Genomic DNA, 57,671 nt, shown 5'->3' with positions numbered 1-57,671 from the left:
CCCCAGTTGGCCAGGGTGTAAAGGTCTGGCAGTTGCAGTCCGCACCAGGGAGCGCGGAGTACGGCCAGCCAGCTGATTCGGTCGCTGGGGTCGAGCAGGGCGCGGGTGAGGCTGAGTAAATCCAGCACCACCATTTTGCTGGCGAGTGGCGCCAGCTCTGGGGCCTGGAAGGCGATATTGGCGGCGCTTAGGGCCGGCAGAATCTTTTGTAGGTGTTTTTTCTTGCGCACTAGAATGGCGATGCGGCTTTCTGGATCTTGCGCTTGTAATTGCTGCACCAGTTCAACCGCTTGAGTGGCTTCGCGGTTGCGGTCTTCGTCATCAATGCAGCCATAAAAATTGACCGAGGGTTCGGCCCATTTGCTGCCTTTAAAAGCTTCGGATTGCAGATAGCGCACGGCGCCGCGACCGATATTGTCCGCTTGCGGAAAAGCTCTTTGGAAAGTCTCGTTGACCCAGTTCACCACTGCGCTTTCGGAGCGGAAATTTACCTGGAGATCGAGGGCTTCCAGAGGGACTTCACCGATACCGCGTTTGCGCGCATCCAGGAAAATACCCACGTTGGCATTGCGGAAGCCGTAACAGGATTGCATGCCGTCGCCGACAATAAATAGGGTGCGGCCGTCTCCCTGCTGCCAGCCGGCAGTGAGTTTTTCCAGCAATTGTAGTTGGGTGTGGGAGGTGTCCTGGAACTCGTCCACCAGAATATGCTGGGTTTGTAGGTCCAGTTTTAGGGCCAGGTCTGTGGGGTTATCGCTATCGCCCAGGGCGATCAATGCGGCTTGGGCCACTTCGGTATAGTCGGTGGCGCCCAGCTGTTGGAAGACCAGCTTTAATTCTGCGACTAACTTGGGCAGTACCTGGGCGAGCCCTTGCAGCAGTTGCCACTGGCTCTGTTGCAGTCCGCTGGGGAGCTTGCCCACTTCCCGCAGTGCGGAGAGTAGCGGTTCGTTGCCGGCCAGTTCTGCCAGCAGGTCTTTCATGCGCTGTTTGTATTCTTCGGCGATGGGGCGTTCGGGATCTTTTTTATCCGGCAGGCCAAAACCGAGTTTTTTATTGATGCCGCCGCCTTTGCGCAGATCACCAGTGGTGGTGAGGAGCAGGCTGCCGAGGGCGAGCCAGGCGGGCAGGCCGCTGCTGTCTGTGCTGGGGAAATCGTCCAGTTCGGCGAAGAGGCACAGGCTGTGGCTGGGGCTTTCCTTTTGTAAATTGCTGCCGGCATAACTGGCCAGCTCCAGCAGTTCCCCGGCGACACTGCCGAGGGCTGTGGTGAGGTCTTGCAGCTTTTCTGCCACCAGTTCGTCGATGACAAAATGGAAATAGTCCTGGGCGCCGTCGAAGTTAACGCTCAAAAGTGGGCCGAGCCATTGCTCGCGCTTATCCAGCAAAATACGCAGCAGTTTATTGAGTTGGCCCAGGTCGTTGTCCAGGTGGAGCAGTAGCTGCTGTAGATCTGCGTCTGGGGTTTCGCCATCGAGGTGTTTGAGCAGGTTCACCACTGCTAGCTCGAAGGCGATTTGGGTGCACTCCAGGGGTTCACCCGGTGCGCCCAGGCCGCTCTCGATTGGCAGTTGGCTGGCAAGGCTGCGGCAGAGGCCGTCGATGGTTTGAATACGCAGGCGCTGGGGTGTTTGCAGTAGCTCCCATTCCAGTTCGCGATCCCGCTCCAGCAGGGCGCGGGCTAAATCCCAGGTGATGGCATCGTGGGGGTTATCTGGCCGGGCTTGGTCGCGGGCACTGTGCAGGGCGTCGATCAGGCGCTCGCGCATTTCACCGGCGGCTTTGCGGGTGAAGGTAATGGCCAGCACTTCTTCTGGTTGCTGGCAGGCGGCGAGCAACTTTAATACGCGCTGGGTGAGCAGGCCGGTTTTACCGGAGCCCGCCGGGGCAGACACGGCAAAACTGCGGCTGATATCCAGGGCTTGGCTGCGAGCGTCGGCATCGATGGGGCGGCGCAGGGTGGGAGTGGTCACGACTTCGTTCATTCGGTTATTTGCTCCCTTTCCGGCCAGCGGTTTAGGGGCCAGAGTTCACTGTTGTTATCGGTGGGGCGATCAAAGGCGAGGGTGGCTACACCACTGCGATATTCTGCGGCGAGGGATTCCAGGCTGTAGCGCCAGTGCTCCACCAGATTGCTCCAGGTGCCGTAGGGGGATTCTTTTTCGGTATCACCCACGGCTTTAATGCCGTTGATGGGGTGCTCAAGGTCTCCGCAGCCATTCCATTTGCAGTCGCCGTTGCGCACCTGGCCGAAGGCGATGGCGTGGGCGTCCGGTTGGAATAGGGCGTAGAGCGGCAGCTGGGGTTCGCGGATACGCTGGGTAAGCCAGTCGCGAATACTGGGGACGCCAGTTTTGTAATCGATTACCAATTGTTCGCCGCTGGCGAGTTGGTCCAATCGGTCCAGGCGCAGGTTAAAGTGCAGCCCGCCGATTTCCACGGCTTGTTCCCATTCGACTTTTTCTACGGAGAAATTGGGCCTGTCCAGTTCCACGGATAGCCATTGTTGCAGCAGGCGCTCCAGGCGCTGCTTTTCCATGGCCCAAAATCCGATCGGCAGGTGATTGTATTTTTTGCGCACACTGCCGAGGGAGCGCTCCACCGCGCGTTCGATTTGCGCTTGGCGTTGCTCGTCGTCCATAGCTTGCAGTTGTGTGAGGGTGCCGCACTGTTGCCAGAATTCCGCCAGCACCTGGTGCACCACATTACCGCGCTCGGCGGGGCCGAGGCCGATATCCGGTTGGGTAAAATTGCTGGCGCCGAGGCGGAAGCGCAACTGCGCATTTAATGGGGACAGGGCCTGGGCCTTGAGCACCGAGGCACCGCCGCGCACCCGTTCGCATTCGGCGGGGGTGAGTGGCGGTAGCTTTTTGTCTTCGATTTTTTCCAGCTGACAGGCTTGCGCCAGTTGGCTGTAGTGATTGTGCAGGGCGCCTTCGGCAAAGTGCTGGGCTTGTTGCGGGCTTTCAAACAAGCTGCTCAGGCCTTGCTGCACACCATCTTCTTCGCAGGTGTAACTCACGACGATATCGCCGCTGGCATTCTGCAGGTCGGCGGTGAGTTCGCGGGCCAGTTCCAATTCCCGCTCGGCGCTGGCGCGGGGCATCTTCCAGTGTTTTTGCCATTGAATTGGCAGCAGCGGATTGGGCGCCGGTGCCGGCGGCCATTGCTGTTGGCCGAAGCCGACCAGGCGCAGGTGATCGAAGGCGAGGCCGCCAGCTTCCAGTACCCCGAGAATTTGCAGAGGGCCATCGCGGGTTTCCGCCTGGAAGGGGGTGCGGCTGGCAATCTGACGCAGCAATTGCAGGGCCTGGGTGAGAGTAAGGTTGCCACCGCAGGCACTGAGTGCGGCGAACTCCTCCAGGATGGATTCCCACTGCATCAGCTGCTGGTATTCCTGGCTGTCCGGGTTGCGGCTGCCGGGCCAATTTAATGCGCTAAGTGTTTCGGAAAAGCGCGCTGCCCAAATTTCTGCGGGCGCTCGCTGCCAGCGCCGGGCGCGTTCGGCCATTTGTTCCAGCTGGCGGGGCAGTTGCGGCGATTCCAAGTGGAGGACTTCTGCGGTGCGCTCGGCCCAGTAGCGCAGGGTTGCGCCGTCGATGCGGCGCAGTTCCAGTTTTTGTAAGCGGCGGAACAGGGCGCTGCGCAGCCAGGTTTCACTGTCGTCACCCCAGAAGGGGCTGAACAGGATGTTTTGCAATTGGGGGTAATCCCATTCGTCTTGCAGCAGCGATAGCAATTGTAGGGCGGCGCTGCCGACCGGTGTCTGTGCCAGGGGCGTACCGGCGGAGAAGTTGAACGGCAGTGTGTAGCGGGGTTGCTGTGGGTCCAGGTATTGGGGTTCGAGCACGCGGGAAAATACCGCTTCCACCTGGGCGCGGCATTGGCCCAGATTGTTCACCACTATACCGACGCTGTGGCCGGGGTTTTCGGCGAGCTTTTGTCCGGCCCAAAGGGCTGCCTGATAGAGCTCTTCATCCAAATCGGCACAGGCGGCTACGGATAGTTCACTCTGCTGGGTAAGTCCCGGCCTTTCATTAACGGCTGTTGCACCTGCGTGAATCAGAGCATTGGCGAGGGGCGAAATCTGGGCGAAGCCGGCGGTATCAATTTGCGCGACGGGTTCCAGAATGCCTTCCTGGAATGCGCGCAGGATCAATTGATCGCGCTGGTCTGGGGTGATGGCGCTGTGGGCCCGAAGCTCAGTAGCAAAGGCCTTGATCATGACGCACAGCGGCAGTTCGTCGCTGCGCATAGAGAGTGCGAACTGTTCAAGTAGAGGAGTTAGCGCTTCATCTATTTGCGAGAGATCGGAAATCAGCTGCCATTGGAGTAGCTGCGCCAGGGCGCTATCGGCATCCCGGCACAGTTGCTGGCTGTTGAGCAGTTGCCGGTCCAGGGATTCATCCAGGGCGCGCTGCCAGAGCAATTGCCGTTGCTCGCGATTCAATACCTGCTGCAAGGCGGGCTGCCAGTTGCGCTGTTGCAGCTGGAACCAGAGTTTGTCCAGCCAGCTGCGCAGGGACTCCACCGGCGGCGGCATCCAGCAGGCACCGGGCGACTGCTGCGCGGCAAACACTTGTTGGCAGCGGTTTCGCAAACGGTTGTTGGGGGTGAGCAGCAGTCCGCCGGGGGGCAGCTGCGCAAATATTTCGAGAGAGGGGAATGCCGGCTTCAGCATGAATTCGGGTACCGGTTAGGGCTTGTTATTCGGGGAACGGTCGCGGTTTGTGACGGAGCTGTCAACCCAAGTGCGCAGTTCTCATCATTTTGGCGATCTTAGGTGTTGGATGCGAGGGGTTCGGCAGCTGGGGCGAACTCGCGGAAGGCCCGTTCGATATTGCCGGTTAGGTCAACCGTGCTGGTGATCAGGCGGCCAGTGTTTGGGGCATCCGGCAGCATCAGCTCAAGTTCTTCTAGCCACCAGCGCACGCGCCGGGCGATGGCTTCACCGGAATCCAGCCATTGGATTGATCGTGGAGCGAACTGGTCCAGTTCTTCCCGCAGCAGGGGAAAGTGGGTGCAGGCCAATACGGCAATATCCACCTGGTCGCCGCCGGCGGTGTGGAATACGCGGTGCAAGACCGGCTCCAAATCCTCTGCGGTGATAGCTTCGCCGCGCAATTTGCTTTCCGCCAGATGCACCAATTCCGGTGCGGGCACATTAATTACCCGGTTGCCGTTGGCAAATTGCTCGATCAGCTCGCGGGTGTAGCGGCGATTGACGGTGCCTTCGGTGGCAATCAGGGCAATAGTGCGGGAACGGCTGGCAGCAGCGGCGGGTTTCACCGCAGGCACAACACCCACTACGGGTTTCTGTAGGGATTCGCGCAACTGGGGTAGGGCCAGGGTGCTGGCGGTGTTGCAGCCCACCACTAAAATATCGGCCCCGCAGTGCTCCATCATGGCTTGGGCCTGCTGGACGATGCGGGGGCGCAGCTCCTCTTCGCTTTTATTGCCGTAGGGGTAAAAGCCGTTGTCCACACCCAAATGCAAGGTCAGGCCCGGCATCAAACGGCGGATCTCCCGCGCAATGCTGATGGCGCCCACGCCGGAATCAAAGATCAGGGCGCTGGGGGCTGGGCTATCTGGGTGGGCGCTGTGTTTGTGCATGCGTTCTGGAGTACCAACATCGAAACCAATCCTCCAAGAATACCTCAAAACCCTTTGTAAGTTACTGCTGCGCCACGCATCCTCGGCAGGCTTCATTGGGGTTAAGAGTACTTTCCCTGGCCAAGCTGTTAGAATGGCCGCCTCGCCCACGGCTAGTAGTGGGTATGTCGATTGCGGGCGCTTGGTCTGAGCAGAAGCCTGCTTCACACTTCTATTCCGGGTCTGGGAGTACCTCTATATGCCAGCGTTCCCGCTGCAATTAAACGCCGATCACGTGCTATTGGCGGCTATCGCCTTGTTGATTTTGCTGGGACTCGCCTTCTGGGTGGGCCGTTCTGCTGGGCGCAGAAGAATCCTGCAAGTGCAAGCAGCGCAGCAGGAGGCGGTAGCAGCTCAGAGAGAAACCTTAGCGGCGCAGCAAGTCATACAGGCACACTTGGATACCAGCCGTGAGCGGGAAACCCAGTTGGGTGAAGAGGTGGATACTTTGCGCGGTGAGCTAGCGGCTAAGTTACAACAGCTCACCCGCAGCCAGGTACTGGTAGAAAAAGGAGAGCAGGCCCTGGCGGAGCAGCGCAAGCTGATGGAGCAGATGCGCGTTGCTATGGGGGAACAGTTCGAGAATCTGGCCAACCGGATTTTTGAGGAGAAGCAGCAGAGCTTCGTGCGCCGCAGTGAAGACAGCCTGCGCAAAAGTCTCGATCCGCTGGAGCGCCAGCTGGGGGATTTCCGCAAACGAGTAGAGCATGTCTACGATCGCGAAAATGCCGAGCGCAACAGCCTGCTGGGGCAGATCAAAGCGTTGCGCGAGCAAACCCAGCGCATTAGCGATGAGGCCCTGAACCTGACTTCGGCCCTGAAAGGGGACCGCAAGATCCAGGGTAACTGGGGGGAAGTGGTGCTGGAGCGGTTGCTGGAAGAGTCCGGCTTACAGAAGGGTCGCGAGTACGAAACCCAGGTAACCCTGACGAGCGATGGCCGCAGGCGCCAGCCGGATGTGATTGTGCGCCTGCCGGAAAACAAAGACCTGATTATCGATTCCAAGGTCTCTTTGGTGGATTACGAGCGCTATAGCTCGGCGGAAACCGATGAGGAGCGCACTCAGGCCCTGAAACAGCATGTGAATTCCCTGCGCGCCCATATCACCGGCCTCAATAAAAAAGCCTACGAGCAGTTGGAGGGTGTTCGCACCCTGGATTTCGTCTTTATTTTCGTGCCCATCGAAGCTGCCTATATGTTGGCTATGCAGGCGGACCCGGATTTGTTCCGTTTCGCTTATGAGAAGCAAATTGTTCTGGTAAGCCCCACCAGCCTGATGGCGACCCTGCGCACCGTCGAGAATATCTGGCGCTACGAGAAACAAAACAAGAACGCGGAAAAAATCGCCGACGAAGCCGGCAAGCTGCACGACCAGTTTGCTATGGTGCTGGAGTCACTGGATGCTTTGGGTGATCGCCTGCGCCAGGCCGATGACGCTTATCAACAGACTTACAAGCGACTGGCGACAGGCCGCGGTAATGCGGTGAAACGTATTGATAGTCTGCGTAAGTTGGGTGCCAAGACCCGCAAACAAATTTCTGCAGACTTGCGCGATAAAGCCGAAGAGTCTGCGCTCAAATCACTTCCCCAGGCTGAACTGGCACTGGACGAATAAATAACGATGGAAAATCTGGCTTTTGCTCTGCTGGTTACTGGCCCGATCTTTTTAATGATCGTGGGTGGTTATCTGCTCACACGGCAGGGCATGCTGCATCAGCCATTTATTAATGATGCTACTGCATTGGTTTTCAATGTAATGCTGCCGGCGCTGCTATTTAACAGTATTTATAGTTCCACCGTGCAACCATCCAAAGAAATCCCCTTGATCACCGCAGCAGTTTTGGGGACTTTCGCTATATTGCCGTTCTCCTGGTTACTGGCCAGACCAATAGCAGTGAAAGATAGAAGCGCGTTTATCCAGGGCGCCTTCCGCGGCAACGTAGCTATTGTCGGTCTCGCTTGGGTGGAAAAAGCCTTTGGCACTGTTGGGGTTTCTCAGTCGGCCGTGCTGGTGGCAGCACTCACCATCCAATTCAATGTATTCGCGGTGATCCTGTTCGTTTTTTACGATAAGGACAAAAAATTTGGCCTGGGTATGTTACTGGCTGAGCTGGGTAAGAATCCGCTCATCATCGCTGTAATTCTGGCCATTCTTTTTAGGGTAGCGAGTATTCAGTTGCCAGAAGTGGTACTCGATACGATTCAAATTCTGGCCTCTGCCAGTTTGCCTATGGGGCTAATTTGTATAGGCGCCAGCATGAAGTTTGGCCAGCTGTTGCGTAGCTCCCCAACGGCCTTAATGTCTTCATTTCTGAAACTAGTGGCTGTGCCGGCGCTCACAATAGCTATTGGCTGGGGTATGGGGCTGAGCCCACAATATCTCGGCTACCTGTTGCTGATTACCGGCTCACCCTGTGCGATATCGGCATTTGTTATGGCCCACTCCATGGGTGGTAACAGCCAGCTGGCGGCCAATATTGTTGGTCTCAGCACTTTGCTTTCTGTTGTATCTGCCAGCATTGGGCTGGCTTTGCTTAAGGTGTATATCTAATGACGGAATTTCCCATCTGGTTGCTGGTTATTGCGGCTTTAATTATCTTCACCCTCGCCGTTATTGCCGGCTACTACCTGCGCAAGCTCTCTGCAGCGCAAAAAAAACAGGCCGAACAACTGGCTGAATTGGAGCAGGCCGCACAAGAGCAGCGCCAAAGAGTGAACGATAGCATTCAGATTATTGCGCGTTCCCTACTGGATGATGGAGTAGGGCTTACGGAAGCTTCTATTCGCATCCGCGTACTTCTGGATGCGCTTCAGGTGGAAGATAGTGTGCGAGAAGAGTTTGTCGCTTTCTACACCATTGCAGAAAAAACCAGCCATATTCCAATTCTAAAAGAATGGAAAGCACTCCCGCGCAAAGAACAATTCCAGTATGAGTTGGAGATGGCGCAGGTGGAAGCGGACTATAAAGATTTCGCCCTAGATGCAGCTAAGCGTATTTTGGGTCGTACTTTTTGAACTCAAAAACTGACAAGTGATTCATTATTGAAAAGTACTCAGCGAGCAGAAATCTGCTCGCTGAGATTAGGTGAAGCCTTTCCTCTAAAGCCAGTCTAAATCGCCACCTGAATTAATTTTTTATTAAATCTCATATTTGTGAAAATTTATCCCAATTAGCTCACCTGCCATTAATTGTAAAAGCTAGCGTAGATATGTTTATAAGTGGACATCTAGCCGGCTTTTTAGCCTAATCCGCTCAAGGTATCCAAAGCCAAAATCAGCTTCGTCTGTTCGCAGCCCTTGAAAGTGGGCTAACTCATTGATTTTTAATGAAATTGGCAGCTTTATCTAAAGTAAAGAAAGCGGATATGTAAAGAGCCGGTGTTATCTGTCCGCCTGGTGACTCTATCGTCGATAGCTTTCATTTGCTGAAGGGGTTTTCTTTTTAGCTTCTGTGTATCTTCCGGTCCAGGAATGCAAAGGAGAGTGATTTTTTAAATTTACCAATAGAGCTTTGATATGAGCAGGTTGTGTGTATTTATATTGGTTTTATTTGGGGGTGGCCCAGTCTTACTCTCCGCAAAAGAGAGTTGTGAAGAAAAGCTAGAGATTGTGTCAAAAGTTTGCGTGCAAGTGGCAGAAAATGCTTATAGTGAAATGCTTGAAATAACGCTAACCCCTGGTTTTGATGCGCTAAATAATTTGGAGGTTTATCATGCGGGGGGCGAAGAAGCCCTTTTGAAGAGCTATGATTTGCGTATTGATTTCGCAGTGATAGGTGCTAGTGAAATGCTGAATATGAAAATTCCTGAGGATGATAAATATCATTTGCACACTTTTCTGTCGCGAGTAAAAGATTATCGAGAAAAGTACCCTAGCACTGCAGTTGGTACAAAGTACTCACTAGAGGCAAAGGAGGTTCTTGGTAAATATATTCCTCCGGAAAAGGATTTGGGTAAAGAAAAGCAGAAAAAAATTATTCTTGATAGACTCCGCGAGTTGATCGGTAGGGATCGTGTTGAGTAACGTTAACTATTTCCGGCAGTTAAGTAGAGGCTCCGATATTTTTGCTGGAAGCCTTATATATATGTTTTGTGGTAGGTTCACTCCTATTTGCACGCATGAAGTATCCAGGGCTGGCTGCTGTTGCCAGCGACTCTAGGGGTATAAATTGATGGTTTTTAAATTTGTACAGCTACTTATTCCGGTGCTCATGATTTTGTTTGGGTTTTTCCTGACATTCATTTATCTGAAGCTACGTAAAACATTCAGTAATTGGCCTGTGGTAGTTGGAGAAATAACGCACTCCAGATTATTGAATCAATTGGATCTCAATGGAAAGAATGTAACTGAAGCAATAATTGCATTCAATTATAAATTTAAAGGGAAGGTGTACAAATCTGAAATGCCAGTCTTGCGGGGTTATGATCTGTTTCCAAGTTTAGAGTATGAAACTTACCTTACCAAGAAATGCCGACCAGGGGACGTTGTTGAGGTTAGGGTAAATCCAAAGGTAAATGAGTTTGCATGCTTAGAGGTGGCGCCATTCAGCCGGCTAAGTGCGATTTTGGTGCCGTTAATGCCAATTCTGGGTGTTGCTTTAATTGTTTTATCGAAAAATAATTATTTTTCAGAGTTATATGAATATTTGTTATTGCAGTATGATCTGGCTATGTATAAAGCACAAAACACCTAAAAAACATTACATCATGACTTCCTTGGTGGAAATCTTTTTTGGATGCTGCGTTTAGACCTCAAGGGCTGTTGAATTTTAGCAGTGCCTGGGATTGGTGTTATACGTAAATTGATATGAGTGCTCTATTATATCTGAGGTAGGAGGTTATTCTTCAAATTTTTAAGTCAGTGAAGTGTGCATCCCATTGAATGGGAATCTGAAGATATTGTAAAGAGTGGGCTAGGAAGCTTATTGCGCAATATTTATTGTTCAGCGGGTGTCTTCAGTAATAGAGTATAAGTTGCTCAAAACATTCTGGCCGCCCTTTATTAGTGTATTATGATTGCTGCAGAATTAACCATGAAAGAAGTTGAAAATTACACCATTCAAGAATTACAAGAAGCCATCGATGGAATGGATCAGGAAAAGTATCCGGAAAAATATATTGAGATTCAATCTGAACTATCCAGGAAAAAGGTGAAGGTTCAAGAGCTGAATGATCGGATAGTGAAATTGTCTGGGGTGACACCTTTGCAAAGAACGATGGATGAAGGTCAAAACACATTTACTTTCAAACGTTGCTTTTTAGCATGCTGTTGCAGTATTGGGCTGTTATGGTTGCTTCTTGGCATTCTAGGATTTTTTGGTTTTGGAACAATCATCGCAAATGGTGAGCAAGTACACGGTATTAGTGCATTGGTTTCCGCAGTGCTTGGTGGTGGTATTAGCTGCCTAATCTTTGGTTTTATGGTTTGGTTGGGTGAGAAGGTCCTTCGAATTTTCGAAGGCGCATGAAGTAATTCGCAAGTGAGACGATTTGTCATTAAGTTGGAATAATAAAGATCGAAATGGAAATGAAAAATATATTTTACCTGGCTGCCATTTTTTTAATGGAAGACGCTGATAAACTATATTGGGTTCGGTTTTCCTTATTTAATCGGCTATCTTGATCAACCTTCACTGAGTTGGAAGTTCTGGGTAAGTTATCCAAAATCGGAATATCAATATTTGTTGTCGATATTATCTGGTGCACAGACCTGCCGGGGTCGGGCAGTCAAGTTCTGGTTAACGTTTATAATTTATTTGGGTGAAAAGTAGTGAAAATAGAAGCAAGACAAATGTTTCAGTCAAATGGGTTGATTGATGATCTTGTCCTATATGCTAAATCAGAGGATTACTTACGGCTCGCTGATATTGTTGGAATAGCTATTAGTTCAAATAAGCCAATGCTCATGCTGTCTGAGTCAGAAATATCAATCGAGATTATATGTGATGAAACAAAAGAGGAGCTTTTTACGGCTCTTCAGAACAGGGCTAACGACTACTCCTCATTGGATGATTGGAATAGCCGGAACATTTTAAGAGTATACGGGAGTGGTGATATCCTTGCTAACTTTCAGCAGTTTCTGGTCAAACTATCTGGGCGAAATCCCGGGTACAGTTATATCAGTGAATACTCAGAAGACTATAGTTACTCGCGCTATTCACCTGAGTGGAGGCTTCATGTTGAATCCTGCTGATAAGTTAATAAATATCGTCACCCGATAGCATACACTTTAGGTTGTTAGTTCCCAGCTATGGGCGTCTGAGGTTTTAAGTATAAATTAGATTATGAATGATATTTTGCTTGGGGTGATTTTATTTGGTCTTCTTGTCCTAGGTCTGTTTGGGGTCATTTTTTTGATTCCGCTTTGGTTAAAGGCGTCAACTGAGTCAGAGCGAGATCCCAATCATCTTTACAGTATTTTTTGGGAGGAGGCTGGCTTTAAGGGAGAAAAAATTTCATCCGCTTCAGGGTGTCTTTTCCCCTTCATTGTTTTGGCTAATCCTAATTTCGATATTGAGGGGTTGATTTTATGTATTGTTGTTTCGGTAGTTTGCGGGCTATATCACTCTTCTGTTTATAGAGGTTATGCGATAATTACCGGCAAAATGAAAGTGGCTGGTGCGGCAGCTCTATGTATGCTTACTGCCGTTAGCTTTATGGTAAGGTATCAAGAGTTATCAAGCTTTTATATTATCTTCTGTGTCGCTTCAATTGGTGCTGCTTGGGGTAGTTATGCTGTCTACAGACGCGCTTACCTAATTCGATTAGAAAGGGTGGTATGGAGAGTAAAAAACCAGACTAAGCCGCCTCTTGTAAGCTGAGCCCCATATGAATTCTACTAATAGGCGAAGTGGTGCAACCTATATCTGGCTAAGAGGCCGCAGGAGTATAATATAGACAGCTAAAGCGACTCTCATTACATCTTTATTAGGCTGGGTGGTTATCATTTCTGATACAGAGGTCTATAAATGGTGATGATTCACGTTTCATAAAGGGTTGCTCTATATGAGCATAAAACCGTCAAAGATATTACTGATAAATATATTGATTACTGGCGCATTTTATGTGGCCGGTTTTGTCGCATTAGGCAGCTCGTATCCAACTATCGATTCTAGTGGTGAGCAAATAGTCCATTGGTTTTTAAATAATGGATCGAATGCTCGATTTTATGCTTGGACAGCCGCTTTCTTTTCTCTTGGCCTCGCTATCTTTGGTGGGCAGGTTTCAGCTCTGTTACCAAAGCCGAGTAGGTATATCTTTCTGGCAGGTGTACTAGGGTTTGCCATCACAGCTCAGGTACAGGCTTGGCTATGGGCAGGATTGGCACTGCATCCTGAAGGATTAGAGCCTGCAGTTGCTCGCACACTCTTTGACATATCTTCTTATTGGGGACCTTTGGTGAATGGGTCAACAACTGCGATGGCGGTAGCGTTTCTTGTTGTAGGGTTTGATAAATATGTTGAGATCCCGCGTTGGCTTACATGGCTCAGTATCATTTTCTTTGTAGAGCAGGCAATTGAGACGATTACTGTATTCGGTCACAAAGGCTTTATAGCCCCGGGGGGAACTATGAATGTCTATCTAGGAGGCCTTATAGGGTTTCTATGGATTGCAGGGGTTGTACGTTGGGCGATACCACGCATCAATCAGTCCTCTTAATATAAAATTAGTAGTCGCAGTTTTATTTCGCTTATGTGCTGCACTAGGAATACCTGATGCGAATTTTCAGCATTGGGCTGTATGAAATTTCAGGTAATGTAAGGGCTGAATCTAAAAGATTAGGAAAGAAACTTAGCGGGGGGTTCCTTTGGTATCTATGAAAACCTTCTCAGCCGTAAAAATTCTACTCTAAACTAATCGGTCAGGGTTCTATAGATTTTTTCATATTTACATTATCAGATTTCGATTGCTACATTCGTTTGAGAGCTGCAATCTGTTATGGTGGCTAATTGATAAGGTATGGCAAGGCATAAATACTAATAGGTTGTAGCAGACCTTTGGTTTTCAATGAGATAGTAATGCTACTTGCCAGTCGCCCAGTTACGGATATTAGAGGCTCAAGTGTAAAATGACACCAGCAATTTCTATGGCCAAGAAGGCTAAAATCTCTCATAAAGTACATGAATACACGCATGATTCATCGAGTGAATCATACGGATTGGAGGCTGCTGAAAAATTGGGGGTGCCCGAGTCTAGGGTCTTCAAAACACTAGTTGTTAGCCTGGAAAACAAAGAGCTGGCCGTTGGGATAATTCCTGTTTCATCAATGCTCAGTATGAAGCTCTTAGCAAAATCTGCTGGCGCTAAGAAAGCCACAATAGCTCCAAAATCAGATGTAGAAAGATCAACTGGTTATGTGTTAGGAGGTGTTAGCCCATTAGGTCAAAAAAGGCGACTTAAAACCATCATTGATTCTTCGGCTAGAAATAACGCTACGATTTATATTAGTGCGGGCCGCAGGGGGCTTGAAATAGAGCTGGCTCCTGATGACTTGGCAAGTCTTGTCAGCGGGGTTTTTTCTGAAATATGTCAGTAATTCCATATCTAATTGTATTGAGTGATTAAACTAGCAGGGGAGTGATTATGATAAAAATACAAGCTTTCAAGGGCTAAACTTAGCAATTCCATACGTTTCAAACTACACAAGGGGTGTGCTGGTAATGGGGGTTGATACACCATTGCGAACAATAAAGCTGAAAATACTATGAAAGCTATCGAATATCTAAAATTTAGCGAGGTTAATCCGCACAAATTTCTGCCTATATTAAATAGCCATAAGACAAGAAAGCATTTGATTGAGCATGAGATATTTACACTTAAAACAGTAACAGAATGGATGCATTCAAAAATAGAGGTAGATAAAGAGGCAGGTTGTAGAGTTAGAGCCATTATTGTTGATGATGAATTAGCTGGTTGGTGTGGGATTCAACAAGAATGTGGAAAGTATGAGATCGCGATTGTCATTGATGACCAGTTTTGGGGGGTAGGTAGAATAGTGTTTCAAGATCTAATGAGGTGGGCGCGGGAGCTTAATCATGATGAGGTATTAGTCAACTTCCATCACACTCGTCCTATTTATAAGTTCTTGGAGAAAATCGCTGAGGATATTCATGAGTCTGAAATATATGGCAGTAAATTTACAACGTATAAAATTAAATTGAAATAACATTGTTCAAAAATCAATGTTGATAGACACTAGAAAATTTAGTATTCAGGATGATTCGAACGTTCATTGCTACAGACTTTCCAAGAATCTTGGAGATCTATACTCTCTCTAAGTTAGATGAGCTTAGATTTGAAGCTGTGGAATTTGAGTTTCTACCGTTGGAAAAAGATGCGAAGAGGCTGTCAGCGCTAAGGGAGTCAGATATTTACGTCTACGAAGATGAAACAATTCTTGGCTATGGCGCAATGTTCTAGCAAGAAATTCAAGCTCTGTTTGTATGCCAGAGGGGAAGGGGTAGGGAAGTCGATGCTTGAGTTTCTGCTAGCAAAGGTCAGTGGCCAAGCTAAGTTGTTCGTTGCAAAATCTAATTGGCCTGCAATCAAGTTTTATCAAAAGTTTGGATTTGAAACAACCAAAGAGTTCATTGCTGAATACAATGGTACGCCGGTGCAGGTTATCGAAATGGTTTGTTCAAATAAGAAGTGTTAGCATCTCGATGTTTATTACTCCGACCTTACAGGGCTCCCAGAGGTTGCCCTAGCTTTACCTAGGCGATGGGCTAGCTCTTTCTAAGGAATCAAATATGACTGGTAGATTTAATTATTTGGGATTGGCGGGAATACTTACTCTGATCGTTGCAGGGTTGCATGCTGGTTGTATTCTGTTTGGTGCGGAATGGTATCGATTTTTAGGTGCCGGAGAGGCAATGGCTCAAATGGCTGAAGCTGGAGATTCTTACCCTACAATAGTTACAGGGATTATTGTGAGTGTTTTACTAGTTTGGTCTGCCTATGCTTTTTCCGGGGGTGGCCATATATTCAGACTCCCATTATTACGCACAGGGCTTACACTTATATCTCTAGTGTTGCTTGTGAGGGCGCTCGGTTTTTACTTTATCATGCCAGCTTTTCCGGATAACTCATTAACCTTTTGGCTTGTTAGTTCAGCATTGTGTTTTACTTTAGGTATTACCTACTTGCTAGGCTTGCATCAGTCATGGGGACGTTTATCCAGCAAAGCCTAACAAAGCCGTTAAGAATCGTCACTAAAAATACAACAGTAAAAAGCTGAAATATCGCTTAATTTGCATGGTCCTTTTGCTCGCAAATAGGAGTAGTTTCTAGAAGACTTACATAAATATCTGATGTAGCCAACATAACTGTGCTATCTCAAAGAAGAGGGTATATTGGGTTGGATGTATCTTTAAAAGAGTAACTCATACCCTGACTTTTTAAGTTCTTTGTTAACGAGTCTGCGTAATTTGGCTGTGCACCTGCGGTTAGCCCTCTGGTTATATAAGCGGGATATCGTTCGCAGAGAAGATAGTCCGCGGCTACCAATGCCGTCGATAACCACAAAATGGCTATTAATCTCATCCCATACAATATTAACCGTACGTAAGTCACGAACGACAATAAAGGTCTGCTCTAACCATTTCAGTAGGTCAATAAGGCCGTCGATATGCTTCTGGTTGAACTCCTGACTGGTGATCAATTTATGAAGAGTATCAGCTAACTCTCCAGTGTGTTTTTTGACGGCTCTTACAGTAATCCCCAGCCCTAAGTTAGTATCCACAAATCCTTTAAATTCTTGTACAAAGTGCGTATCTTTTACCTTACCTTCGCGCAAATAGATGTGCTCGGAAACCTCCTTTATGTATGGCCAATAGTAAGTAAGTCGGCGTAACCGAGTGGAAATGGAAAACTTGTAATCCATTGTTCTTCTAAACTGATCACTGATTACTTTAATAAGGAGATCATCTGATTCCGGGTGAGGAAATACTAGCTTCTCATTTCCCTTTGCGATGGCTTGGTCTAACCTTAACTGCATGTCCATAGTGCTTGCTCAAGAAAACTAGTCTTTTTTATTTTGTATTCCACTTTGAGGTTTGGTAGCCGATCAAAGGGAATGACTACTTAATTATAGTTAATATTTTATTTTTCTCTTGCGAAATGTTAGTTGAGAGAAAATGGGTTTAGCTGCTGTGCTGATACTGGATGTAAACTCTAGTGGACTTTATTTGTATAGGTACGGTGGTTTAGCAATTGGTAGTTAGGGAGTAAGTAGATGTATGTTTCTGAAGACTAAGAGAGTCTCTGAATAATTTCGTGATACCTCTGACTTTAAATCAAGATGTGGCTTTACTGGATCTTTCAAGCAGTCGCAATGCTGAGTATGAATGGCTCTGCAAGCACCGTAAGGGCTGGCCATGGAGGCCACTGATGTTGCGTGCACGAAAAATAATCGAAAAATCTGAGTTGAGAAAGTAATAGAGTGTGCTAAGCAACACGTTTGAAGGAATATGTTTTTATAAATTGAATAGAGGTTATATGTGTGCTTAGGGTGCTATTTTTGGAAAGTTGTCGTTAATGGCTATGTGGGCTTACTTATTGCCGGTGAAGAATAGCAGTATTTTCTTTAGGTTTAATGAAATCAGATAATGCTCGATTTTTGTAAAGATTAACTTATTCTCTTAATTATCCACTACGATGATTTTCTATCTTAAATTTGCAAAAATGTGAAACAGTCTAACCGAAGCCTAATGACTATTTCTCACCATTGTTGACTCTATCAGCTAAAAGAGTCATACACTTTATCTTTGGGGTTTATCTATCAATACCCTCGCTTCGCCGATACTTCGCATTTGGGGTGTTGAAACTCATTTTATTTCAGTGCTTACTATAAAATAGAAAATTGAAGTTTTCTTTTTAGAAGCCTTTTTAGTTAATTTTATGTTGCGGTCTTATAAGAATGATTAATGTAAAGAGAGCGGGTTTGGGTGCATTGGTAGTTTCATCGGTTCTTATGGGGTGCACTGTTGCCGATAACCAAACTGATGTGGCAGGTAGTGAAGCTGTAGATGACTCAGCACTACTCCATGACCTAGCGGATCAATATGCTGAGGTTTATTTAGAAAACTTCCAACCATATGCTTACTTCTCCGATATGGAGCTGGACAGGCACAACCTTTTCTTAAGTAACTCCCCCGCGAACTCTGCCTCTCTAGCGGCCTCTGAGGACAAAATTCTCAGTAAATTGGCTGAAATAGATCTGAATGGGCTAAAAAGTGATCAAGAGAAAGTGTTCTACTTCAAGCTGAAAGAGCGATTGGAGTCGAATGTTGGCTTAAGGGTCTGTAAGACTGAACTCTGGTCTGTTGATCATATGTTCGGTCCCCATATTATACTTGGCTTTTTGACGGAGGTTCAGCCGGTTGAAACTGCCCAAGAAAGGGCAGATGCGATTGAGCGTTGGCTTGACGCGGCTCGTTACTATGAGCAAGAAATAGCCAATCTCCGCCGTGGGTTGGAGCAAGGCTACTCCGCACCTCAGAGTGTGGTTAAGAGAGTCATTCAGCAAGTTGATGGTTTGACCCAAGTACCCATTGATGAGCACCCTTTCCTGAGTTTAGCGAAGAAAGCTAAGGACCCGGCATTTGAGGCAGCATTTAAACAGGTGCTTTCAGATCACGTTATCCCTTCAATGGTGAATTATAAGAATTTTCTAGAATCCACTTATTTACCTGAAGCCAGAGCCGAGCTTGGCATCCATGCGATTCCTAATGGCCGTGAATGCTATATGGCTCAGTATCGTTCTTATACGACATTGCAGAGAACACCAGAAGAAGTTTTTGAGTTGGGTTTAAGTGCTGTCAACGCAAACAAGAGCGAAGTGGTTCGCTTAGGCAAGGCGTTCTATCAAGTAGATTCCTATTCTGAGGCAGTGGCAAGGGCCAGTGAAGATAAAACTCAGAAATTTAACAGTGCTGATGAAATGCATCAGTTTTTTGAGGGCTTGGTAGATAAGTCTAGAGATTTAACCGTGGACTTTTTCCATGAAATGCCTTTGATAGAAATGGAAGTGAAGGCCATCCCTGAACATGAGCAGGGTTCTGGTCGCAGTGCACACTATATTCCGGGCACTAAGGAGCGAAAGGCAAGATTTGGATATGACCCGACAACCTATCAGGATGAGTCATACGCTTCTGCAGAGAAGGTAACTATCCATGAAGGATACCCGGGCCATCATATGCAAATTGCTCTCGTACAGGAGCAGGAAAAGTTTCATAAAATAGAAGATGCCTTGTCTAACTCTGCTTTTGCTGAAGGTTGGGGCAGGTACTCTGAACATCTAGCGGAAGAAGCTGGGATGTATCAGTACGGGTCCACCAAAATCCTTAGGCGTGCTTGGCCTGCCCGAGGTATGGTAGCGGATAGCGCAATGCATGTACTCGGTTGGAGTGATGAAAAAGTTGCGGAGTTTTTGCAGGATTCTGGCGCTTCATTTGCGAAAGGCCCGAGGACTCTAATGGACCGAATGGCAGTAATGCCCGCCCAGCTTACCTCTTATGATTCTGGTGCCCTCGAGATTTTCGCCTTGCGAGAACTGATGCAGAATGAACTGGGTGAGGACTTCGATATTAAGGACTTCCATGAGATTATTCTGAGAAATGGCAATGTCCCTATGGCCGTACTGAGTGAACAGGTAAGGGACTTTATCGAAAAAAAGAAGAAAGGTTAATTTAGGATCTTTACTAACTCAGTCCCACACCCATGCGGGACTGAGTTATAAATAGGCTTAGCAAGAGGCTTTTATCCTGCTCCTCTAAATTCCCATCTGCCTGGAAGCCAGATCCCGCATTATTTCTTCAGATCCGCCACCAATCGCATTCACCCGCACTTCACGATAGATACGCTCAATCCGACTGCCACGCATATAGCCTGCGCCACCTAACACCTGCATCGCTTCCCGGGCGCAGAATTCAAGGGTTTCTGTGGCTTGGACTTTGAGTAGAGCGATATCGGCTACCTTGAGCTGATGTTGTTGCTCTGCCCAGGCACAAAGGTCGAGATAGGCTTGGGTGGCATTGATGCGTTGAAGCATCTGGGCAAACTTGTGCCGAATCACCTGATGATTGGCGAGGCGCTTTCCGAAAGTTTGGCGCTCTTGGGCCCACTCAATGGCGTCCTGCAAACAGACCCGGCTGAATTCTACACAGGAAGCGGCAATGCCCAGGCGTTCGCGATTGAAGTTGTGCACTATGGGTAAGAAACCTTGGTTCTCACCGCCAATTAGATTGCTCGCGGGCACGCGCACCTGATCAAAAAAGATACTGGCCGTATCAGAGCACCACCAGCCCTGCTTTTTATCGAGCAGCTGCCGGCTAACCCCTTTGGTATCCGCAGGGATTAAGAGCAGGGAGATACCGCCGAAGCCTTCTTCACCAGTGCGCACGGCAGCAGTAAACCAGTTAGCGCGCATGCCGCCGGTGATATAGGTCTTTTCGCCGGTAACGATATAGTCATCCCCATCACGCTCTGCGCGGCACTGGAGATTGGCTACATCGGAGCCTGCGCCTGGTTCGGTAATTGCCAGGGAAATATGCTTATCACCACGTAATACCGAGGGGATAACCTGATCTTTTAGGGCCTCGCTGCCATAGTGCAGTAATGGGGGCAGGGCAATGCCGTGGACCATTAGGCTGGCGTAGAGTCCACCGGCGCCGGGGCGGGCTAACTCCTCTGCGGCAACAATCATATGGAAGACATCGGTTTCGATGCCGCCGTAGTTTTCCGGATAACTCATCTGCAGAAGGCCAACTTCTGCCGCTTTTTTCCAAAGCTCGGCGGGCAGTTGGCCGTCTTCGTCCCATTGAGTGATATAGGGAGTAATCTCACGGTCGACAAAGCGGCGCAACTGGGTGCGCCATTCCTGATGACCTTCGTCATAAAAGGGGCTTGCCATACGGGAGGCATCAATATCGTACATGCTGATCTCCTTTAGGAAGTGGCGTCGCTGGGGATTTTGGCGGTTTCAGTTGGTGTGTCTTCGATCTGCACCAGCAGCTGGCCACCGCGCACCTGGTCTCCTTCACAGGCGCCCAGTTTAATTACGGTACCGTCGCGGTCTGCGCGCAGGGCGTGCTCCATTTTCATGGCTTCCATTAAGGCGATGGTGTCTCCCCGCTGAACGCTTTGATTGGGCTCAACCAATACCTGCACCAGGCAACCGTCCATAGGAGCCGTGATGCGGCCACTGCCTTCGTTAAAGCTCGATTTGGCCGGGGCGTGGGTGATATCGACAAAATGGAATTGCCTACCGTCTAACAGGAGATGCAGATTGCTTTGGTTGGCTTGGAACAATCTCTTTTGGCTAACGCCATCCAGCAGGAGTTCAGCACTGTAAAGTCCACTTTCTTTTTGTGATTTCTTAAAATGGACCCACTGAATCAGGAACTGCTGTTCGCCTACTGAGATTTGGTAAGAATGATCTACTAACACCAGCAGCTCACAGTTTAGAGTTTGTCCTGAAATTTCCAGTCGGTAGTTGGTCGGCACGCTGTTGTCGCCACTGCGCCAGTCACTGCGGCCGCTGCGCCGATCCTGAGGGTTGGCTTGGTGCAAGTGATTCAGTAATGCGGCTTGGGCTGCAACTACTGCTGGAACCGATTCTGCGGATGTCAGCGTGCTGTTTTGGTCGAGAAAACTGGTATCGGCATCGCCAGCGATAAACTGTGATTCGGACAGGATCTTCTGCAGGAAATGGATATTGTTTTTAGGGCCGATAAATTCCAGCTGGCTTAGGGATTGGGTTAGCTTGCGCCGAGCTTCTTCTCGATCCTGCCCCCAGGCAATTAATTTGCCGAGCATAGGGTCGTAAAATGGCGTAATTTCGCAGCCACTTTTCAAGGCGTGGTCGATACGGATTCCTTGCCCCTTTGGCGCCTTCCAGTGGAGCACTTTTCCGGCCTGGGGTAGGAATTGTTGTTCCGGGTCTTCGGCATACAGGCGGACTTCAATGGCGTGCCCCTGCTGGGTGACTTGCTGCTGGGAAACGCATAGAGCTTCGCCGCGTGCTACTGCCAGTTGCCAGGCTACCAGGTCAAAACCGGTTACCATTTCTGTTACCGCGTGCTCTACTTGCAACCGGGTGTTCATTTCCAGGAAATAGAATTCGCCGTTGGGGCAGAGTAGAAACTCTACGGTGCCCGCGCCTAGATAACCGCAGGCTCGCGCGGCATCGACTGCGGCTTGCCCCATTCTTTCCCGCAGCTGGGTGTCGACCGCTGGGGAAGGGCACTCTTCGACCACTTTTTGATGGCGTCGTTGTACGGAGCAATCTCGCTCCCCCAGGTGAATACAGTTGCCATGACGATCCGCAAATACCTGGATTTCGATATGGCGAGCGTTGACCAGTGCCTTTTCCAGAATTAACTCGTCGCTGCCGAATGCACTCATGGATTCACTGCGGGCAGCGCGCAGCTGGGAGGCCAGTTCGCTGTCTCCGTGAGCCAGGCGCATGCCGCGCCCACCACCACCTGCGGCGGCTTTTATCATTAACGGGAAGCCAATGCGCCGCGCCTCGGCGATCAGGGTATCGTCGTCCTGGGCACCCTGAAAGCCGGGAATACAGGGTACGCCGGCAGCGGCAACAAACTCCTTGGCTTTGCGTTTGTTGCCCATTAGTTCTATGACTTCGGCACTCGGGCCAACAAAACTCAGTCCATTCTCTTCGCAAGCGCTGGCAAATTCCGCATTCTCAGCGAGAAAGCCGTAGCCGGGGTGGACGGCAGTGGCTCCGGATTTTTTAGCTGCGGCGAGAATTTTTTGGATATCCAGATAGGACTCCGCCGAAGTCTGCCCGCCAATGGGTACGGCGATATCGGCAGTCTGTGCGTGAAGTGCATAGCAGTCCGCATCGCTGTAGACGGCGACTGTGCGATAGCCTTCCGCTCGGGCAGTACGCATAATTCGCAGTGCGATCTCGCCGCGGTTGGCGATTAACAGGGTCTCTGTTGTCGACATCAGTGCTGCCACTCCGGTGATCGTTTTTCCAGAAATGCACGGGCGCCTTCGCGCCCTTCATGGCCTTGAATTGCGCGGGAAAACTGCTGTGCGGCGCCGTCGAGTAGTTGGCCGAGTGCAGTTTCATCGCTTACCCGCGCTGCATCCAGCAAGATCTGCTTGGTCGTTGCCAGGGCGCCGGGTGCGCAGGCATTGATTGCGCCCAGGTGTTCCTGCAGCGCGCCTTCGAGGGCTTCGGAATTATCGAGTAACTCATGGATTAACCCAATTTCCAAGGCCTGCTGTGCGTTGACTTTTGCTCCGCTGAGGGCCAGGCGTCGGGCCTGGGAGAGGCCGACCCGTGCCACGACAAAGGGAGCAATTTGTGCAGGCGGTAAACCCAGGCGGGTTTCCGGAAGGGCAAAGCGGCAACTGCGATCGGCAATGGCAATATCGGCACTGCAAGCGAGCCCAAAACCACCGCCCATTACGGCACCTTCCAATACGGCAATGACCACCAGGGGGGTGCGATTAAATCGCTCCATCAATTCGCCGAAGCGGCGGTTGAGGTGGAAGAACGCATCGCTATTACCATTACTCGCGCCCTGTTGCGCATTGAGCATATCGGCAATATCCCCACCGGCGCAGAAATTGTGTTCTGCACCGCGCAGCACCAGTGCTCGCACCTGCGGGTCTTCTTCCGCTTCTGCGAGCTTTTGCAGCAGCTCATCTACCATTTGCAAACTGATGGCGTTGCGCTGTTGTGGCCGGTTTAGCGTGAGGTGGCAGGCGATGCCAATGGTTTCATCAATGATTGTCTGCATAGCCTGACCTTATGCGTTGGGTTTACGCTTGCCGGGCAGTATGCCCATCAGCTTACAGATAATGCCGAGCATTACTTCATCCGCGCCGCCGCCGATAGCGGTGAGGCGGCTATCCCGGTAAGCGCGGTTGATAACGGTTTCCTCGATATAGCCCATGCCACCCCAGAACTGCAGGCACTGATCGGGGATAGAGCGGGACAGGCGGCCAGCCTTGAGCTTGGCCATAGAGGCGAGGGTAGTGACATCTTCACCAGCTACATAAGCTTCCACCGCACGCCAGGTTAATGAGCGCAGGCACTCCACTTCGGTCTGCATTTCCGCGAGGGCAAAGTGAATGGTTTGATTGTCGATCAATGGTGCTTTAAAGGCCTGACGTTCGCGCACATAGTCGATGGTGCTGCTCACGCAGTTTTCCAGGCCTTTTAAATTGAGTGCGGCGCCGGCGAGGCGCTCCTCCTGGAATTGCAGCATTTGCAACAGGAAACCGGCACCTTCATCGCCGATACGGAAATGTTTGGGTACCCGCACATTGTCAAAAAATATAGGGGCGGTTTCTGATGAGCGCATGCCCAGTTTGTCGAGCTTTTCGCCGATGCGTACCCCTGGCGTTTTCGCCGGAATAATGACCAGGGATTTGTTGCTGTGGGCTTTGCCCTCACTGGTATTCACCAGGGTGCAGAAAAAGTCTGCGCAGGGGGCGTTGGTGATCCACATCTTGCTGCCGTTGATCACATAGTCGTCGCCATCGCTTTTGGCAGTGGTTTTAATCGAAGCAACATCGGAACCGGCGCCCGGTTCGGATACAGCGATTGCGCCGATCATCTCTCCGTTCACGGCGGGAATCAGGAACTGCTCTTTGAGGTCCTGGCCGCCGAAGTTGGCCAGGGCAGGGGTACACATGGAAGTCTGTACCGAAATCGACAGAGGCACGCCGCCACAGTGGGCACCGCCCAGCTCCTCCAGGAAAACGGTTTCATAACTGAAGTCGAGACCCAGACCACCGAAGTCTGTGGATTTGCTGATACCTAGCAGGCCCAGACCGGCCAGTTGTTGGAAAATTTCGCGGATGGGAAAGCGGCCGGCCTTTTCCCATTCGGCCACGTTGGGATTGATTTCCTGCTGTACAAAGTTTTGTACGGTGCGCTGCAGTTCCCGGTGTTGATCGCTAAATATCATTATTATTTTCCCTGCCTTGAAGTGTGAACCCGGTGATGGTGTGAATGGGCAACTGCACTTCCTTGTTGCCCAGTTTTTTCGAATTAAAACCTAGCTACGCCAAAGGTATTTTTGTTGAGTTTGCTCTGCTCGGCCTCATTGCAAACTTCTAACAACATACCCAGTAGTTTGCGCGTATCGCGGGGATCGATAATGCCGTCATCCCAGAGGCGCGCACTGCAGGCGAGAGCATCGGAATTGCCCTGCATAAATGCGCTGGTATCGTTTTCCAATTTGTCTAATACCGCCTCATCCACATTGCCGCTGCGTTGCATTTTTTGCTCGGTGACGATGCGCATTACCTTACCGGCCTGGGCTGCGCCCATCACGGCGGTGCGGGAATTGGGCCAGGCAAAAATAAAGCGGGGATCGAATCCGCGACCGCACATGGCGTAGTTGCCGGCCCCATAGGAGCCGCCTACGACAATGCTGAGTTTTGGTACGCTGGCATTGGCCACGGCCTGAATCATTTTGGCGCCGTGCTTGATGATGCCGTTGCGCTCCACCTCGGTACCCACCATAAATCCGGTGGTGTTATGCAAAAACAGTAGTGGCGTGCCACTCTGTTCGCACAACTGAATAAACTGCGCGGCCTTGTTGGCGCCCTTGGGGGTGATCGGGCCGTTATTCCCAATAATTCCCACAGGGAAGCCTTCGATACGAATATGGCCGCACACGGTTTGTCGATCGAATTCCGGCTTGAAATCCAGCATGGCGGAGCCGTCGGCGATACGAGCCAGTATTTCGCGCACGTCGTAGGGCTTTTTGCTGTCTGCTGGAATCAGGCCGAGCAGGTCGTCGATAGGGTGCAGTGGGTCTCGGTAATCTTTTTGTACTGAGCTTTTAATGGGTGAGGGTAGTGCGGCAACAATCTCTCTTGCTATGCGAATACCATCGGCGTCGTTCTCTGCTAAGTAATCGCCACTGCCGGACTCGGTACAGTGCATTTCCGCTCCGCCGAGGCTTTCCGCATCGGCAATTTCACCGGTGGCTGCTTTCAGCAACGGCGGCCCAGCCAGGTACATGCCGGTTTGCCCGCGCACCATAACGACATAATCTGACAGGCCGGGCTGGTAGGCGCCGCCGGCAGTAGCGCCGCCGTGTACCACAGTAACTTGCGGAATACCGGCGGCGGACATTCGCGCCTGGTTGGCAAAACCCCGCCCACCGGGAGCAAAAGTGTCGCTGGCGTACATCAGGTTGGCGCCACCACTTTGCGCCAGGGCGACTACCGGCAAATGATTTTCCAGAGCGATCCGCTGCATTCGCAGGGCTTTATCCATCCCGGCTGGTGAGATGGTGCCGCCTTTTACGGCATAGTTATCAACCCGAACCATACAGCGTCGACCACTGATTTGACCGATGCCGCAAATGGCACCGCCACCCGCACCGGTACCGTCCTGGTCGTCAAACAATTTATAGCCGGCGAGGGAGCACAGTTCAACAAAAGGGGCGCCGGGGTCGAGGAGCAAATTGAGGCGCTCCCGTGGCAGCAGCCAGCCCCGTTCACGATAGCGGGCCGCCTTACTTTTTTCAGCTTGAACCGGGCGTTGCTCAGCTTCACGAAACTGGTTGATCTGTTCCAGCATGGCAGCCTGGTTGTCATTGAATTCTGCCGAGCGGTTGTCGAGCTGGGAATCAATCGGCTGCATTAGAGCTTGCCCTCCGCTTCCAACTCTTCCACAACTTGGGGCCGGCGTTTGCGGTGGAATCCATTAAAGCGCTTGGAGTTGTTGGCGGCTTGTGGCTGCCAAAGAGGAGAGTGGTGCTTGAGGCTGGAGCCACCATCGATACGCAGGGTTTGCCCGGTAATATAGTTGGCCGCATCGGAGAGTAGGAAGCACACGGCCCCGCTAACTTCCGCTTCCTCTCCCAATCGGTAGAGGGGGATACTGTCGCGGAAGCCCGGTAGTAGCTCGCGCAGGAATTTGGGGTCGTAAGTATCAAAGCCGCTGGAAAGAATATAGCCTGGCGCCACGGCGTTAACTCGAACGCCAAAAGGCGCCCACTCCAATGCAGCGGTTTCGGTAATATTTTCCATGCCTGCGCGAGCGGCACCGGAGTGGCCCATCATTGGCATGCCGCCGGCGTTATCTGCGGTGATATTTACGATACTTCCGCCATACTGTTTCATCGACTGCACAAAGACTTCTCGGGACATTAAGAATCCACCGAGCAGGTTACTGCGTACAACAGCATCGAAGCCTTTTGTGTTGATCTGCTCAAGGGGGGAGGGGAACTGGCCACCGGCATTGTTCACCAGCCCATGAATTTGGCCTCGGGCCTGGACAATTTGCCCAACCGTTTCCTGAACACCCTCTTCATCGCGAATATCCAGGCTGAACAAACTGCACTCGCCACCATCGTTATTGATTTCACCGGCAACCCTTTCCAGCTTGTCCAGTTTGCGCCCAATCAATACAACATGGGCGCCGAGGCTGGCCAGTTCGTGGGCGATACAGCGGCCAATACCACTGCCGCCGCCGGTGACGATATAGGTTTGCTCGCTAAAGCTGCCTGAACGCAGCTGGCTTTGATAGCGCATGAAAGTTTCCTTTTCTTGGGCCTGTCAGGCCTGTTCAATTTTTATTGTTCTTGTTGGCGCTTGCGCCTGCGTGTGGGAAAACGCAGAATAGCTTAACGCTACCAAGCAAGCGCTTGGTATTCAAGGGTTGGCGCCTTTTTGATTGTGTGATTGTTAGGTTGCCGATTAGTCTGCAAAACAAAGCAAAAAAGAAAACAAAGAATTGGGAGTGTTTCGTGCAAGAGGGCGCACAAGTGGTGGTAGAGGTGCAAGGTGCTATGTCGCCACAGCAACTTATTGGAACCCTGGTAAAGGCAGGAGAGCTTACAGACCCGGCCTCCCCGCGGGGGCGTTTGCTCAATGCTGCCGCGCGCCTGTTTGAGCAAAAGGGCTTTTCACGTACTACTGTGCGAGACCTGGCGGCGGAAGTGGGCATTCTGTCTGGCAGTATTTTTCATCACTTCTCCAGCAAAGAGCAGATTCTCTGCGAGGTGATGAAGGAGGTAACTATTTTCGCCAGTGCTCGTATGCGTAGTGCGGTGGAGCAGGCCGCGTCACCTCAGGAAAGACTGCGGGCCTGTATTCAGTCTGAGCTTGAGGCGATTCACGAGCGGGCGGTGCCGGGCTTTTCCATCTTGGTAATGGAGTGGCGTAGTCTGTCAGATAAAAGCCAGAAAGAGGTGTTGTTGCTGCGCGATGAGTACGAGCAAATATGGCTGGATGCGATCAATTCCGCCCGTTGCCCAGGCGGGGATGCCACAGTGGTGCGCCGACTTATGGTTGGTGCATTGAGCCATACCTACAGCTGGTTTAAAGCCAGGGAAAATGGATTGACCATTCCCGAGCTCGCCGATCGGGCCTATCAAATCTTCGCGCCCAAATCCTAAGCGTTAACAATACGAGTTACTGGCAAGGTGCCGTTAAAACTGTGCACTTTGCCACCTTTCCTGCCAATTTCTCTCTTTTGAAGAGTTTCCTGAGAACTGGTGCGCACCTGTTTTTCTCCGAATCTTTTACCCTGCGCGCAAGATGATAAGAATGTGACAATAAGTGTCACTTGGTGACAGGAGAAGGGAATGGCGGGCCAGGATTTATACCAGGTGGTTTCCACGGGAAGGACACTCCACGCCAAAGAAGCAGGGGCTGTGACTCGGGATATCGCCAAACTATTTTCGGTTCCTGAGGCCCAGGCTCGCAGATTACTGTTAAAAGGCTGGGTGATTAAAGACAGCCTGGCATCGTCACAGGCCCTGGAGTACAGGGCCAAGCTGCACAAGATCGGTCTTCGTGCCGAGGTTTGCCCTGCGGGAAAGTTCGATAACCAACAGCTGATTGCAAAAATCAAAGTGGCCCAACGGCGCAAGGCCAATGCAGCAGAAAAGATGCTGACAAGTACGGCCTCGGCAGGTGCATCCAAGGCTGGGACTGCACGAGAGCAAGAGGTAGAGAAATCCCTTTCGGTGAGCAATGCCAAAGGAAGCGTTGCCCCCCCTAAGGATTCCGAAAAGGTCAAACCTCAGGCAACAGAGCCTGAAGCCAATGAAAAGAGGCCGTTCTTCAGCAATAGAAAAACGCAGCTGGCTACAGTGGGTTGGCGAGTGCTATTCGGATTACTCCCTGCTTTAACGGTACCCACAATTTTTATCGGCTTGGCAGCTCTGTGTCTCTATGGTGCCGGTGCATTGCTCTGGCAAACTCCCTTGGCAGTTTGGCAGGGGGAGTTAACTGGTGGCACTTTACTCATCAGTCTAGGGGGGACGGCAGTCTTTATTTTTTTATTGTTGCTGGTCGCTTTGCCTTATTTTTGCTTCCCTCGAGAAATGCGTTCAAGGCCTGGTGAAGTCCCTCTGAAGCAAGCGGACAACCAAGATTTGTTGCCCTTACTTGGGCAATTGTCTAGTGCAACGAAACTGCCCAGGGTGCAGGAGCTGATAGTCAGCCCAGACGCTCGTATTTATTGCGAGCCCAGGTTTTCTGAGGTAATGCGTCAGCAATTGCGGTTAAACCTGGGCCTGGCCAGTGTGGCTTCCCTTAGTGGCCGCGATACCCTGGCGTTAGTGGCACGCAGCCTTGGCCTTTATCAGGGAAAACTCAATGGGCTACTGGCCTGGCTGGTGTTAGATGGCGTTAGGCGCTTGGAGCTGATGCAGTGGGCACTGGAAAATGATCGAAGTGTGCTGTACCGAAGCGGGGAACCGGGTCCGCTAAAATCCTTGCATCAATTACTGGCAACTTGTGGCCACTTTCTGTTGCCATTGATTGAGCGGCTAGAAAATCTGCACCGTATTGTCACTCGGGGTAGCGCACGCTATTTGGAATGCCGGGCTGATCTCTGGGCTGCCGACTTGATTGGCAGTGGGGCTTTTGCCGAATTTGCCGGGAACTGGCATCGCCTGGTGCATGCCGACCTAATGGTTGCCGAGACTGCCCGCGAGGCCTCGGCAGTGGGGCAGTGCTTTGAAAATATCCCTGCCGCTGTAGCCTGGACACTGAACAATCTGGATGAGGAAACCAGTAATACCATTGAGCTTGCGATGGCTCAGGCCAGTGATCCCTGGGATGTTTTTGAGGCGGCGGATCTACAGCGTATTGAGGTGGTTCAAAAGCGCAATATTAGTGGGCGTCTTCAACGGGAGCTTGGCTGCATGGAGCTTTTTGCCGATTTTCCCAAGTTGGCCAGTGAGGTCAGCGGGGAGGCTGGTGCGTCGGACTGTCAGGTTGTGGAGAATCGCCGATTACTTTGTGCCAGTCGCGAAGCGGAGGAGGCGTTACAGATCCTGGATGTTTATTTTAACCGTCTGCCGCCGCTCAACCTGCTGCCACTACGCAGGCCTGCGACTCAGGAAATGCAGGCGATGGATTTACAGGCCAGTATCAATTGGCTAAGAAGCAAGCTCATTGAGCTGCGTGAACTCCGGGAACAACGCGAGAACACACGTCAGCTTATGGTGTCGGTGCAACTTGGCGCGGCGCTGATTCGGGCCAAGGTGCGTATCGAACCACAGGAATACTCTCTGAATAGCGCAAGCCTTGCAGCGGCGCAGGAAGCATCGGCGTTAAAGCGGTCTGAGTTGGAGGAATTCGAGCGTCAGCTGCAGAAGATCTACTCGGTGTTTTACCAACGGTTGTGCTTGGCTTTAGTCGCTATGCCGGCACGGGAGCGCCAGCAGGCAAGGGGAATGCTTAGCCAGTTGGCTGCTTACGACGCGCTGGCCACACACCTCGAGCGCCTTGCGGGGTACAGTACCAGCCTCTCTGTATTCTCACGCCGCTTATCCCCAGGTCTTGCCGAGCGGGAGTTGGTACAGAAATACCTGGCCCTCTCTGCTCGGGAGTTGGATGCGACCTTTGCCACAGTGGAGTCTTCTGAGCTATTAAAAGCCCAGGGTTTGGATAGCGCACTTTGTATCAAGGCAAAACGCGAGCCATTGCAACAGCTACCGCAGCGCCACCAGGAGGCATTGGCCGTGGTGCGTACTATGGAGTCCCGCTGTAACTATGCAAGTACGGTAATTCTGGAGCGCTATCAAATCCAGCTGGCGGCGCTACTGCAACGTTGTCTGCATAGAGAAGGGCAGCTGGAAGTGAACCCTTTACGTCTCCTGCAAGCGGTTTAGAGCCTGTTGGTATTCAATGAGTTGTCGCCAGGCTCTATCCGCCGGCAAGCTTCACTTTGTAGTTTTTGGATTCCAATAGCGCTTTGATTTCCGCGCGCTTGTCGCCCTGGATTTCGATCACACCGTCTTTCAGGGCACCACCGCAGCCACAGCGCTTTTTCAATTCCGCCAGTAGTAACTTCAGCTCACCATCGGTGCCGTCCACGCCACGCACACAGGTAACCCCTTTGCCCTTGCGTCCTTTAGTCTCTCTTTGGATGCGCACAATCCCATCACCCTGGTGACGCTTCTCTGCTGCGGGCTCTTCTTTGATACGACCGCGGTCGGTGGAATAAACGAGACGGTTCTCCTTGGCCATGGTTGGGCGCTCTCCAAAAAATTGTTGCACAGGGTAACTGGGGCGCGATTGTGCCCGAGGCGTGGGGGAAGTCAAAGAGGTCGCGGCTGAATATCTGGATGAGAGTGGAATAGGGGGCGACCCACCAGCCCCCAGCAGGTAAAATTTGAGCGCAAATCCTTGGTAGCTGGTAGAAGAGGTTGATCCATGGCGTTGACTGGACGTCGCAAACTGCTCAATGAAGTGATCTTTGGCACCGAGACGCCCGCAGGGCGCAACTTTGATGTGTTTTTGATCTGGGCAATTTTAATTAGTGTGGGACTGGTACTGCTGGCTTCAATTGGACCAATAGCTGACCGCTACGGCACGCTCCTGATCACATTGGAATGGCTGTTTACCGGGCTGTTTACCCTGGAATATGCCGCCCGTATCTATTGTTCAGTAAACAGACGCAAGTATATTTTCAGTTTCTACGGTGTTGTTGATCTGCTGGCAATTCTGCCTAGCTATCTGGCTCTTCTGTATACCGGTGCAACCTACCTATTGGTAATCCGTTTGCTGCGGGTGTTGAGAATCTTCAGGATATTGAAGCTGGTGCGTTATTTACAGGATGCCAACCTGCTACTGCGGGCCCTGGGTTTGGCCCGGCGAAAGATCCTGGTGTTTTATTCCAGCGTACTAGTGATGTGCGTCATCTTCGGCTCATTGATGTTTGTGGTAGAGGGGCCGGAAAATGGATTTACCAGCATCCCCACCAGTGTTTACTGGGCCATTGTAACGATTACCACGGTTGGCTACGGGGATATCTCTCCGCATACGCCACTGGGTCAGGCGATAGCGGCCATGACCATGTTGATTGGTTATTCAATTATTGCTGTACCCACCGGAATTTTGACTGCAGAGCTGGCCGGTGAGATGCATCGCGAACGCAAGCATCACCGCTGCAACAACTGCGGGCGCAGTGTCCATGATCCAGATGCTGAGTTTTGCAAGTTTTGTGGTTACCGGCTCGAGCCGTCTTTACAAGTGGAAGAGGTTTGATTTGATTGCGGGTGCCTCACAGAGGCTCCCGCTAACCCTAATTTTTGCGGATTACCATTCGTCGGGTACACGTACCGCGACCACGTCGGCCTTAGCGCAGAGGCGCCCGTCACTGCTGAGTTCACAGTGCAGGATAGTTTTCTTGGGGCCACGCTCGACAATGGTGGCTTCCAAGAGTACTGGTTGATCAATAGCGGCGGGAGCCAGGTATTTTATGTCCAGCTTGCCGGTGGCGAACCAGATCTTGTCTCCGCTACCTACCGTGCGACCAGCCTGCAGATAGCCATCGGCGATAGCGGTACACACAGTGTGGCAATCGATGACTGTGGCGATAATGCCACCGTTCAAATACTGGGCGGGTCCTGCATTGTGGTAAGGGCTGGGAGTGAATAGACAGCGGGACTTATCCGGCTCTACCCAATAGCTTTTAATACGCAGGCCTTGGTCATTGTCCGGCCCGCAGCCAAAACAGTGGTTGCCTTGAATCTGATCCTGAATGGCGATTTGCTCAGTCATAACTATCCCTCGCTGTGGACGCGCATAGTAACGATTTGCGCCAGGGAGGGGAAGAAACTAACCTTGCGGACCTGCAATAGAGTTACCCAAATTATTTGGACCTAGATACATGGAAATATACGGCTTTTGCGCCCCCGGTTTTGAAGCCCTGTTCGAGGCTTTCGCAAAGAATTTTCGCGAGTGTGGAGATACCGGTGCCGCCTTCGCGGTGCGCCAGCATGGCGAGTTGATCTGCTCCCTGTGGGCGGGCAGCGCCGATCGGGATGGGGAGCAACCCTTTACCGAAGAGGCTCTGGTCAATGTGTTTTCATCCAGCAAAGGTGTACTGGCACTGCTGGCTATGCAGCAAGTACAGGCTGGCAAACTGGATCTGGATCGCCCGGTTGCAGACTATTGGCCGGAATTTGCACAGCACAAAGAATCTGTCACCGCGCGACAATTACTTAGCCATCGCAGTGGTTTGGTCGCTTTTCGCGAGCGGGTTAAAGACAACCTTATTTACGATTGGCAAGCGGCCTGCGATGCGGTTGCCGAAACAGCCCCCTGGTGGGAGCCGGGTAGTGAACAGGGGTATGCGCCTTTTCTCTACGGCTGGAGCCTGGGCGGCCTGATCGAACGGGTTGCTGAAAAACCTCTGTTGGAACTTTATCGGGAAATGCTAGCCAAACCCCTCAATCTCGATGGTGGCTTTGGTGCGCTGGGGCATAGTTCAAGCCGAATTGCCGATGTGAGCCCATTGAAACAGCCATTGCCGGAGTTGCGTGAGAATGCCATTGGCCGGGCAATTAAAGAGGATCGCAAAGGCCCCGTGGCCATGGCGTTTAGCAACCCCGTTAGCTTAATGATGGGCACCAATAGCCCCGAGTGGCGCGGTGCCCTGATTCCTGCAGCCAATGGCCATTTCAGTGCGCGGGATCTTGCTGCAGTTTATGGGGACCTGGCGGGGGGAAATCCAATTACCCTGAGGCAAAAATGGGTCGATGAGGCTTCCCGAGAGCAGAGTCGTGGGCGGGATAAAGTATTGCAGGCCGAGGTGAGTTTTGGCTGTGGCTTTATCCGTAGTACTCAGGCGGCCGATCTGCGTTTTGGTGGAAAGCAAGGTTTTGGTCACCCTGGTGCTGGGGGCAGCGTCGGCTTTGCCGATCCGGAGCAGGGACTGGGGGTGGGTTATATCACTACACGTCTGGGGCAGAGCCTGTTTATGGATCGGCGCGCGGTTAGATTGGTCGAGACTCTGTACGGATTATTGAAATGACAGAAGACGTTTTAAAACTGATGGAGCGAATCGATGAGCTGGAGACTCGCTTGGCTTTTCAGGAAGATACGATTTCTCAATTGAATGATGTCATTGCGCGCCAAGATGCGGATATTCGCTCTGTAGTAGCAAGAATGCGTGAGCTTGGAGAGAAGTACAGCGCGCTGACCTTTGAAATGCAGGCTGGCGGCAAGCCAGTCGACGAAAAACCCCCTCATTACTGAGGAACATTAAAAGCAGGGCAATAAAGTAGGCGGGCACGCCACTTGATTGCCTTAATAATATGCTGGCGCAGAAATACAAATTTGCCGGCTTTGATGAAATTTATGTCGACAGGCATCGCCAAAATTTATTGAAAATAACTCGATGTCACTTCGGCGCTGCCTTAAGTATTAAAGCGTCTAAAAAAGTTTGTATTGTATCGTCTTTGCTATTGACAAACTTTTCCACACTCAATAGTGGGCTAACTGACGCTCTAGTATTTATCGGCCCAGCTGGTACATAATTTCTTACGTCGCCTATAACTCGTTGTTTTTAAAGAGAAAACTAGAGAGTTTAAAAAATAAACAAATCGCTGTAAGCGAGTGTCAATGCCGCTTGGCGGGGACCTTCGTTTATTAATGCACAAAGTTATCCACAGAAGCTGTGGAAGAAGTTTGCAGCGTTTACTTTTTGTGCAGCAACTTAGTGCGAAAGTGCCGCAAGCTGGAAACTCGATGCTTGCAATGGGGACTGGTCAATAGAACTGGTAATGGCTTCGCCGTAATCTTCACATAATTTGGTTGGGTTGATTCAGCCGCCGGTCAGCTTTTAGTTGGATAATGCCGGCACTGTGATGGAGCACTGGGTTCAGTGCGTCCCGATACCCATTTATTAAAAGTGCGTTAGGAGAACCAATAATGAAACATTGGGTAGCAATTCTCGCTATGGGCTCACTGGTAGGCTGTTCCACCCTGGACCCCTACACCGGTGAAAGCAAAACCAGTAATGCCGCCAAGGGGGCCGGAATAGGTGCCGTAGCAGGTGCTATTGTCGGCGTGGCAACAGCGAGTAAGAAAGACCGCAAGAAGGGAGCTCTGACTGGTGCTCTGGGCGGTGCCGCGATTGGTGGCGGTATCGGTTACTACATGGATCGCCAGGAAATGGCTTTGCGCCAGCGTCTGGAAGGCAGTGGTGTGCGAGTCCAACGTGAAGGGGATAACATTCGCCTGATCATGCCGGGCAACATCACTTTTGGTTCCAATCGCTCAGATATTCGCACGGATTTTTATGACACGCTCGAATCCGTAACGGTAGTTTTGCAGGAGTTTAATAAGACCGCCATCCGCGTGAGTGGCCATACCGACAGTACTGGTTCCGACGTGTATAACCAGTCCCTGAGTGAACAGCGGGCTAACTCTGTGGCGAGCTTCTTCAGCCATAACGGCGTTTCTTCCGGCCGCGTACAGGCTGTTGGTTATGGTGAGCGCTACCCGCTGGCCAGCAATAGTTCTGAGTCTGGCCGTCAGGCCAACCGTCGTGTTGAGTTGGAGTTACTGCCTCTGTAAACACTTTGTGCAGCGTATAAACGGCTGCACTGTCAATCACTGCGTCTCGATAACCCCAAGCCCAGGTGGAAGTCTTGTACGCAGTGAAGTTGCTTTCCTTTTTCAACTAATAAGATTCCAGTTGAAACCCTTCCCTCTGTATAAATCCTCTCCTTTCGATTTCTATTAGGCACTGAGTTGCACAAGGTTCTAGCGGACACCCTGGACGTTTTTTGCACCCATATAAGTTTTGCTCCGACAAATGATTCCGGTGCATAGCTGAAGGTTAAAAAAACCGGCGAATGGCTGGTTGGCTGTGCTATCTCTACATCTACTAATAAGTAAATAGTGGAGCAAAGCCGTGCGTCATCGCCTGTTCAAATGGAAATCCTTATGGGTTTTTGCCTTGGTGCTAGTGGCCATCCAGGTTTTTGCCTGGCAGGAGGAAATGGCGGAATCCAGCACTAATCTGGAGGTCCGATTTGGCGCGGCTGCCGTAGTGGCACAGGTGGAGGTCATAGGTATTCACCGTGATGTAGACAGCGCGCTGTCGGAGCCGGGCGTCACGGCGATTTCAGGCTATGTCTATTCCGCGGTGCCAGGCCAAGTCTGGAAAGGTATTGTGGCGGACCAAATTACCTTTCGCCTGGGATTGGAATATTGCGACAAGAAGCTTGAAAAGGGCGAGCGCTATCTGATTTTTGCCAGGCTCGATAGCTACGGCAGGTTGCAGTTGCAGAGCTGTGATTCCGCGGTTGTTGAATCGGAGGCTGAGGCACTGTTGGCTGAGCTCAATGAATTCAGCTCCCAAGGCTGATTTCTCCAAAAGGCCACACTCATTAGAATATTCGGTTGTAAGTCGCGGGCCAGTTACAGCAATCCAGACTCTTCTGCGTAACCCCCGTGCCTTGAAGAACCCTCATGCCGGGTTATTCTTATCATTATTGGCGCCACCTTCTTTGGCCGATTGAAGTTGAACTTCCTTTGCTTCGGCGTCAAGAGGCTGCAAGGCCAGCGATTATCGCGCGGAAGTAGGTTCCCAGAACCCTGGGGGCTGGCCAAGCAAGAGCGCAATTCTTGTAACTGCCTGGGGTCGAGAGGTCGATATATGAAGAAGCTATTGATTCCACTGATCATCCTGCTGCTGATCATCGGATACTTTATGTCGCGTAGCGGCGAACATAAGGCCAAGGAAGCCTACGATTCGATGAACACTCCCAATAGTGAGCAGATGAATGACAGTTCCAAGCCACCTGGCAGCGGAAGTGATTCAACTGCTCCCAACAGTACTACCACGCCACCCGACGGTATGGGTAACCCCGATGCACAGATGCCACAGGGCTCTGGGCAGACAGACCCAACACCACCTGGGGGGAGTAGCTCCAGCAGTGGGGAAGGCCCGGATACTATGGGGGCTGGATCGACAGGGGATGCTGGGGATGCTGGGGATGCTGGCGCCGCGGGTGCTCTTCGTGGGCCTCCTGGTGAGCCTGGCGCAGAAGGGGACTCTGCAGATACGCCTAATGCAGGTTCAGATACCCCAGCGGGCAGCGTAGCGGAAGATGCTGCCAATGAGGCCCAGAAAGCTGTGGAAGGTGCAGACAATATGGATAGCACTACACCGGATGGCGATAGTGAGATGGATCAGGGCGTGGACAACAACGAAGACCAGCCCTAGTAAAAGGATTATTAGATACTCAGTTAATAAGGAGATATTGCGGGCCACCTGTTGAGGCGGCCCGCAACCTGTGCAAAATGATCGAACATAAGTGGCTACAGGGACATACCGTTTTACAGGTTCGGCCGCGTGGAAAATTTACCGCAGAGGATTTTCATCAGCTGGCAGAAAAAATAGATCCGATTATTCGCGAGCAGGGCAGGATAGAGGGTTTACTGATTGACGCTGAAGATTTTGCAGGCTGGGAAAATTTTGTCGCGATGGTCTCGCATTTTCGCTTTGTACATAATCACGAGAAGCATATCCAGAGGATTGCGGTGGTGTCAGACAACCCGGTTCTGAAATTTATGCCGCACCTGGTTTGCCATTTTATCAGTGCGGAGGTTCGGCCTTTCCCCCTTAATGATTATCCTGAAGCCCTGGCATGGTTAAAAAATCCGGGTTAGCATCGCGCACCGTTTAACTGTTATATGGAGTGCCGGTGAGCCCAGTCTTGGCCATTATTGCGACGACTTCCGCAGACCTGCCCAGCGCCCAGGAATTATCCAGTCAACTCAACCTTCCCTGTTTGGGTGTTGCTTCCCCCAGCGAAATTAATGAGGTTCCCCAAGTATTAGCTTGTGGAGAGCAGTTGCAACTCTGTGCGACAGGGCGCAAAGCACCGGGGCCAGTCTCTGTTGATTTCGTTGGTGGGGCTTTAGCACATAGGCGCAAATATGGTGGGGGTAAAGCCCAGCCGGTTGCCAAGGCTGTGGGTTTGCGCCCTGGTTTTTACCCTCGCGTATTGGATGCCACTGCCGGGTTGGGCCGTGATGCTTTTGTCCTGGCGACTCTGGGCTGCGAAGTGAAGATGCTTGAGCGCAATCCGGTTGTGCGCTTGCTCCTTCAGGATGGCTTGAGGCGATTGCAGGAGGCTGCCACTGCCGACCCGGAATTGGCCGCCATTGCTGGGCTTTTATCTCTGGCCGATGATATTGCACCGGCCGCAGACTGGTTGGCTCAGCAGGCTGAGGAATCTTGGCCGGTTGTTTATCTGGACCCCATGTTTCCGACCCGGGGCAAAAGTGCCAAGGTAAAAAAAGAGATGGTGGCTTTTCATCATCTGGTTGGAGAGGACCTGGATGCGGACGATCTGCTAGAGCCAGCACTCAGGGCCTGTTATTACCGCACCGTGGTCAAACGTCCCAAGCTGGCACCATATCTTGCAGATAAAAAGCCAATGCTTTCTTTTGAAGGGAAGTCAGGGCGTTTCGATATTTACACCAAGCACGGTGTGCCGGGGTAATAGGCGGATTTTAAATAGAGTTGGCACCTACTAGTATTTTTGGATTTTCTACACCTTAAGTCATTGTCTAGCTTATCTACACTGGCAGATAGTCATTCGCTAAGTGCCTAATCCGATAGAGTGGAGGGGTAGCTGTGAGGCGTAACATCGACGAATCGCAGCAGCCAGATATATCCAACCGTAAAATATTCTCTGCCAGCGCTCTAGGCTTTCTCACCGCAGCAACGATCGTAACCAGCCTTCGCAATTTGCCCATGATGGCGCAGGAGGAGATGACGATGTTTTTCTACATCGGCATTTCCGCCCTGTTATTTTTGATTCCGGCTGGACTGGTGGCAGCCGAACTGGGCAGTGCTTTCTCCGACCGCACCGGCGGTGTTTATACCTGGGTGGGAGAGGCTTTTACGCCCAAGATGGGTTTTGTCGCTATTTGGCTGCAATGGGTGGAGTGTGTGGTCTGGTATCCCACCGAGTTGGGGTTTGCCGCAGCCGCTATTGCTTATGCGCTCGGAGAGCAGAATCTCGCCAGTAATACCTACTATATCGGCGGCTTCTGTATCGTTGCCTACCTTATCGCCACTGCTGTCGCCCTTTCCGGAACCAAGTTTCTGGTGGTAGTCACCAAGTATGGATTCCTGGTGGGTACACTAATGCCTTGTTTGATTCTTATTGCCTTGGCAGTGGGCTGGGTGGTGATGGGAAACCCCTTGGGCTGGGAAACCGCTGCCGACCCGGCTGTAGCCGTAAGGGAAGATGGGCAAGTACATCCGCGCTGGTTTCCCCATATTACCGGTCTCGGTGCTGTAGCCTTTCTTGGAGGGATACTGCTCTCTTTCGCTGGAATTGAGGCCCAGGCCAGCCATGTCTCAGAAATGCCCAACGCCCGCCGTGGTTATCCGGTTGTTATTGGCATTGCCGCTGTCGTTTCTTTTCTGATCTTTACGCTTGGGGCGCTCGCCATTTCTGCCATGCTTCCCTATCAACAGATATCAATAGAGACGGGATTATTCACAGCGTTTGGTCAGGGGTTTTCCCAGTTGTTGGGTATCGGTTGGCCGGTTCAGATTCTGACGGGATTGATTGCTTACGGTGCCCTCGGGGGAGCCCTGGCTTGGTTGGCCGGTCCCAGCAGAGGGCTATTGGCTACCGCCCAGGATGGCATGCTGCCCCCCTGGTTTCAGCGGGAAAATGCTCGCGGCGTACAGAAAAATATCCTTTACGCCCAATGCTTGATTGTCTTGCTCATCTCATCGATTTATATCCTGGTAGATAATGTATCGACCGCCTTTGTTTTGATCTCGGTTATGGCGATAAGCCTGTATATCATTATGTACTTAATGATGTTTGCTGCGGTTATCCGTTTGCGTTACACCCAGCCAGACCTTCCCAGGGTTTTTAAAATTCCCGGTGGTATCACCGGCGTTTGGATTACGGCAGGCACTGGCATGGCTGCAGTTTCTTTTGCGCTGTTGGTGTCCTTTTTTCCTCCTCAGCAGCTTTCAGTGAGTGACCCCAGGCTGTATGTAGCTTTGGTCTTTTCCGGAATTGTTATTACGGTGACTATTCCACTATTTATTTTCTACTGGCGTAAGCCTTCCTGGCGTAAAGAGGGTGGGCATAAGCAGCAATCTTTTTCAGACATTAACGAGTGACAAGGAGGTCGGTCGTGAAGCAAAAGTCGCCATTCGATATGTTTTTCGATGAATACAATGAGGATATCCCCGAGGATCATTTCCCCAGGGGGAGTATCTCTGCGCATGCGGCGGAAGCGATTGTTACCAGTGAGACCTGGTCTGATGCCAAGCCGGCCATGAATCTTTCTTCTTTTGTCACTACATTTACCGAGCCAGAAGCTTTCGATGTCGCTAAAAAACATTACCTGAAAAATTATATCGACCACGATATGTATCCGCAGTTATTTGCTATGGAAGCGCGTATGGTGCGCTGGCTGCATCAACTGTGGAATGGGCCTAAAGGAGTGGAGCCCTATGGTGCTGCAACTATAGGATCCTCTGAGGCCTGTATGTTGGCGGGATTGGCTCATAAATGGAACTGGCGCAAAAAGAGAGAGAAGACAGGCAAGGATACTTCCAGGCCAAACCTGGTTACCGGGGCCAATGTTCAAATTGTCTGGGAAAAATTTATGCGCTATTTCGATGTGGAACCGCGCATAGCAGCCCTAAAACCTGGGCATTACCGCTTTAATAGCGTACATCTGGATGATCTGGTAGATGAAAATACCATCGCGGTGGTGGCGATTGCCGGGCAGACTTTCACAGGAGAAGACGACGCTTTTCGCGCTATCCATAACTGGTTAAACCGCTACCAGCAGAAAACAGGCCATGATATCCCAATGCATATTGATGGTGCCTCTGGGGGATTTGTGAACCCGTTCTTATACCCCAACTATCAATGGGATTTTCGCCTGCCGCGGGTAAAATCTATTAATGCGTCGGGGCATAAGTTTGGCTTGGTGCCACCGGGGCTGGGCTGGGTGATTTTTCGAGAGCGTTCTGTTTTTGATGAAGATCTGATGTTTTATGTCAATTACCTGGGGGGAGAGATGCCCACGGCAACTTTGAACTTCAGCCGGAATGCATCACCGGTTGCCTACCAATACTACAACTTTATTCGTCTCGGTTTCGAAGGTTATAGAGATATTATGCAGCACACTTTGGCGAATGCGCAGCTATTACGCCATCGTCTGGTAGAAAGCGGCTACTTCGAAATTATGAATAAAACCCAGCGTATTCCTGTAGTGTCGATGACCCTGAATTCTAAATATACCAATTTCAATGAATACGATATATCTGACAAGGTACGTGAACGTGGCTGGGTGTTATCCGCTTATTCCATGCCGCCTAATGCTCAATCGGTAAATTGCTTGCGTATTGTAGTGCGCCCACACCTTAATCTGAATGCGATTGAAGGCCTTGCTGACGATATTATCCATGCGTGTGAGTGGCTAGAGCAGCATGGGGGTAATGCCACTCCACCAAAATTGCATGATCCTCATAAGGTAGCGGCGAGTAAATGTTAAGGATTTGATTTATCTCTGTAATGATTGTTCAGAAATCAATGAATAAAAAAATAAGGCGACTTAAATTGTTCTGTAGAGAGGAACGAATTCAACGGTAAATCCTATGGAAAGGTGTGTGCTGAACAGTGACTTGCAGGAACCGGAAGGCCCGGTTTGTTTACCTGACGGCCAGATATTCGTTGCTGAAATGTCGAGCGCGCGGAATTGTGTTAGTCGCATTGATATATGTGGAGGATATCATCAGGTCGGCCATCCCGGCTGGCGCCCCAATGGTATGGCGATCGATGGCGATGGCAATTTTTGGATAGCGGGAGGCGGGGGGAAAAAGCTGGTATGCATGAGGCCCGATGGGACAGTCCTCAATACTTATGGGGGGCCTGCAGAGCGCCCCTATCTTTGGCCCAATGACTTGGTATTTGGTCAAAATGGTTTGCTGTATATGACAGACTCCGGCATTGATCCGGATAGCTTTGTTGAGGGGCAGGCAATCCGCCCTGACTTCCGAAAGTGTGGTTATGATGGGCGGGTATTTGAAATTGAACCTCGTAATGGCCGCGTATTACGCTTAGTGGATACGGGTTTGTTATTCCCAAATGGCATTGCATTTGATGCCGATGACTTACTGTATGTGGCAGAAACCCTAACAGGAAATATCTACCGCTACTATCTCAGCTCCTCAGCCCCCGGTGACCCTGAGCTATTTGGCAATGTTAACCTGGGATCACCAGAAGAATTTATTGGGCCTGATGGAATGGCTTTTGGTGATGATGGCCGGCTTTACTGTGCCGTATTTGGTCAGGGTGATGTGAGCGTTTTAGATCACGATGGCAGGGTGGCTGAGCGTATTCCGACTTGCGGGAAGCGCCCCACCAATATCGCTTTTTGTGAAGATCAAAAGGGTGGGGCGGTGGTGACAGTTTTAGATGCTGGTTGTTTGGAATGGCTGGGCCTGCCCTGCCGAGGTAGAGATTTATATCACCCCGAGATACGAACTTTACTTGGTTAATACAAAAGAAAATGTAGGATTACAATAGCGCAATGTTCAGAAGCCGTTTCATAACTTCTTTAGCGTAATAAACATGCAGTCGATATAGAAAAAAGCTCTAGAAGCCAAATAGGGATCTCACCTAACGGCCAAGCAGTAGTAGTTTCCGAGCCATACATAAGTTCGCTCAGTTTTCCAGCGTCACATATGCCTTCGAAGTTATCTACCATCTTATTTCGAAGGCTTTCTTCTATTCCTACGGTGAGGGCAATTCAGGTCAATTTTACGGTGGGCGAAGCTATTGCGTAAGGGGGCAGAATCTGCAGCTTGGTCGTACACTAGGCGCCGATATTTTGTATTTTTATAGATGACATTGAGAAGTGGATGTAATAAATTTACTCCTGCTGGTGAGGCCGAAGTAACGGTGTATCCCAATGGAATACCCTTGTCATTGACCACCACCGTCCACTTTGTACCCTTGCCTGCTTGGTTTTTCCAGTTTCTGCTCCTTTTTTTGCTGAAGCAAAGCTGACATCCGAAAAACTTCTTCCCAGTCAAGCAGGGATCTTTGATCGGGCTGTCCGAGAAATTTTTGCCAAGCCTCCAGCCAAGCGCCCGGTTCTTCCCAAACTGAAGCCTTCTCCAGCAAGTACTTTGCGATGGGTAAGGTGGGGGAAAATCCTTCCATCGGACTCCTTAGCGCAAAATTCATAAGATATCTTCAAAACATGCAGGGTTATCAATGGGCTCGGGGCCATCTATTTCACGTTTTAGCTGGGGAAGGCAAGGTACAATCAACTCCAATTGAGCGTCGGTTAATTCTCACTTAAATCTATTCACGTTTGCTGGTCTTATTATTTCATGAGACCGCAAGAATAACTGATTTCAAGATATTAAGCAGTGTCCAGTAGTAGTTGGCTAACCTCTCCTATATTCCTATTGCAACTGCCATACCTAGTGGTAGTAGAGGACGCCTGCAGGATGATTGTGTTTTATACAGACAGGCCACTCCCTAAGGGAATCTCTACCAGCTGAGTATCCTTTTGGGGCGATGGTAAATCAAACCTTAATGTGAGTACGGCTATCTAACTCAAGCAGTTGTATTAAATTTTATGGATATATACGTATCAAATGCATATAATATATTAGTTAGGCATGATTGGGTTTAGGATATTTTTTAATGAAGGTCTTTGTCAAAAAAATTAAGCGATCAACTTTTTTTTCGAGAAAAGATGAAGGAAAGTACATAGTTGAATTTTCATTTCAACTATGTGCAGATGATTCTCGTCACGCTCGATCAACAAATGCAGGTAAATCCAATGTAAAGTTAGGTGGAAATTCTGCTCGTTTTTTCTTTCGGGATGACCTGGAGCTCCCACACCCTGACTTATGCGCTTTAGCAGCACTTAAGATTATAAGCCCTTATATCGGCAGTACTTTAGTTATGGATAGGCCGGTATCATATAAAATGGCTCAAGCGATAAAGAGGGCCTACCCAAATATAGCATATGTCAATGCTGCAGACGTTAAGCCTAGACAAGCAATTAGTGAATCACCAGCAGTATCATTTTCTGGAGGCGTGGATAGTGTCGGTGTTGCTTCAGTTTTAGAGGAGGGCGTACCGCTAGTACTTTTAGCTAGAGTTTTTCATCCCGATATAGGCCCATTTGAAACTTGGTATAATACATCTTCAAATGTCAAGACTTTAGAAGCCATGCCAGCAAGATTCAAGAAAATTGTAGTTTATAGTGATTTTGAATTTTTGAGCACTAATGGGCACTGGTGTATTTATCCCGATAGTTATGCGTTTACAATTCCCTGTATATTACTCGCCGACAAATTGAATTTGTCTCATATTTTGACTGGAGATATTTCATTTGCCTTTACAGGAGATGAAACTATTTATAATAAAGATCTTACTACTCGGCATGGTACATTATTTGAGGCTGTATCTTTACCATTGGAGTATCCCTGCAATGGGTTGGGAGAGCTTGGAACGTTGAGGCTGGCGAATCACTATGGTCTTGATGATATCCCAACTAGTTGCCAGTACGGTTTTTTTAAAAAGCCTTGCATGAAATGTATTAAATGCTTTAGAAAGTCATTATATGCTTGGGCAATTTTCAATAAACCTTTGTCGGATAAGCAGCTGTCTGTTTTCGATATGTGTGCTCCAGTAAAAAAACTGGCTCAAGATGAGAGCAGGAATGGTTGGAAGATCATGCCAACTTATAAATATGTCTTCAGTAAAATTGGTAGAAAATTTTCCGGTAATATTGGAATTATTCAGTCTAGGGCGGAAAAGATAAATTACGATGTGGGTTTTGTAGATAAAATATACCCGGGCGCTTATAACTCATCCTCTGCGAAAAATAGACCAAAATTTATAGTGAGGGCGCTGGAGAGAATTGAAAGAATTGTTCCGTATATGTCTCAAGCAGATGAGCAAAACTTTAAGAAGATGGATTATAAAAAATATGTAAGTAAGGGGTGAGCAGAGGGCAGCAAGCCAATGATGGATAATTTTTAGCAGTCAATTCTTTTTGGCTGCTGGGCTCTGAGTATTCCAATATTTTTTCGCCAGATTTGGTAGAAGTTTATCATTTTCTGGGGTATTGAAAATTCTTTATCATTTCTTTACGGTTAACTGAAAAGAGTTTATCTATGACCAAACCTACTTTCTAATTGGATGCCATCATCAAAGCTTTGGGTGAAGGCAAAGACCTCAATGGCAAAGATGGCATCTTGACCTCTCTGATCAAACAACTCCTTGAAGTTGTCATGAAAGTGGGGTTGGAGGAGTACCTTACCAATACGGAGCGGAGCTTTACAAAGGTACCTCTGAACTTCAAGTTTGGCGTGAGCGTGATCTGGAGGTGATCTAATTCATTTCCTAGTTTGATGCTATCCACGACATAATCAAGGAAAATAGTCGCTACCCCAACAAGCCCATTTACGTGAATCTTAGGCTCAATATCGAAGGATAGAAGGAGCTGCAGGGGCTCTACTCATCAGACCAAGAAGGCGCACATGACTGACTGACAGCTCTACCAACCCCTGCAATCGTGTAGTTAAAGATATCCTAATAGTTTATGTTGGTGGTCTGTAGGGTTTTCCAGAGGCCTAGTGGGGGGATCTTTATCTGATGGTGATTAGGTTCTAGTGCGGTAAATGGCCGACTCTCTCGGCTTACTTTAAGTATCCATAATACAGCCGCACACTGACCTAAACCACTAATGTGGAAGAGGTTGTCCATAGGGATTTCCACAAGTTGACTAATACCAAAGGCGGTTTCGCCAATGAGGGTAGCTGACTGAGGCTTCTCTACGCCGTTTTACTAAAAGCCACCGAATGCTGGGTACTCCCGATTCAATATTGGAGTTCGATTGCAGTAGTTGATGTTTCACTTCCCTGATTGTTTGGAGAAATGTATCAACCTGTAAGGCTATTATAATTACTGACAAAGAGTCCTGAGCGCTAGCAGTTATTATTTTCTGCTCTGTCTGGTGATTATTCTTCTATTGATTGCCTTGTTTAATTTTTATTGATTGTTTGGGTGATGTGAGTGTTTTAGATCACGATGGCAGGGTGGCTGAGCGCATTCCGACTTGCGGGAAGTGCCCCACCAATATCGCTTTTTGTGAAGATCAAAAGAGTGGGGCAGTGGTGACAGTTTTAGATGCTGGTTGCCTGGAGTGGTTCGGCCTGTCCTGTCGCGGCAGAGAGTTATTTCATCCAAAATTATATACGTAATAGATTTTTCGTTTAGATGTTACGGTGTGATAAAGGAAAGCGAGCATGCAAAATTTAATACTAAAGTTTGCTTGCCATGAATTATAAATTGTTGGCTTTACCAATCTGATCGAACTGAGCGAGTCTAATTGTGCTCATAGTGGGGGGTGCTTAACAAACCAGAGAGATGGTTAGTTTTATAATTCAACTGAAAGAAATATATATTTTACTCTAGTTTTATGGGGGGTAGTTGAAGAGTCCTGTTCTGTTGGTGAGTGTTGTAAGTAGGTAGTATCCGTTTTTAGTTGGTGTTGAAATTTTGTAAAGGGTTTGGTTTCACGTTTTAGTTGTATTGTAATAGAGGGCACAATTGGATTCTTTATGTTGTTTTTTGTTGTTATTCTTGAGTCGAAAAGAAAGCAGTTTGTTGTGTTTTCTCGGGGTGAGATAGTGCCCGTGAAGGATACCTCACCTAAGAGAATGGGTTTGATTATTTATATCCGTATTCAATGGCGTAGATGTGGCAATAAGCATTGCTTGACCCACTCCATAAAACATCAGTAAAACCACGAAGGTTAATCGAGTCGCCGCTATGATAAGCTGCCAAAAGCATGCTTATGCTTGAAGAATACCCGATATCATCAACTTTAAGCCAATAACCTCCACTACAAGAACTTCCGTTGTTCTCAAGTATAATGCTGACGTCACCATTATAATAGGACGTTATTCTCTGTATTTGGGAAGTTGGGGAACGTTCAATGCCGGCAAATGCTGAACTGGCATATAAAGTAATCAGAGTTAATAAGAGTGCTCTTTTCATGAAGGGTAAAGCTGTAGTTAGTTTAATGTGCGGCGTTTGCCAGTTGATGGCGCTGATTATATGGGTTTGTGTTTTCTGGGAGAAGGGGGTGTTAAAAATAATTTCATTGCGCTTGAACTTTCGCTTTTTTTTGAAAGTATTTTTAATGTTTTTTTGTTTCTTTTTTTGCTTTTAGTGAGCTTTTCCGTTTTTATTATTTTTATTTGTTGGGATATTTTTCTCTGCAGGTTTGACTTGTCAGTTTTTTAAGGGGGTGGTTATTTTTTTGGGTTTGTTGGGTTGGTTTTCAGTATGTATACTTCGCGCGCAATTTGGGGTGGCACGCTAGATGGGGGTGTTGCTCTCAAAGGTAGGTTTTTCTAGGTTTTTTATAAAAAGTTTTCCTATAAAAATGCATTTATAAAGTGCGGTTTCTAGCGTGCTTTATGTCTTCAATCCCCGGTGATGCCTTTTAGAGATGTTTATGCGCACTTCGTTTTATTTTTTATTGGTGCTCTTTGTCACTTTTTCTGCTCATGAAGCTGTCGCTTCGGGGATTATGAAGAATGGATATACGGTTTATCGTGGGGATGTTAATGATGACGGACGTGAAGACCTTTATTTTGAGTACAATAGACCAGTAATTCTTATACATGGAGATATTGCTTCTCCTCTGGTAATGCCCCAGCTGCCGAACTTTGTTCTGTACTTAAATCGAGGGAGCGAGAGCTATAAAGATCCGGTTGAAATAAGCCTGACAGAACAAGAAGTCGCAAATCTCGATCAGCTTGAGGATAGTCTTTCAGTATTTGGGGACTTCAACGGTGACGACGCAACAGACTTACTATTTATCGATACCATGCCACTGGTTATACATGCCCAAGGGAATGGGCTACCAGAGCTTGTTCAGACCCTGTCGGTTGAAAACCGGGATGATGAAATTTCTTATGCGGCGGCCATTCTCACCAGTGTAAACCCTGACTCTATTGTGGTGTTGGATGAAAATAATGATGGTAGGGCGGATATATCTGTAGGAGACTTTATGTTTCACGCAGATGAATCTGGGGTTTTTGGTAGCTATACCACTCCAACCACAATTCAAGCGCCCAATATGGCTGGAACCTCTGGAGGCCAATTCCGGGTTAGTGAATCCGGTGCGGCAACTTACTCTTTTCCAATAGCAACGGCTACTGGTACAGCTGGTGTTGTACCAGAAATCTCCCTGAACTATAGCAGTAGTGGTAGTAATGGTTTAGTCGGTAAAGGGTGGGCTATTGGAGGTCTTTCTGGAATTTCCCGCTGCCGTCAGACGCTGTCAATTGATGGAAATGTGGGGCCTATCAACTGGACAGACTCAGACAGGTTCTGCCTTGATGGTCAGCGCCTAATAACAGTAAATGACTCTCAATATGGCGCTGTTGGTGCCGTATATAAAACTGAAATGGATTCCTTTGTCAAGGTAACTTCACTTGGCGGCAGCCTTGGAAATCCGAACCACTTTATGGTAGAGCGCAAGGATGGATCAGTCAGTTATTACGGCGAGAGTGATGACTCTAAGCAGCTTGTAGGAGGCAATGTACTTACTTGGGCACAAAATAGATTTGAGGATAGTGTCGGTAACCACATTGAGTATCTGTATGATGGGGATTCAGAATCAGGGCACCGTGTCAGTTCAATTCGATACGCTTATGGTTCTGGCTTCTATGAGGCGGATGTAGAGTTTGTTTATGAAGATCGTCCTGAGCACCTTAGAGGCTATACCGCAGGTTATGCACTCAGTACTACTAAGCGCCTGGATAAGATTATCTCCAGTTCTAATGGTAGAGTGATACGCGAATATAAGTTGGGTTATAAGCCGGTTCTGCCATTTATTCCCGGTGAGAAATATAATGACAGAACCTCATTGCTAACTTCATTACAAGAGTGTGTAGATTCTAACTGTCTTCCTGCAATCAGTTTTGAATGGCTGCAAGCTCCATGGATGCAATACGGAACTCAGTCAGAAGCTATTGATTTTTCTCCTACCAATAACCGATTTTTGAGCGATTATAAGTACGCTGACTTCAATGGAGATGGCAAGCAGGATATCGTTTGGATTGAGGGGTACAATGACGATGGGAGTGATACTGACATTCGTGTTAAATACGCGATTTCTTATGGCTCGAAGTTCGTAAAACAAAATTTCACGGGTGGCTTGTTTTCTTCCGAGTATTTTACCAGTGCCAATGTTGGTGAGGGTTTTTCGATACGAGTGTTGGACTACAACGGCGATGGTCGGCATGATTTGGCGATCTACAATCCACGTACTACCAAGTATGGAATTCCAGGCAATTATTGGCATGTTTTTTTAAGCCGTTATGATACTGGAAGTAAGCGTTGGAAATTGGATTCCAGACCAATAAGTACGGGTAGATCAAATAAAGATGCGATCTTTGCTGATTTTAATGGTGATGGACTGGCTGATTATATTTCTGTCAGCTATAGCAGCAGTACGGGTGCAAGAGTACTCGTTAGGCTGATGGAGCCTTCAGGGGATGACGTTTCATCTTATAAGCATTATAAATTCAGTGATGAATACACCAGTTATCCCTTAAATATTTCTGGTGCTAACAGCATGAAGTCTAGCGGCCGAGTACCCGATACTTTAGGGGACTTTAATGGCGATGGAGCTATGGATATTCTGGTGGCAACTTCCGCTGGATTTGAAGCAGCAGTATTTGATCAGGAAGCGGGAGAGTTTCACTCAATTGGCCTTTTCTCTACAACAAATACTTCAAAAAGCCCGATAGCAGTAGATATTAATGGGGATGGCCTAACGGATGTTGCCTATCCAGGAAACTCTGGTGGCTTGTTTGGTCAACTAAGTACAGGAACTGGATTTGTTAGTTTGGGATACTTGGGGGGCAGTAAGGGAACTTTTGTTGATCTAAATAATGATGGTTACCAAGACTTTGTTTGGCCGGTTTCTTATAGTGATTTTATTTATGTACGTTTCTTTGATCAGAACACCGGTACTTTTGTTGACACTGATGACCGTAAGACTTTTGATGCTATTTTTCCTTGTACCTCGCAGGCAAAAGAACTCAATATCGCCTGTGGTGATCTGAAGGATAACGACTTTATTTGGTTTGCTGATACTAATGGGGATGGCGAGCCAGATTATCATCGCTATGAAAGTTCCAGTGGTAAAGTATATACCCGCCTGGATAACTCAAAAGATTCGCAATACAGCAATACTCCACGTAATGTAATTCATAAGATTGATAATGGGTTGGACAATATTACCCAGATCACTTATGAAAATATGGTAGATGGAGAAGTCTATTCTCGTTTGGATGTAGCTACATCAGGAAGTGTGACCGATTTCTACTCTGCATTAAATGGCGAATGGATACTGCCAAGCGGAAGCCAAACTTTAGGTAAAGACAAGCCTGTACTGGATATTTTAAGCCCAATGTATTTGGTGGCTAAGGTAGAAAGTTCTGCCCCTGCCGCCGCTGCAGCACCTGGTTCTGTCGACCAGTCCGCCCTCAGCTCGGTTTCTTACCACTACCATCAGATGAAACTCCAGGCTGCTGGAAGAGGGATGTTAGGCTTCCAAAAAGTTAGCACCACTGATAATCAAACTGGTGTAGTAACAGAAACCACCTATCGACAAGATTTTCCTTTTGTAGGTATGCCCCTACAAACAGAAGCTCGCTCAGCAGAAGGGCAACTGCTAAGCCGAGCGAGCAACAATTGGCGTCTACAGGGCTGGAATGGTAGCGGGAAACCTCTGCCGTCTTATCAGCCTTATATTTATCAAGCGGTGGAAGAAACTTATGACTTGAAGGGTGCCGGTAGTGCGCAGGGAGAATTGCTGCAAAGTGTTACCACAACAAACAGCTACGATACCTATGGCAATGCGCTCAGTATTGACGTTGTCACTAAAGACGGCATCTCTGGTGACCAGTTTGCTAAGAAAACGGAAAATACCTATGGCAGCAATGTTTGGGAAAAAGAAAAGGGCCGTCTAACTGCAACAAAGGTGACCAGTTCCCGCCCAGGTATGCCCAGCCATATCCGTGAGTCGGCCTTTAGCTATTATGCATCGGGCATACATAAAGGCCTTTTAAAAACCGAGGTTATTGAACCTAATAAACCAGAGTACAAGCAGATTACCGCTTATGAATATGACAATTTTGGCAACGTTAGTAAGAAGACGGTAACTGCCCCCGGCGAAGTCGCTCGCAGTGCAAGAACGCTGTATGACCTCTCGGGCCGCTATGTGTTTGAAAGCTACAATGCCCTCGATCACCTAACCGAAAGGGTAGTATCCCGCAACCACTTTGGCGCTCCGTTGGAAGTTAAAGGGATGAATGGGCTGGAAACCGTGTTCGCTTACGATGGGTTTGGTCGTGAAACCATTAGCCAGAGCAATACCGGCGCGGATAAGCTGACGGATTATGATCGTTGTGTTATCGCCTGTCCGGCCGGTGCACAATATATGGTGACCACTCATAGCAGTACCGGTAGCTGGAGTAGGGAATACTTCGACGCACTGGGGCGCTCTATACGGACTGAAACCAAGGGCTTCAACAGTAAAATCTATACCGATAAAGAATACGATAATCTAGGCCGCGTGAAGTTTGCCAGTGAGCCTTATTTCTCTGGTGATACCCGCCTATGGTCCAAAATGGAGTATGACCTGCTCGGCCGCCCAAGCCGTGTCACTGCGCCAGATGGCTCAGTGTCCAGCATCACCTACAGCGGCCTTGAGACCATCACCACGAATGATAAAGGCCAGCAAAAAACTGAGATCAAAAATGTTGCTGGGGAGCTGGTAGAAGTCATCGATGCGATTGATGGCCGCCTCACCTACGAATATGACAGCCAGGGTAACCTGTATAAAGCCAAATCCTGGGGTAAAACCAATGCTGCAGGTGCTCATATCGACGAGGGCGACGGTCTCAGTTATCCCATTGTGGTTACAATCGAATATGACGATCTGGGCCGAAAAACCCGTATGGACGATCCCGATAAGGGAGAGTGGCACTACGAATATACCGGCTTTGGTGAGCTGAAAAAACAAACCAATGCAAATGGACACACCGTAGAGTTAACCTACGACGAATTGGGCAGACAGTCCACGCGTATTGAAAAGTCTAAAGGCTCTTCCGCCCCCACTAGCGATGTCATCTGGTTGTATGACAGTGCAGCCAATGGTTTGGGCCTGGTGGAAATGGTTATGGACAGCGTCTCTGGATATCAGGCGGTGTATGAGTATGACCAAGTTGGCCGAAATCATATCCAGGCGGTGGACTTTGATGGGGCTGGTACACAACCCTCTTATGTCACCACCACGGTATTTGATGGTCATGGCCGTGTCGAATACAGCTACGATGCGCTCGATAGTATACTCGATGGTGGCAAATCAGGGACTCAGAATTTCTACAATACCTATGGATATCTCTACAAGGTAGTAGACTTGGCCACCGGGGACTTGATTCAAGAGGTGAAAGCCCAGACCGCTCGCGGCCAACTGAAAGAGCAGCTATTGGGTAACGGCGCAACGTCTAATTTTACTTTCGAAGCTGCCAGCGGCCGCCTAACAAAGCAGACCTCTACGGTATTGGGAGCCTTTGGTATCCAAGATATCAGCTACCAGTGGGATACCCTCGGCAATCTCACCAGCCGTCACAACCAGAGCGGAAGCAAGGATCTGCGTGAGAGCTTCTGCTATGACAAGCTCAACCGTTTGATAAAAACCCATATTGGTAACAGCAATGTCAACTGTAGTGGCCTAAGTACGTCCGAACAGGATATCCGCTACAACGCTATCGGCAATATCACCTTTAAAGCCGGCGTAGGGGATTATATCTATGGTGAAAATGGCGCTGGCCCCCATGCGGTGACAACCGCCGGAGGCGTTAGCTATAACTATGACCTCAATGGCAATATGACTTCGGATGGTTTTGATGGTGGCCGCACCATCAGCTACACCACCTTCGATAAAGCCTCCCTGATAAAAAAGGGAAATAACACCACAGAGTTCCTCTATGGCCCGAGCCACAGCCGCTATTACCGCAAGGATACCAATAGCAGTAATGGCGAGGTGACAGAGACCTGGTATATCGGCGGTATCGAGCGTATCCAGAAGTCCAGTAAGCCCAATGAGATCGAGTGGAAGCGTCACCTGGTGGGCACGGCGGTCTATACCGTAAAAACCGACAAGGAATTCAAGGTACTCTCGACTGATAAGCTGTTCCTCTACAAGGACCACCTGGGCTCCATGGATCTCATTACCGATAAGGCCGGTAAGGTAGTGCAGGAAATGTCCTTCGATGCCTGGGGGCAGCGCCGCAATAGCGCCAACTGGAATGCGTTATCCCTGACTGCGCTATCGAACTTCGATCACAGCCGCACCACCCGTGGTTACACCGGCCATGAAATGCTGGATGAGGTGGGGCTGATTCATATGAATGGCCGTATCTACGACCCGCGTCTGGGGCGCTTTATGCAGGCGGACCTTATTGTTGATGGTAAGTTTAATACTCAAGGCTACAACCGATACAGCTACGGGAAAAATAGCCCTCTGAGTGGCGTTGATCCAAGTGGCTATGGATTTTTCTCAGAGGTATTCGATGACATCTTGGGTATTACTGAGAGTTCAATTCTTAATGCGGTTGCTCAAGCTGCGGCTTGTTATTATGGAGGCCCAGCAGGTTGTGCTGCCTACGCAGCGGCATCTGCTAAAGGACATGGAGCATCTTGGGGGGACGCATTTAAAGCAGGAGCTATAGCTTATGTTTCGGCCTACGCGTTTGGAGAAATTGGTACTGGTTATGAAGCTGGTGCTATTTCCTTGGGTGAAGCAGCTCTCTATTCTGGCTTAGTGGGCGGCACAATGAGTGTTTTGCAAGGTGGAAAGTTTGGGCATGGTTTTGTTTCTGCTGGAGCAATGGCAGCTACGGGCCCACTAATAGGAAATATAGGCAACAGAGCTGCTCGCGTTACTGGCCGAGCTATATTGGGTGGTACAATTTCTAAGCTTACTGGTGGTAAGTTTGCAAATGGTGCAGCGACAGGAGCATTTCATGAGGCGGTTAGTTCAAGGGCATCTGATAAAAATATCTCTGATGATGATTTAGTGGGGAAAATGGTTCCTGAAGTCCAATGGAATCAACTTGATGATGCAGCTGCATATCAATATGCCGCAGAAGGGTTAGCGGCAATGGAGGGGGATTTGAATGTCGATCAGGGGGCCCTTCGAGTTGCCCAATATAGGTTGGGTGCCCATCGAGTTATATCAAGCTTGGCTGCATCTACACTAACTTCTAAAGAGGTTTCTTGGGGAGTGTTTAACCATAATTTTTATCGCGATCAAAAATATATTGCTATTGGTGGTGCTGGCGTTTTGTGTGGAGGTTTTTTCTCAGCCTGTACTAGTGGGTTAAGTTATTACGGTTATGGCCAATTAGGAAAATCCACTTATGATTTGGTTACTGACCCTTCTGCCGGTAATGGGTATCGTTTTGGTGTAAATGTTACTAGAGAAGTGTTTACAACAATGGCACATCAAGGGGCACCAGCACCAATCAAACCTATCATTTGGTTTAATGCAGCTGTTGGTGAGGCTGCGGGGAGGATTCCAGTTGAATAGCCATAGAAAAGTTCGGGAATTTATTTTAATCTTTAGTACTGCTTTAGCCTTAGTTCCTGTTTGGTTTGTAGGGATAGTCGAGGTCGAGATTTGGGTTTTGTTGCGAGTAATTTTGTTGTTTTGTGCATTGATGCTCGGCCTAAAAATTTATGATCTACTTGGTGTGTATGAACTAAAGGTAAGGCTCGTAAGGTATGGTTTTTTATCTTCTGCGCTTATCTCAGTAATTTCTTTTCAGTTTTTAAGGGGAGGGTTTGCTGGGGCTTCAGAAAGAGAGTGGTTTGTTGCGGTTTCTTTTTTGCCGTTAATCACTGTTGTGCTTTTGCAGAAAATAGTTTCTTTTAGGGGGTTGGGTAAGGATGAGTAAGGAATAACTGGGCTCAGAGTAAAATGTTGGTGTTATATGTCTCTTTGTGAGAACAATAGGGCTGGGAGTAAGTGGTCGGTGCTGATTTGACTTTCGAAAATGTCTTTTTATAGGGTATTTTGATGGCTAGGTCTTTAATAGTTTTAATAGTGCTTCTCTGCGGCTGTTCTCAGGCATATTCAGATTCTGAGAGTTCAGATTTGAATGGAAAGGTATCTGGTTTTATGGGAGGGGCAGGGTCAACTTTAATAAAATTGATTCCGGAGATGCGCAATTACTCGAATGGTGAGCCTGTCTATACTGATAAGTTTTTGTGTTCTATAGATCCTGATACAAATGAGAGGGGAAAGTATTTATTTATAAAAAATTCTTTGCTCTTGATAATAGGAGAGGAGTTTCCTTGTGAGCGAGGTATAGATGCTTATAGGCGATACTTTACATTAGAAGATGACGCTCTTTACTGGGTGTCCTTGGCGTCAGGAAATGAAATGTTTCTCAATTATTTTGAGAGGTTAAACGGTGTTTGTAAATTACGTGATCGGTATCCTGAGTCTATACGTTTTTTGAAGCATCGCACTCATACTAGTATCGCGAAAAGGCTTCTACTTCAGTGGAAAGAATGCGATAGGTAATGGATAAGGCTGGGAGAATGAATGCTTTAAGTGGTCTTAAGTGCTGGCATTGTATGGTTATTCAGGAGGATTATATAGTTGGGAGTAAGTCGTGAATGCTGACTTGGCTTTCGAGAATCAATTTTTGATTAAGATTGGTTTGAATATGGGGTAGGATATTGTATTGGTTAATGGTTTTTAGACCTTGCTTTAAAAAATAACCTTTTTGTTCTTTTCAATTCCTTCGGTTAAGTCTTCAGTCACTTATGATATTGGTCCTTTGGGTAGGGCCTGTCCTGATGGTGCATCTATTAAATTATGATTCTTAAGTGGCTCCTGTAAAGAGTATTATGAGTGAATATTAAGAATTAAAAATTAATAAAGGTGATTTTTACGTGGTATGGGAGTGTTTTAAAGGTTTAAATCATCAATTAAGATTTTCAAAAAATGTTGGTGTGAATGGTTTCGAGCTTATTGTATATCATGTATAGAAAATAGAGTTCTTCATGATTTTGGATGGCTAACTCTTATTTATAGGGATTATAAGCTCTCTAAACGAGCTAGGAGATGTTCCCTCCCAACGCTTAAAAGCTTTACCAAACGCACTCTCATCCGCGTACCCAAGTGCTACGGCAATTTCTAGGTTGGTTTTTTCGCCCTCTCTTAACCACTGCTTCGCATAATAGCTGCGTACCTCATCCTGTAGTACACGGAAGTTAAGTTGTTCTTCTTGTAATTTTCGCGCTAGGTGCCTTGGGCTAAGGCAAAGGCGCTGTGCGACTTGCTCACGTGTTAAGTTTGGAGCTTGCTGCAGCAATAGGGTTACTTTCCGGTGCAGGGATTTCTTTGTAAGCGCCTGTAGGAGGGCTTCTGCCTTTGGCTTTAAGCAGGCCTCCACTTCTTTATCTGCGGCGATTAATGGCAGCGACAGATCTTTAGTGGGAAATTGGATTGCCGAAATCCCTGCATTGAACTCAACGGGTATTTGTAACAGTGCCTGATAGCGTTGCTGCAGGGCAAGGCTAGGCGCAGGGTAGGCGAGCAGTAGTTTGAGGGGCTGAAACCTCTCACCGGTTAACATTCGGGTTTGCGCAATACAAGCAGCGAGCACCGTTTCTACCCGGATTTGCGCAAAATTCAGGAAGTTGGGGTGATAGCAGAGGTTTACCGAGAATGCATCGCGTCGCAGTTCAAAGTGCCCACCTTCGCCCAGCAGTGGGTGGTAACTAATCAATTGCTCTATCGCCTCTCCCAAATCTTTTTGCGTCATCAGCAGGTAACCAACTAGGCCGATTTGGTTGGCCTGCATGGCAAGCCCGAGCTTAATACCCAGTAGAGTGTCGGGGTAGCTATTGATTACCGACTCCCACAGCCGCTCCTGCAGATGAATAGAGATGCGTTCCTTCTGGTGTATTTGGGACAGGATTTTATTGGTTTCCCCCGGTATAGGGAGATCCATGCTGGCTAAAGCCTCTAGTAAAGCTTTGGTATAGCTCAGATTAACGCTTCTGGTGTCGGTCAAATCCATTATGAATGTCCCAAAATAACCAGTACCTGCCCGATAATGACGATCCTTAGTGTGTTTGTCACGATATATTCCTTCTGGCTCGGCTCTTAAACAAGTCAACAGGGAGGGGCAACTACCGTGAAACCTTACGCCGTAATTGGTGCCGGTCCTATGGGGCTTTGCACCGTTCGAAATTTACTCAAATGCGGTATTCCCTGTATTGGCTTTGAGTCGCACAGTGATGTGGGTGGCTTATGGGATATTGATAACCCCACTAGTACTATGTATGAGTCGGCCCACCTTATTTCCTCCAAGAAAATGACTGAATTCGCTGAGTTTCCGATGGGGGAGAGTGTTGCTGACTACCCAAGTCATCGGGAGATGCGGGATTACTTCTGCTCCTATGCGAGAGAATTTGGCCTTTACGGCCATTACGAGTTCGACACCGAAGTTTTGAGATGTGAGCGCAGTGGAGAAAACTGGCTGATTACCACTCGTAGAAAGTGGCAGGAAAGAACTCGGGAGTTTAGCGGATTACTCATTGCCAGCGGCACTTTGCACCACCCCAA

46 protein-coding genes (2 of these 46 cut by a window edge) are annotated in these 57,671 nt (G+C 49.0%); 31 read left to right on the top strand and 15 right to left on the bottom strand.

Annotation, left to right across the window (positions count from 1 at the left end):
• The 3 genes from ACJJIO_RS00455 to murI form a co-directional block, all read right to left on the bottom strand.
• A protein-coding gene (locus tag ACJJIO_RS00455; RefSeq protein WP_444909792.1) for a UvrD-helicase domain-containing protein crosses the window boundary here: on the bottom strand, window positions 1-1,985 show its 5' portion. The gene continues 1,474 nt to the left of window position 1, outside the view; only the first 1,985 of its 3,459 coding nucleotides appear in the window; it begins with the start codon at window positions 1,983-1,985; its stop codon lies beyond the left edge, outside the window.
• Window positions 1,982-4,681 (bottom strand): PD-(D/E)XK nuclease family protein, encoded by a 2,700-nt coding sequence (locus tag ACJJIO_RS00450; protein ID WP_444909791.1) that lies wholly within the window; start codon window positions 4,679-4,681, stop codon window positions 1,982-1,984. Before ACJJIO_RS00450 ends, ACJJIO_RS00455 begins: the two co-directional genes overlap by 4 nt.
• A gap of 98 nt (window positions 4,682-4,779) precedes the next feature.
• The gene (gene murI / locus ACJJIO_RS00445) at window positions 4,780-5,820 is read right to left on the bottom strand and encodes a glutamate racemase (protein WP_444909790.1); all 1,041 of its coding nucleotides are present in this window, start codon (window positions 5,818-5,820) and stop codon (window positions 4,780-4,782) included.
• 31 nt (window positions 5,821-5,851) lie between these two features.
• Between murI and ACJJIO_RS00440 the strand changes: the two genes are divergently transcribed.
• The 13 genes from ACJJIO_RS00440 (at window position 5,852) to ACJJIO_RS00380 (ending at window position 15,841) form a co-directional block, all read left to right on the top strand.
• Complete coding sequence (locus ACJJIO_RS00440) at window positions 5,852-7,267, top strand: DNA recombination protein RmuC (RefSeq protein ID WP_444909789.1); 1,416 nt, start codon at window positions 5,852-5,854, stop codon at window positions 7,265-7,267.
• 6 nt (window positions 7,268-7,273) lie between these two features.
• Window positions 7,274-8,203, top strand: coding sequence for an AEC family transporter (locus ACJJIO_RS00435; RefSeq protein ID WP_444909788.1), 930 nt, complete (start codon window positions 7,274-7,276; stop codon window positions 8,201-8,203).
• Window positions 8,203-8,667 (top strand): DUF2489 domain-containing protein, encoded by a 465-nt coding sequence (locus ACJJIO_RS00430; protein ID WP_252085672.1) that lies wholly within the window; start codon window positions 8,203-8,205, stop codon window positions 8,665-8,667. Before ACJJIO_RS00435 ends, ACJJIO_RS00430 begins: the two co-directional genes overlap by 1 nt.
• A gap of 501 nt (window positions 8,668-9,168) precedes the next feature.
• The gene (locus ACJJIO_RS00425) at window positions 9,169-9,675 is read left to right on the top strand and encodes a hypothetical protein (protein WP_444909787.1); all 507 of its coding nucleotides are present in this window, start codon (window positions 9,169-9,171) and stop codon (window positions 9,673-9,675) included.
• Window positions 9,676-9,823: 148 nt separating this feature from the next.
• Window positions 9,824-10,345: a DUF3592 domain-containing protein gene (locus tag ACJJIO_RS00420; RefSeq protein ID WP_444909786.1), complete on the top strand. Its 522-nt coding sequence runs from the start codon at window positions 9,824-9,826 to the stop codon at window positions 10,343-10,345.
• Between the two features lie 339 nt (window positions 10,346-10,684).
• Window positions 10,685-11,119 (top strand): hypothetical protein, encoded by a 435-nt coding sequence (locus ACJJIO_RS00415; RefSeq protein WP_444909785.1) that lies wholly within the window; start codon window positions 10,685-10,687, stop codon window positions 11,117-11,119.
• Window positions 11,120-11,421: 302 nt separating this feature from the next.
• The gene (locus ACJJIO_RS00410) at window positions 11,422-11,844 is read left to right on the top strand and encodes a hypothetical protein (RefSeq protein ID WP_444909784.1); all 423 of its coding nucleotides are present in this window, start codon (window positions 11,422-11,424) and stop codon (window positions 11,842-11,844) included.
• A 91-nt stretch (window positions 11,845-11,935) separates the two neighbouring features.
• A complete protein-coding gene (locus tag ACJJIO_RS00405) occupies window positions 11,936-12,472 on the top strand; it encodes a hypothetical protein (protein ID WP_444909783.1) in 537 nt (178 codons plus the stop codon).
• A 184-nt stretch (window positions 12,473-12,656) separates the two neighbouring features.
• Window positions 12,657-13,310, top strand: a complete 654-nt coding sequence (locus ACJJIO_RS00400; RefSeq protein ID WP_444909782.1) for a hypothetical protein — start codon at window positions 12,657-12,659, stop codon at window positions 13,308-13,310.
• 409 nt (window positions 13,311-13,719) lie between these two features.
• Window positions 13,720-14,187 (top strand): Cys-tRNA(Pro) deacylase, encoded by a 468-nt coding sequence (gene ybaK / locus ACJJIO_RS00395; RefSeq protein WP_444909781.1) that lies wholly within the window; start codon window positions 13,720-13,722, stop codon window positions 14,185-14,187.
• Between the two features lie 168 nt (window positions 14,188-14,355).
• The gene (locus ACJJIO_RS00390) at window positions 14,356-14,817 is read left to right on the top strand and encodes a GNAT family N-acetyltransferase (protein ID WP_444909780.1); all 462 of its coding nucleotides are present in this window, start codon (window positions 14,356-14,358) and stop codon (window positions 14,815-14,817) included.
• A gap of 219 nt (window positions 14,818-15,036) precedes the next feature.
• On the top strand, window positions 15,037-15,306 hold the full coding sequence (locus tag ACJJIO_RS00385; RefSeq protein WP_444909779.1) for a GNAT family N-acetyltransferase: 270 nt from the start codon (window positions 15,037-15,039) through the stop codon (window positions 15,304-15,306).
• A 94-nt stretch (window positions 15,307-15,400) separates the two neighbouring features.
• Window positions 15,401-15,841, top strand: coding sequence for a hypothetical protein (locus ACJJIO_RS00380; RefSeq protein ID WP_444909778.1), 441 nt, complete (start codon window positions 15,401-15,403; stop codon window positions 15,839-15,841).
• Between the two features lie 179 nt (window positions 15,842-16,020).
• Here the strand turns inward: ACJJIO_RS00380 and ACJJIO_RS00375 are convergent, their stop codons facing one another.
• On the bottom strand, window positions 16,021-16,653 hold the full coding sequence (locus ACJJIO_RS00375) for a YrbL family protein (RefSeq protein WP_444909777.1): 633 nt from the start codon (window positions 16,651-16,653) through the stop codon (window positions 16,021-16,023).
• A gap of 939 nt (window positions 16,654-17,592) precedes the next feature.
• Here ACJJIO_RS00375 and ACJJIO_RS00370 point away from each other — a divergent pair.
• The gene (locus ACJJIO_RS00370) at window positions 17,593-19,338 is read left to right on the top strand and encodes a DUF885 domain-containing protein (RefSeq protein WP_444909776.1); all 1,746 of its coding nucleotides are present in this window, start codon (window positions 17,593-17,595) and stop codon (window positions 19,336-19,338) included.
• Window positions 19,339-19,422: 84 nt separating this feature from the next.
• On the opposite strand, the gene ACJJIO_RS00365 is transcribed toward ACJJIO_RS00370, so the two are convergent.
• From ACJJIO_RS00365 to ACJJIO_RS00340, 6 genes are all read right to left on the bottom strand, one after another.
• Window positions 19,423-20,586 carry an acyl-CoA dehydrogenase family protein gene (locus tag ACJJIO_RS00365; RefSeq protein ID WP_252085684.1) on the bottom strand — a complete coding sequence of 388 codons (1,164 nt, stop codon included), beginning with the start codon at window positions 20,584-20,586 and terminating at the stop codon, window positions 19,423-19,425.
• 11 nt (window positions 20,587-20,597) lie between these two features.
• On the bottom strand, window positions 20,598-22,622 hold the full coding sequence (locus tag ACJJIO_RS00360; protein ID WP_444909775.1) for an acetyl/propionyl/methylcrotonyl-CoA carboxylase subunit alpha: 2,025 nt from the start codon (window positions 22,620-22,622) through the stop codon (window positions 20,598-20,600).
• Window positions 22,622-23,425 (bottom strand): enoyl-CoA hydratase/isomerase family protein, encoded by an 804-nt coding sequence (locus ACJJIO_RS00355; protein ID WP_444909774.1) that lies wholly within the window; start codon window positions 23,423-23,425, stop codon window positions 22,622-22,624. Before ACJJIO_RS00355 ends, ACJJIO_RS00360 begins: the two co-directional genes overlap by 1 nt.
• 9 nt (window positions 23,426-23,434) lie before the next feature.
• Window positions 23,435-24,601 carry an acyl-CoA dehydrogenase family protein gene (locus ACJJIO_RS00350; RefSeq protein ID WP_444909773.1) on the bottom strand — a complete coding sequence of 389 codons (1,167 nt, stop codon included), beginning with the start codon at window positions 24,599-24,601 and terminating at the stop codon, window positions 23,435-23,437.
• An 83-nt stretch (window positions 24,602-24,684) separates the two neighbouring features.
• On the bottom strand, window positions 24,685-26,292 hold the full coding sequence (locus ACJJIO_RS00345) for an acyl-CoA carboxylase subunit beta (RefSeq protein WP_444909772.1): 1,608 nt from the start codon (window positions 26,290-26,292) through the stop codon (window positions 24,685-24,687).
• On the bottom strand, window positions 26,292-27,185 hold the full coding sequence (locus tag ACJJIO_RS00340) for an SDR family oxidoreductase (protein ID WP_444909771.1): 894 nt from the start codon (window positions 27,183-27,185) through the stop codon (window positions 26,292-26,294). The genes ACJJIO_RS00345 and ACJJIO_RS00340 overlap by 1 nt, the downstream gene beginning before the upstream one ends.
• Window positions 27,186-27,400: 215 nt before the next feature.
• Between ACJJIO_RS00340 and ACJJIO_RS00335 the strand changes: the two genes are divergently transcribed.
• Both ACJJIO_RS00335 and ACJJIO_RS00330 read left to right on the top strand, forming a co-directional pair.
• Window positions 27,401-28,051: a TetR/AcrR family transcriptional regulator gene (locus tag ACJJIO_RS00335; protein ID WP_252085690.1), complete on the top strand. Its 651-nt coding sequence runs from the start codon at window positions 27,401-27,403 to the stop codon at window positions 28,049-28,051.
• 189 nt (window positions 28,052-28,240) lie between these two features.
• Window positions 28,241-30,781: a hypothetical protein gene (locus ACJJIO_RS00330; RefSeq protein ID WP_444909770.1), complete on the top strand. Its 2,541-nt coding sequence runs from the start codon at window positions 28,241-28,243 to the stop codon at window positions 30,779-30,781.
• A 34-nt stretch (window positions 30,782-30,815) separates the two neighbouring features.
• Here the strand turns inward: ACJJIO_RS00330 and yciH are convergent, their stop codons facing one another.
• The gene (gene yciH, locus ACJJIO_RS00325; protein ID WP_252085692.1) at window positions 30,816-31,139 is read right to left on the bottom strand and encodes a stress response translation initiation inhibitor YciH; all 324 of its coding nucleotides are present in this window, start codon (window positions 31,137-31,139) and stop codon (window positions 30,816-30,818) included.
• A gap of 186 nt (window positions 31,140-31,325) precedes the next feature.
• Here yciH and ACJJIO_RS00320 point away from each other — a divergent pair, with 186 nt between their 5' ends.
• Window positions 31,326-32,159: an ion transporter gene (locus ACJJIO_RS00320; RefSeq protein ID WP_252085693.1), complete on the top strand. Its 834-nt coding sequence runs from the start codon at window positions 31,326-31,328 to the stop codon at window positions 32,157-32,159.
• A gap of 51 nt (window positions 32,160-32,210) precedes the next feature.
• On the opposite strand, the gene ACJJIO_RS00315 is transcribed toward ACJJIO_RS00320, so the two are convergent.
• On the bottom strand, window positions 32,211-32,675 hold the full coding sequence (locus tag ACJJIO_RS00315; protein ID WP_444909769.1) for a PaaI family thioesterase: 465 nt from the start codon (window positions 32,673-32,675) through the stop codon (window positions 32,211-32,213).
• 109 nt (window positions 32,676-32,784) lie between these two features.
• Here ACJJIO_RS00315 and ACJJIO_RS00310 point away from each other — a divergent pair, with 109 nt between their 5' ends.
• The 10 genes from ACJJIO_RS00310 to ACJJIO_RS00265 all read left to right on the top strand — a co-directional run bounded on the left by ACJJIO_RS00310 (window position 32,785) and on the right by ACJJIO_RS00265 (window position 42,465).
• Window positions 32,785-33,930 carry a serine hydrolase domain-containing protein gene (locus tag ACJJIO_RS00310; RefSeq protein ID WP_444909768.1) on the top strand — a complete coding sequence of 382 codons (1,146 nt, stop codon included), beginning with the start codon at window positions 32,785-32,787 and terminating at the stop codon, window positions 33,928-33,930.
• The gene (locus ACJJIO_RS00305) at window positions 33,927-34,154 is read left to right on the top strand and encodes a SlyX family protein (protein ID WP_252085696.1); all 228 of its coding nucleotides are present in this window, start codon (window positions 33,927-33,929) and stop codon (window positions 34,152-34,154) included. The genes ACJJIO_RS00310 and ACJJIO_RS00305 overlap by 4 nt, the downstream gene beginning before the upstream one ends.
• Before the next feature lie 675 nt (window positions 34,155-34,829).
• Window positions 34,830-35,477 (top strand): YiaD family glycine zipper/OmpA-like lipoprotein, encoded by a 648-nt coding sequence (locus ACJJIO_RS00300; protein WP_252085697.1) that lies wholly within the window; start codon window positions 34,830-34,832, stop codon window positions 35,475-35,477.
• Window positions 35,478-35,817: 340 nt separating this feature from the next.
• A complete protein-coding gene (locus ACJJIO_RS00295; protein WP_444909767.1) occupies window positions 35,818-36,273 on the top strand; it encodes a hypothetical protein in 456 nt (151 codons plus the stop codon).
• A 291-nt stretch (window positions 36,274-36,564) separates the two neighbouring features.
• Window positions 36,565-37,134: a hypothetical protein gene (locus ACJJIO_RS00290; RefSeq protein WP_444909766.1), complete on the top strand. Its 570-nt coding sequence runs from the start codon at window positions 36,565-36,567 to the stop codon at window positions 37,132-37,134.
• Between the two features lie 77 nt (window positions 37,135-37,211).
• Window positions 37,212-37,580, top strand: coding sequence for a SpoIIAA family protein (locus ACJJIO_RS00285; protein WP_252085700.1), 369 nt, complete (start codon window positions 37,212-37,214; stop codon window positions 37,578-37,580).
• A 35-nt stretch (window positions 37,581-37,615) separates the two neighbouring features.
• Entirely contained in the window at window positions 37,616-38,419 is an 804-nt protein-coding gene (locus ACJJIO_RS00280; RefSeq protein ID WP_444909765.1) for a class I SAM-dependent methyltransferase, read from the top strand.
• A 134-nt stretch (window positions 38,420-38,553) separates the two neighbouring features.
• A complete protein-coding gene (locus ACJJIO_RS00275) occupies window positions 38,554-40,071 on the top strand; it encodes an amino acid permease (RefSeq protein ID WP_444909764.1) in 1,518 nt (505 codons plus the stop codon).
• A gap of 14 nt (window positions 40,072-40,085) precedes the next feature.
• Window positions 40,086-41,459, top strand: coding sequence for a glutamate decarboxylase (gene gad / locus ACJJIO_RS00270; RefSeq protein ID WP_444909763.1), 1,374 nt, complete (start codon window positions 40,086-40,088; stop codon window positions 41,457-41,459).
• Between the two features lie 115 nt (window positions 41,460-41,574).
• Window positions 41,575-42,465: an SMP-30/gluconolactonase/LRE family protein gene (locus tag ACJJIO_RS00265; protein WP_444909762.1), complete on the top strand. Its 891-nt coding sequence runs from the start codon at window positions 41,575-41,577 to the stop codon at window positions 42,463-42,465.
• Window positions 42,466-42,892: 427 nt separating this feature from the next.
• Here ACJJIO_RS00265 and ACJJIO_RS00260 read toward each other — a convergent pair whose 3' ends face one another.
• A complete protein-coding gene (locus ACJJIO_RS00260) occupies window positions 42,893-43,132 on the bottom strand; it encodes a hypothetical protein (protein WP_444909761.1) in 240 nt (79 codons plus the stop codon).
• Between the two features lie 492 nt (window positions 43,133-43,624).
• Here ACJJIO_RS00260 and ACJJIO_RS00255 point away from each other — a divergent pair, with 492 nt between their 5' ends.
• The gene (locus tag ACJJIO_RS00255; protein ID WP_444909760.1) at window positions 43,625-44,938 is read left to right on the top strand and encodes a DUF6395 domain-containing protein; all 1,314 of its coding nucleotides are present in this window, start codon (window positions 43,625-43,627) and stop codon (window positions 44,936-44,938) included.
• 1,728 nt (window positions 44,939-46,666) lie between these two features.
• On the opposite strand, the gene ACJJIO_RS00250 is transcribed toward ACJJIO_RS00255, so the two are convergent.
• Entirely contained in the window at window positions 46,667-46,996 is a 330-nt protein-coding gene (locus ACJJIO_RS00250) for a hypothetical protein (protein WP_444909759.1), read from the bottom strand.
• Between the two features lie 463 nt (window positions 46,997-47,459).
• Between ACJJIO_RS00250 and ACJJIO_RS00245 the strand changes: the two genes are divergently transcribed.
• Together ACJJIO_RS00245 and ACJJIO_RS00240 are read left to right on the top strand one after the other, a co-directional pair.
• Entirely contained in the window at window positions 47,460-54,617 is a 7,158-nt protein-coding gene (locus tag ACJJIO_RS00245; RefSeq protein WP_444909758.1) for an FG-GAP-like repeat-containing protein, read from the top strand.
• Window positions 54,610-54,984 (top strand): hypothetical protein, encoded by a 375-nt coding sequence (locus ACJJIO_RS00240; protein WP_444909757.1) that lies wholly within the window; start codon window positions 54,610-54,612, stop codon window positions 54,982-54,984. The genes ACJJIO_RS00245 and ACJJIO_RS00240 overlap by 8 nt, the downstream gene beginning before the upstream one ends.
• Window positions 54,985-56,115: 1,131 nt before the next feature.
• Here the strand turns inward: ACJJIO_RS00240 and ACJJIO_RS00235 are convergent.
• Window positions 56,116-57,123 carry an AraC family transcriptional regulator gene (locus tag ACJJIO_RS00235; protein ID WP_444909756.1) on the bottom strand — a complete coding sequence of 336 codons (1,008 nt, stop codon included), beginning with the start codon at window positions 57,121-57,123 and terminating at the stop codon, window positions 56,116-56,118.
• A gap of 117 nt (window positions 57,124-57,240) precedes the next feature.
• Between ACJJIO_RS00235 and ACJJIO_RS00230 the strand changes: the two genes are divergently transcribed.
• A protein-coding gene (locus ACJJIO_RS00230) for a flavin-containing monooxygenase (protein ID WP_444909755.1) crosses the window boundary here: on the top strand, window positions 57,241-57,671 show its beginning. Its footprint extends 913 nt past the window's final position; 431 of the gene's 1,344 nt are visible here — the first part of the coding sequence; its start codon is at window positions 57,241-57,243; the stop codon falls past the right edge of the window.

The organism is Microbulbifer mixtoriginis (SeqCode) (assembly GCF_052467235.1).
The sequence above is the reverse complement of the archived record's forward strand: the minus strand, read 5'-3'. Positions and strand labels throughout refer to the sequence as shown.

Bases quoted from the DNA above. Each gene is read 5' to 3' on its own strand.
- ybaK (WP_444909781.1), top strand. From the start codon at position 13,720: ATGACACCAGCAATTTCTATGGCCAAGAAGGCTAAAATCTCTCATAAA.
- ACJJIO_RS00390 (WP_444909780.1), top strand. From the start codon at position 14,356: ATGAAAGCTATCGAATATCTAAAATTTAGCGAGGTTAATCCGCACAAA.
- ACJJIO_RS00425 (WP_444909787.1), top strand. From the start codon at position 9,169: ATGAGCAGGTTGTGTGTATTTATATTGGTTTTATTTGGGGGTGGCCCA.
- ACJJIO_RS00405 (WP_444909783.1), top strand. From the start codon at position 11,936: ATGAATGATATTTTGCTTGGGGTGATTTTATTTGGTCTTCTTGTCCTA.
- ACJJIO_RS00300 (WP_252085697.1), top strand. From the start codon at position 34,830: ATGAAACATTGGGTAGCAATTCTCGCTATGGGCTCACTGGTAGGCTGT.
- ACJJIO_RS00350 (WP_444909773.1), bottom strand. From the start codon at position 24,601: ATGATATTTAGCGATCAACACCGGGAACTGCAGCGCACCGTACAAAAC.
- ACJJIO_RS00255 (WP_444909760.1), top strand. From the start codon at position 43,625: ATGAAGGTCTTTGTCAAAAAAATTAAGCGATCAACTTTTTTTTCGAGA.
- ACJJIO_RS00290 (WP_444909766.1), top strand. From the start codon at position 36,565: ATGAAGAAGCTATTGATTCCACTGATCATCCTGCTGCTGATCATCGGA.
- ACJJIO_RS00315 (WP_444909769.1), bottom strand. From the start codon at position 32,675: ATGACTGAGCAAATCGCCATTCAGGATCAGATTCAAGGCAACCACTGT.
- ACJJIO_RS00380 (WP_444909778.1), top strand. From the start codon at position 15,401: ATGACTGGTAGATTTAATTATTTGGGATTGGCGGGAATACTTACTCTG.
- ACJJIO_RS00420 (WP_444909786.1), top strand. From the start codon at position 9,824: ATGGTTTTTAAATTTGTACAGCTACTTATTCCGGTGCTCATGATTTTG.
- ACJJIO_RS00430 (WP_252085672.1), top strand. From the start codon at position 8,203: ATGACGGAATTTCCCATCTGGTTGCTGGTTATTGCGGCTTTAATTATC.
- ACJJIO_RS00415 (WP_444909785.1), top strand. From the start codon at position 10,685: ATGAAAGAAGTTGAAAATTACACCATTCAAGAATTACAAGAAGCCATC.
- ACJJIO_RS00450 (WP_444909791.1), bottom strand. From the start codon at position 4,681: ATGCTGAAGCCGGCATTCCCCTCTCTCGAAATATTTGCGCAGCTGCCC.
- ACJJIO_RS00330 (WP_444909770.1), top strand. From the start codon at position 28,241: ATGGCGGGCCAGGATTTATACCAGGTGGTTTCCACGGGAAGGACACTC.
- ACJJIO_RS00340 (WP_444909771.1), bottom strand. From the start codon at position 27,185: ATGCGCTATCAAAGCCAGCTGCGTTCAGGCAGCTTTAGCGAGCAAACC.
- ACJJIO_RS00310 (WP_444909768.1), top strand. From the start codon at position 32,785: ATGGAAATATACGGCTTTTGCGCCCCCGGTTTTGAAGCCCTGTTCGAG.
- ACJJIO_RS00400 (WP_444909782.1), top strand. From the start codon at position 12,657: ATGAGCATAAAACCGTCAAAGATATTACTGATAAATATATTGATTACT.
- ACJJIO_RS00320 (WP_252085693.1), top strand. From the start codon at position 31,326: ATGGCGTTGACTGGACGTCGCAAACTGCTCAATGAAGTGATCTTTGGC.
- ACJJIO_RS00355 (WP_444909774.1), bottom strand. From the start codon at position 23,425: ATGCAGACAATCATTGATGAAACCATTGGCATCGCCTGCCACCTCACG.
- ACJJIO_RS00345 (WP_444909772.1), bottom strand. From the start codon at position 26,292: ATGCAGCCGATTGATTCCCAGCTCGACAACCGCTCGGCAGAATTCAAT.
- ACJJIO_RS00385 (WP_444909779.1), top strand. From the start codon at position 15,037: ATGAAACAATTCTTGGCTATGGCGCAATGTTCTAGCAAGAAATTCAAG.
- ACJJIO_RS00260 (WP_444909761.1), bottom strand. From the start codon at position 43,132: ATGGAAGGATTTTCCCCCACCTTACCCATCGCAAAGTACTTGCTGGAG.
- ACJJIO_RS00305 (WP_252085696.1), top strand. From the start codon at position 33,927: ATGACAGAAGACGTTTTAAAACTGATGGAGCGAATCGATGAGCTGGAG.
- yciH (WP_252085692.1), bottom strand. From the start codon at position 31,139: ATGGCCAAGGAGAACCGTCTCGTTTATTCCACCGACCGCGGTCGTATC.
- ACJJIO_RS00365 (WP_252085684.1), bottom strand. From the start codon at position 20,586: ATGTACGATATTGATGCCTCCCGTATGGCAAGCCCCTTTTATGACGAA.
- ACJJIO_RS00375 (WP_444909777.1), bottom strand. From the start codon at position 16,653: ATGGACATGCAGTTAAGGTTAGACCAAGCCATCGCAAAGGGAAATGAG.
- ACJJIO_RS00250 (WP_444909759.1), bottom strand. From the start codon at position 46,996: ATGAAAAGAGCACTCTTATTAACTCTGATTACTTTATATGCCAGTTCA.
- ACJJIO_RS00245 (WP_444909758.1), top strand. From the start codon at position 47,460: ATGCGCACTTCGTTTTATTTTTTATTGGTGCTCTTTGTCACTTTTTCT.
- ACJJIO_RS00360 (WP_444909775.1), bottom strand. From the start codon at position 22,622: ATGTCGACAACAGAGACCCTGTTAATCGCCAACCGCGGCGAGATCGCA.
- ACJJIO_RS00235 (WP_444909756.1), bottom strand. From the start codon at position 57,123: ATGGATTTGACCGACACCAGAAGCGTTAATCTGAGCTATACCAAAGCT.
- ACJJIO_RS00285 (WP_252085700.1), top strand. From the start codon at position 37,212: ATGATCGAACATAAGTGGCTACAGGGACATACCGTTTTACAGGTTCGG.
- ACJJIO_RS00435 (WP_444909788.1), top strand. From the start codon at position 7,274: ATGGAAAATCTGGCTTTTGCTCTGCTGGTTACTGGCCCGATCTTTTTA.
- ACJJIO_RS00440 (WP_444909789.1), top strand. From the start codon at position 5,852: ATGCCAGCGTTCCCGCTGCAATTAAACGCCGATCACGTGCTATTGGCG.